General features: G+C 66.0%; 49 protein-coding genes and 1 tRNA gene (2 of these 50 cut by a window edge). 20 read left to right on the top strand and 30 right to left on the bottom strand.

Going from position 1 to position 56,785, the window contains the following annotated elements; translation table 11 throughout:
- The 5 genes from rpmH to yihA form a co-directional block, all read left to right on the top strand.
- Positions 1 to 73, top strand: partial view of a 50S ribosomal protein L34 gene (gene rpmH, locus AUL36_RS02735; RefSeq protein WP_058600041.1) — the 3' portion only. 62 nt of this gene lie to the left of the window's left edge; 73 of the gene's 135 nt are visible here — the last part of the coding sequence; the start codon falls outside the window, past its left edge; the stop codon is at positions 71 to 73.
- A 43-nt stretch (positions 74 to 116) separates the two neighbouring features.
- The gene (rnpA, locus tag AUL36_RS02730) at positions 117 to 470 is read left to right on the top strand and encodes a ribonuclease P protein component (RefSeq protein ID WP_153003714.1); all 354 of its coding nucleotides are present in this window, start codon (positions 117 to 119) and stop codon (positions 468 to 470) included.
- On the top strand, positions 470 to 2,272 hold the full coding sequence (gene yidC, locus AUL36_RS02725; protein ID WP_062217696.1) for a membrane protein insertase YidC: 1,803 nt from the start codon (positions 470 to 472) through the stop codon (positions 2,270 to 2,272). Before rnpA ends, yidC begins: the two co-directional genes overlap by 1 nt.
- A gap of 106 nt (positions 2,273 to 2,378) precedes the next feature.
- Entirely contained in the window at positions 2,379 to 3,020 is a 642-nt protein-coding gene (locus AUL36_RS02720) for a CatB-related O-acetyltransferase (protein ID WP_153003715.1), read from the top strand.
- A complete protein-coding gene (gene yihA / locus AUL36_RS02715) occupies positions 3,017 to 3,694 on the top strand; it encodes a ribosome biogenesis GTP-binding protein YihA/YsxC (RefSeq protein ID WP_062217693.1) in 678 nt (225 codons plus the stop codon). The genes AUL36_RS02720 and yihA overlap by 4 nt, the downstream gene beginning before the upstream one ends.
- 3 nt (positions 3,695 to 3,697) lie before the next feature.
- Here yihA and AUL36_RS02710 read toward each other — a convergent pair whose 3' ends face one another.
- The gene (locus AUL36_RS02710; RefSeq protein WP_062217690.1) at positions 3,698 to 4,150 is read right to left on the bottom strand and encodes an NUDIX domain-containing protein; all 453 of its coding nucleotides are present in this window, start codon (positions 4,148 to 4,150) and stop codon (positions 3,698 to 3,700) included.
- Positions 4,151 to 4,152: 2 nt separating this feature from the next.
- Complete coding sequence (locus AUL36_RS02705; protein ID WP_062217688.1) at positions 4,153 to 4,812, bottom strand: TetR/AcrR family transcriptional regulator; 660 nt, start codon at positions 4,810 to 4,812, stop codon at positions 4,153 to 4,155.
- 135 nt (positions 4,813 to 4,947) lie between these two features.
- Here AUL36_RS02705 and AUL36_RS02700 point away from each other — a divergent pair, with 135 nt between their 5' ends.
- A complete protein-coding gene (locus tag AUL36_RS02700; protein WP_062217685.1) occupies positions 4,948 to 6,174 on the top strand; it encodes an HlyD family secretion protein in 1,227 nt (408 codons plus the stop codon).
- Positions 6,175 to 6,353: 179 nt separating this feature from the next.
- Complete coding sequence (locus AUL36_RS02695) at positions 6,354 to 7,952, top strand: DHA2 family efflux MFS transporter permease subunit (RefSeq protein ID WP_062217682.1); 1,599 nt, start codon at positions 6,354 to 6,356, stop codon at positions 7,950 to 7,952.
- 21 nt (positions 7,953 to 7,973) lie between these two features.
- On the opposite strand, the gene AUL36_RS02690 is transcribed toward AUL36_RS02695, so the two are convergent.
- The 5 genes from AUL36_RS02690 to AUL36_RS02670 form a co-directional block, all read right to left on the bottom strand.
- Complete coding sequence (locus AUL36_RS02690) at positions 7,974 to 8,417, bottom strand: arsenate-mycothiol transferase ArsC (RefSeq protein ID WP_062217679.1); 444 nt, start codon at positions 8,415 to 8,417, stop codon at positions 7,974 to 7,976.
- 55 nt (positions 8,418 to 8,472) lie between these two features.
- Entirely contained in the window at positions 8,473 to 8,940 is a 468-nt protein-coding gene (locus tag AUL36_RS02685; RefSeq protein WP_058600050.1) for a UPF0262 family protein, read from the bottom strand.
- Positions 8,941 to 8,948: 8 nt separating this feature from the next.
- Positions 8,949 to 10,244, bottom strand: a complete 1,296-nt coding sequence (gene hisD / locus AUL36_RS02680; RefSeq protein WP_062217676.1) for a histidinol dehydrogenase — start codon at positions 10,242 to 10,244, stop codon at positions 8,949 to 8,951.
- Between the two features lie 45 nt (positions 10,245 to 10,289).
- Positions 10,290 to 10,742, bottom strand: coding sequence for a DUF2948 family protein (locus tag AUL36_RS02675; protein ID WP_062217673.1), 453 nt, complete (start codon positions 10,740 to 10,742; stop codon positions 10,290 to 10,292).
- 90 nt (positions 10,743 to 10,832) lie between these two features.
- Positions 10,833 to 11,828, bottom strand: a complete 996-nt coding sequence (locus tag AUL36_RS02670; RefSeq protein ID WP_062217669.1) for a glycosyltransferase family 2 protein — start codon at positions 11,826 to 11,828, stop codon at positions 10,833 to 10,835.
- Positions 11,829 to 11,982: 154 nt separating this feature from the next.
- Between AUL36_RS02670 and AUL36_RS02665 the strand changes: the two genes are divergently transcribed.
- A complete protein-coding gene (locus tag AUL36_RS02665; protein ID WP_062217665.1) occupies positions 11,983 to 12,861 on the top strand; it encodes a DUF6492 family protein in 879 nt (292 codons plus the stop codon).
- A gap of 173 nt (positions 12,862 to 13,034) precedes the next feature.
- On the opposite strand, the gene AUL36_RS02660 is transcribed toward AUL36_RS02665, so the two are convergent.
- Positions 13,035 to 14,357 carry a lipopolysaccharide biosynthesis protein gene (locus AUL36_RS02660; RefSeq protein WP_062217662.1) on the bottom strand — a complete coding sequence of 441 codons (1,323 nt, stop codon included), beginning with the start codon at positions 14,355 to 14,357 and terminating at the stop codon, positions 13,035 to 13,037.
- Between the two features lie 30 nt (positions 14,358 to 14,387).
- On the opposite strand from AUL36_RS02660, the gene AUL36_RS02655 reads away from it, so the two are divergent.
- Together AUL36_RS02655 and AUL36_RS02650 are read left to right on the top strand one after the other, a co-directional pair.
- Positions 14,388 to 15,554 carry an endo-1,4-beta-xylanase gene (locus tag AUL36_RS02655; RefSeq protein WP_244497008.1) on the top strand — a complete coding sequence of 389 codons (1,167 nt, stop codon included), beginning with the start codon at positions 14,388 to 14,390 and terminating at the stop codon, positions 15,552 to 15,554.
- 96 nt (positions 15,555 to 15,650) lie between these two features.
- Positions 15,651 to 17,771 (top strand): GumC family protein, encoded by a 2,121-nt coding sequence (locus tag AUL36_RS02650; RefSeq protein WP_062217659.1) that lies wholly within the window; start codon positions 15,651 to 15,653, stop codon positions 17,769 to 17,771.
- Positions 17,772 to 18,187: 416 nt separating this feature from the next.
- Here AUL36_RS02650 and AUL36_RS02645 read toward each other — a convergent pair whose 3' ends face one another.
- The 8 genes from AUL36_RS02645 to AUL36_RS02610 all read right to left on the bottom strand — a co-directional run bounded on the left by AUL36_RS02645 (position 18,188) and on the right by AUL36_RS02610 (position 30,774).
- Positions 18,188 to 20,170 (bottom strand): polysaccharide biosynthesis protein, encoded by a 1,983-nt coding sequence (locus tag AUL36_RS02645; RefSeq protein ID WP_062217656.1) that lies wholly within the window; start codon positions 20,168 to 20,170, stop codon positions 18,188 to 18,190.
- Positions 20,171 to 20,409: 239 nt separating this feature from the next.
- Positions 20,410 to 22,227 (bottom strand): phosphogluconate dehydratase, encoded by a 1,818-nt coding sequence (edd, locus tag AUL36_RS02640; RefSeq protein ID WP_058635049.1) that lies wholly within the window; start codon positions 22,225 to 22,227, stop codon positions 20,410 to 20,412.
- Positions 22,228 to 22,324: 97 nt separating this feature from the next.
- Positions 22,325 to 23,026, bottom strand: a complete 702-nt coding sequence (gene pgl / locus AUL36_RS02635; RefSeq protein WP_062217654.1) for a 6-phosphogluconolactonase — start codon at positions 23,024 to 23,026, stop codon at positions 22,325 to 22,327.
- Positions 23,027 to 23,034: 8 nt separating this feature from the next.
- On the bottom strand, positions 23,035 to 24,513 hold the full coding sequence (gene zwf / locus AUL36_RS02630; protein WP_062217651.1) for a glucose-6-phosphate dehydrogenase: 1,479 nt from the start codon (positions 24,511 to 24,513) through the stop codon (positions 23,035 to 23,037).
- A gap of 123 nt (positions 24,514 to 24,636) precedes the next feature.
- Positions 24,637 to 27,237 carry an HWE histidine kinase domain-containing protein gene (locus tag AUL36_RS02625; RefSeq protein WP_062217648.1) on the bottom strand — a complete coding sequence of 867 codons (2,601 nt, stop codon included), beginning with the start codon at positions 27,235 to 27,237 and terminating at the stop codon, positions 24,637 to 24,639.
- Positions 27,234 to 27,857: a biliverdin-producing heme oxygenase gene (locus AUL36_RS02620; RefSeq protein ID WP_210168840.1), complete on the bottom strand. Its 624-nt coding sequence runs from the start codon at positions 27,855 to 27,857 to the stop codon at positions 27,234 to 27,236. The genes AUL36_RS02625 and AUL36_RS02620 overlap by 4 nt, the downstream gene beginning before the upstream one ends.
- 93 nt (positions 27,858 to 27,950) lie before the next feature.
- Positions 27,951 to 29,240, bottom strand: coding sequence for an NAD(P)/FAD-dependent oxidoreductase (locus AUL36_RS02615; protein ID WP_062217642.1), 1,290 nt, complete (start codon positions 29,238 to 29,240; stop codon positions 27,951 to 27,953).
- A 10-nt stretch (positions 29,241 to 29,250) separates the two neighbouring features.
- Positions 29,251 to 30,774 carry a glutamine synthetase family protein gene (locus AUL36_RS02610; RefSeq protein WP_244493421.1) on the bottom strand — a complete coding sequence of 508 codons (1,524 nt, stop codon included), beginning with the start codon at positions 30,772 to 30,774 and terminating at the stop codon, positions 29,251 to 29,253.
- Between the two features lie 175 nt (positions 30,775 to 30,949).
- On the opposite strand from AUL36_RS02610, the gene AUL36_RS02605 reads away from it, so the two are divergent.
- From AUL36_RS02605 to AUL36_RS02580, 6 genes are all read left to right on the top strand, one after another.
- A complete protein-coding gene (locus AUL36_RS02605) occupies positions 30,950 to 31,768 on the top strand; it encodes an aspartyl/asparaginyl beta-hydroxylase domain-containing protein (RefSeq protein ID WP_082640281.1) in 819 nt (272 codons plus the stop codon).
- Positions 31,765 to 32,304, top strand: coding sequence for a GNAT family N-acetyltransferase (locus tag AUL36_RS02600; protein WP_062217639.1), 540 nt, complete (start codon positions 31,765 to 31,767; stop codon positions 32,302 to 32,304). Before AUL36_RS02605 ends, AUL36_RS02600 begins: the two co-directional genes overlap by 4 nt.
- 113 nt (positions 32,305 to 32,417) lie before the next feature.
- On the top strand, positions 32,418 to 33,509 hold the full coding sequence (locus tag AUL36_RS02595; protein WP_058635053.1) for a polyamine ABC transporter substrate-binding protein: 1,092 nt from the start codon (positions 32,418 to 32,420) through the stop codon (positions 33,507 to 33,509).
- A 142-nt stretch (positions 33,510 to 33,651) separates the two neighbouring features.
- Positions 33,652 to 34,803 (top strand): ABC transporter ATP-binding protein, encoded by a 1,152-nt coding sequence (locus AUL36_RS02590; protein ID WP_058600065.1) that lies wholly within the window; start codon positions 33,652 to 33,654, stop codon positions 34,801 to 34,803.
- 11 nt (positions 34,804 to 34,814) lie between these two features.
- Complete coding sequence (locus tag AUL36_RS02585) at positions 34,815 to 35,717, top strand: ABC transporter permease subunit (protein ID WP_062217636.1); 903 nt, start codon at positions 34,815 to 34,817, stop codon at positions 35,715 to 35,717.
- A 1-nt stretch (position 35,718) separates the two neighbouring features.
- The gene (locus tag AUL36_RS02580; protein ID WP_058635056.1) at positions 35,719 to 36,540 is read left to right on the top strand and encodes an ABC transporter permease; all 822 of its coding nucleotides are present in this window, start codon (positions 35,719 to 35,721) and stop codon (positions 36,538 to 36,540) included.
- A 63-nt stretch (positions 36,541 to 36,603) separates the two neighbouring features.
- Here the strand turns inward: AUL36_RS02580 and AUL36_RS02575 are convergent, their stop codons facing one another.
- The 5 genes from AUL36_RS02575 to AUL36_RS02555 all read right to left on the bottom strand — a co-directional run bounded on the left by AUL36_RS02575 (position 36,604) and on the right by AUL36_RS02555 (position 46,002).
- Positions 36,604 to 37,827, bottom strand: a complete 1,224-nt coding sequence (locus tag AUL36_RS02575) for a hypothetical protein (RefSeq protein WP_062217633.1) — start codon at positions 37,825 to 37,827, stop codon at positions 36,604 to 36,606.
- 59 nt (positions 37,828 to 37,886) lie between these two features.
- A complete protein-coding gene (locus AUL36_RS02570) occupies positions 37,887 to 39,782 on the bottom strand; it encodes an AsmA family protein (protein WP_062217629.1) in 1,896 nt (631 codons plus the stop codon).
- A 171-nt stretch (positions 39,783 to 39,953) separates the two neighbouring features.
- Positions 39,954 to 41,654, bottom strand: a complete 1,701-nt coding sequence (locus tag AUL36_RS02565; RefSeq protein ID WP_062217626.1) for an ABC transporter permease — start codon at positions 41,652 to 41,654, stop codon at positions 39,954 to 39,956.
- Between the two features lie 126 nt (positions 41,655 to 41,780).
- Positions 41,781 to 42,818 (bottom strand): Fe(3+) ABC transporter substrate-binding protein, encoded by a 1,038-nt coding sequence (locus tag AUL36_RS02560; RefSeq protein ID WP_062217621.1) that lies wholly within the window; start codon positions 42,816 to 42,818, stop codon positions 41,781 to 41,783.
- Between the two features lie 214 nt (positions 42,819 to 43,032).
- A complete protein-coding gene (locus AUL36_RS02555) occupies positions 43,033 to 46,002 on the bottom strand; it encodes an ATP-binding protein (protein WP_062217619.1) in 2,970 nt (989 codons plus the stop codon).
- 226 nt (positions 46,003 to 46,228) lie between these two features.
- Here AUL36_RS02555 and AUL36_RS02550 point away from each other — a divergent pair, with 226 nt between their 5' ends.
- From AUL36_RS02550 to AUL36_RS02540, 3 genes are all read left to right on the top strand, one after another.
- Complete coding sequence (locus AUL36_RS02550) at positions 46,229 to 46,750, top strand: phasin family protein (protein ID WP_082655465.1); 522 nt, start codon at positions 46,229 to 46,231, stop codon at positions 46,748 to 46,750.
- Positions 46,751 to 46,898: 148 nt separating this feature from the next.
- Positions 46,899 to 46,975: transfer RNA gene (locus tag AUL36_RS02545), tRNA-His, on the top strand.
- Positions 46,976 to 47,470: 495 nt separating this feature from the next.
- A complete protein-coding gene (locus tag AUL36_RS02540) occupies positions 47,471 to 49,099 on the top strand; it encodes a Na+/H+ antiporter (protein ID WP_062217616.1) in 1,629 nt (542 codons plus the stop codon).
- Between the two features lie 15 nt (positions 49,100 to 49,114).
- Here the strand turns inward: AUL36_RS02540 and AUL36_RS02535 are convergent, their stop codons facing one another.
- The 5 genes from AUL36_RS02535 to AUL36_RS02515 form a co-directional block, all read right to left on the bottom strand.
- A complete protein-coding gene (locus AUL36_RS02535) occupies positions 49,115 to 49,771 on the bottom strand; it encodes a Crp/Fnr family transcriptional regulator (RefSeq protein WP_082655473.1) in 657 nt (218 codons plus the stop codon).
- 214 nt (positions 49,772 to 49,985) lie between these two features.
- Positions 49,986 to 51,491 (bottom strand): tripartite tricarboxylate transporter permease, encoded by a 1,506-nt coding sequence (locus tag AUL36_RS02530; RefSeq protein ID WP_062217612.1) that lies wholly within the window; start codon positions 51,489 to 51,491, stop codon positions 49,986 to 49,988.
- 11 nt (positions 51,492 to 51,502) lie between these two features.
- A complete protein-coding gene (locus AUL36_RS02525; protein ID WP_058601838.1) occupies positions 51,503 to 51,970 on the bottom strand; it encodes a tripartite tricarboxylate transporter TctB family protein in 468 nt (155 codons plus the stop codon).
- Between the two features lie 125 nt (positions 51,971 to 52,095).
- Positions 52,096 to 53,079, bottom strand: a complete 984-nt coding sequence (locus tag AUL36_RS02520; RefSeq protein ID WP_062217609.1) for a tripartite tricarboxylate transporter substrate-binding protein — start codon at positions 53,077 to 53,079, stop codon at positions 52,096 to 52,098.
- 774 nt (positions 53,080 to 53,853) lie between these two features.
- Positions 53,854 to 54,063, bottom strand: a complete 210-nt coding sequence (locus tag AUL36_RS02515) for a cold-shock protein (protein WP_058601840.1) — start codon at positions 54,061 to 54,063, stop codon at positions 53,854 to 53,856.
- A gap of 390 nt (positions 54,064 to 54,453) precedes the next feature.
- Between AUL36_RS02515 and AUL36_RS23635 the strand changes: the two genes are divergently transcribed.
- Entirely contained in the window at positions 54,454 to 54,591 is a 138-nt protein-coding gene (locus AUL36_RS23635) for a hypothetical protein (RefSeq protein WP_156418238.1), read from the top strand.
- Positions 54,592 to 54,643: 52 nt separating this feature from the next.
- Here the strand turns inward: AUL36_RS23635 and AUL36_RS02510 are convergent, their stop codons facing one another.
- From AUL36_RS02510 to AUL36_RS02495, 4 genes are all read right to left on the bottom strand, one after another.
- On the bottom strand, positions 54,644 to 54,844 hold the full coding sequence (locus AUL36_RS02510) for a hypothetical protein (protein ID WP_062217607.1): 201 nt from the start codon (positions 54,842 to 54,844) through the stop codon (positions 54,644 to 54,646).
- A 58-nt stretch (positions 54,845 to 54,902) separates the two neighbouring features.
- Positions 54,903 to 55,802 carry an EamA family transporter gene (locus AUL36_RS02505; protein WP_062217742.1) on the bottom strand — a complete coding sequence of 300 codons (900 nt, stop codon included), beginning with the start codon at positions 55,800 to 55,802 and terminating at the stop codon, positions 54,903 to 54,905.
- Between the two features lie 405 nt (positions 55,803 to 56,207).
- Positions 56,208 to 56,390: a hypothetical protein gene (locus AUL36_RS02500; RefSeq protein ID WP_058601843.1), complete on the bottom strand. Its 183-nt coding sequence runs from the start codon at positions 56,388 to 56,390 to the stop codon at positions 56,208 to 56,210.
- A gap of 175 nt (positions 56,391 to 56,565) precedes the next feature.
- Positions 56,566 to 56,785, bottom strand: the 3' portion of a protein-coding gene (locus tag AUL36_RS02495; protein ID WP_058601892.1) for an HNH endonuclease. It continues 50 nt past the right edge of the window; 220 of the gene's 270 nt are visible here — the last part of the coding sequence; its start codon lies off the right edge, out of view; its stop codon occupies positions 56,566 to 56,568.

Below are 56,785 nucleotides of genomic sequence, written 5' to 3'. Positions count from 1 at the left end.
TATGGCGACCGTCGGCGGACGCAATGTGATCGCGGCTCGCCGCGCCCGCGGCCGCAAGCGCCTTTCGGCCTAAGCGGCCGATCAGGCCCGCGAGGGATAGTCCCATCGCCAGCCGTTTGAAGACGCGCGCCGAATTTCTAGCGGTGCGCAAGGGCCGTCGATTGAACGGCCCTTTCTTTTTGATCGAAGCTCTGGACCGGGCCGATGGCGCGCCGCCGCGCTACGGCCTGACCGTGACGCGCAAGGTCGGCAATGCCGTCGAGCGCAACCGGATCCGCCGCCGCCTGCGCGAGGCGATCCGAACCCGTTGCGGGGCTGACATGGCGACGGGCTTCGATTATGTGATCGTCGCCCGCCGCGATCTTCTCTCGCTGCCTTTCGAAACGCTGACCGGCGAATTGTCGCGACGTGTCTCGAAGGTCAAGGCAGCGGAGCGGACGTCGCAAAAGCCCCCTTCGGGAAGTGAATAATGGAAAACAGCCGCAATTTCCTGATCGCCATGGCGCTTTCGATCGCCGTATTGATCGGGTGGCAGTTCTTCGTCATCAGTCCGCGCTCGGAGGCGCAGCGTCAATTGGAGCAGTCGCAGCAGGCGACGCTCCAGACGCCGACGACTCCGGCCGGAACGGCGCAGGACCCTGCCGTCTCACCCGCCGGGCGCGAAAGCGTGGTGCCCACCTCGCAATCGCCCGAGGTGACAGGCCAGACGCGCGACACGGCGCTGGCGGCCAATCCCCGCATTCCGATCGACACGCCCTCCGTTTCGGGCTCGATCAACCTTCAGGGCGCGCGGCTCGATGATCTGCGCCTCAAGGGCTATCACGAGACGGTCAGCGATTCCTCTCCGACCATCGTGCTCCTGTCGCCCGAGACGATCGGCAAGGACGCCTATTTCGCTGAGCTCGGCTATACCGGTCAGAATGTCGGCGCGCTGCCCGGGCCGCAGACGCTCTGGACGGCGACGCCCGGCCAGACGCTGACGCCCGCAACGCCGGTCACGCTGACGGCGACCAACGGCCAGGGCCTCACCTTCACGCGCACCATCTCGGTGGACAACAAGTTCATGTTCACCATCGAGGATCGGGTGGCGAACACGAGCGGCGCGCCGGTCGCGGTTTCGTCCTATGGCCGCGTCGTGCGCTTCTCCAAGCCTGAGGTCGCCTCCGCCTATGTCCTGTTCGAAGGGCTGCTCGGCGTCTTCGGCGATGATGGCCTGCACGAGGTGAAGTATCACAATATCGAAGAGGAGAAGGAGACCAATCCGCCCTCCGCTTCGAACGGCTGGCTCGGCATCACCGACAAATACTGGGCGACCGCGCTGATTCCGCCGCAGAACGACGGCACGTTCCAGCCCCATTTCCGCTACTCGGCCGACGGCCGTTCCTACTACCAGTCCGACTATCTCGAACAGCCGGTGACGATCGAGCCGGGCGCGACGGTCAGCACTTCGTCGCGTGTCTTCGCGGGTGCCAAGGTCGTGGACGTCATCAACGGCTACGAGCATGATCTTGGCATTCGCCAGTTCGGCCAGTTGATCGACTGGGGCTGGTTCTACTTCATCACTAAGCCCATGTTCTGGGCGATCGACCATCTCTACACGCTGACGGGCAATTTCGGCGTCGCGATCCTCCTCATCACCGTGATCCTCAAGCTCTTCTTCTTCCCTCTGGCGTCGAAGAGCTACAAGTCGATGGCCAAGATGAAGACCGTGCAGCCCAAGCTCACCGAGCTGCGCGAGAAATATGCCGACGACCGCGCCAAGCAGCAGCAGGAGATGATGCGCATCTATAAGGAGGAGAAGATCAACCCAGCGGCAGGTTGCTGGCCGGTTCTGGTCCAGATCCCCGTGTTCTTCGCGCTCTACAAGGTGCTCTACATCACGATCGAGATGCGGCACGCGCCCTTCTTCGGCTGGATCCACGATCTCGCCGCGCCCGATCCGACGAGCCTCTTCAACCTGTTCGGCCTGATCCCGATCACCTTGCCGCATCTTCTCATGGTCGGCGTCTGGCCGATGCTGATGGGCATCACGATGTTCATCCAGATGCGCCTGAACCCGACGCCGCCGGACCCGGCCCAGCAGATGGTGTTCACCTGGATGCCTGTCATCTTCACCTTCATGATGGCCTCCTTCCCGGCCGGCCTCGTGATCTACTGGACCTGGAACAACACGCTCTCGATCACCCAGCAGTCGATCATCATGAAGCGCCACGGCGCGAAGATCGAACTCTGGGACAATCTCTCCGGCATGTTCCGCAAGAAAAAAGCCTGACGTCTCCAGCGCGAGACAAGAAGAGCAAGCAAGCCGCCGGCCACGCCGGCGGCTTTTTCACGAGGCGGATTGGACCGGGTGCCTGCCGCTATGATAGGCAGGACCCATGCTGTCCGGTCCCGACCCCCTGGCGATCCATCCCGCGCCCGCGCACCAGCGGATGGTGTTCCTGAAAAACGTGGTTACCGATCCCAAGATCGAGATCGGCGACTACACCTATTACGACGACCCCGAGAACGCGCTGCTCTTTGCCTCGCGCAACGTGCTGCACCATTACGATTTTCTGGGCGACAAGCTGCGCATCGGGCGCTTCTGCGCCATCGCCACCGGCGCGCGCTTCATCATGAACGGCGCGAACCACGCCATGACCGGCTTCTCCACCTATCCGTTCAACATTTTCGGGAACGGATGGGAGGAGGGTTTCGACATCGCCACTATCACCGCCGGCCTGCGCGGCGACACGGTGATCGGCAACGATGTCTGGATCGGCGCGGAAGCGGTGATCATGCCGGGCGTCACGATCGGCGACGGCGCGATCATCGGCGCCTTCAGCGTGGTGACGCGCGATGTCGCGCCTTATGCCATCGTCGCGGGAAATCCGGCGGTGGAGCGCCGCCGTCGCTTCGAGCCTGAACTCGTGGAGCGCCTTCTGCGCGTCGCCTGGTGGAACTGGCCGGTCGAGCGCATCACGAAACATCTGGCAGCCATTCGCGGCGCCGACATCGACGCCCTGGAGCGAGCCGAATGAGCGAGACACACGCAAGCGACACCCATCAGCCGAACGAAGACCAGCGCCTGTTCTTCGCGCGCCCCTGGGTCTTCATCCGCGGCGTGCCGGCCATGAAGTTTCTGCCGCCCGAAGGCCCCCCCGAGGTCGCCTTCGCCGGGCGTTCCAATGTCGGCAAGTCGTCGCTGATCAACGGCATCGTCGGCCAGAAGGGCTTGGCGCGCACGTCCAACACGCCGGGCCGCACGCAGGAGCTCAACTATTTCGTGCCGGACGGCTACTCGGGGGAGGGGGCGGACCTGCCGCCCATCGCCATCGTGGACATGCCCGGCTACGGCTATGCCAAGGCACCCAAGGAACAGGTCGATGCCTGGACCAAGCTCGTCTTCGATTATCTGCGCGGGCGTGCGACGCTCAAGCGCGTCTTCGTGCTGATCGACTCGCGCCATGGCATCAAAAAGAACGATCTGGAAGTCATGTCGCTGCTCGACAAGGCGGCCGTCTCCTATCAGATCGTCCTGACCAAAGCCGACAAGATTTCCGCTCTCGCGCTGCCGAAGCTGGAAGCGGCCACGCGCGAACTGATCCGCAAGCGCCCCGCGGCCTATCCGACGATCATCTCCACTTCGTCGGAAAAGGGCTTCGGCATGGATGACATCCAGTCCGAGATCGCGAATTTCGCGTTGAACGGCTGACCCCTAGCCGAAGGGGTTGTTCATCAGAAACGGCAGGAGCGCGCCCGGAAAGAGCCTGGGCTCGCCGCGCGCCAAAGCCTCGATTTCGAACCAGCGGGCGGTGCAGAGCGTCCCGTCCCCCTCGGGATAGATGACGCCGCCATCGGTCGGAATGTTGCAGTCGAGAAGCCGGATCGGCGCGGCAAACAGGAATTCGTGGCGGGTCTCGCCATCCTTCTCGTAGAGACTCTCAAAAACCGTCCAGTCCCCGGTGATCTCGATGCGGGTATCGAGTTCCTCTCGGAACTCGCGGGCGAGTGCGTCCTCGCGCGTTTCGCCATATTCGATGGAGCCGCCGAGCGGGCGCACGCCGCGCAGACGCCCCAGATCGTCCGTCACCTCAAAGGCCAGAAGGCGCCCGTCCTGGAAGGCGAGGCCGATCACCTTGGTCTTAATGCGTTTGCGCCGACCCGCCATCCTCAAGCTTCCACGCCGTAGCCGGCCATGAACAGCCGGACGCCGGAGGCGACCACCTGCCGGATTTCGTCCGGCGTCGGGTCGGGCGCTTGGTCGTCGAAGAAGCGCCGGCGCAGAAGGCCGGCGGTGGCGAGCTCTATGAATTGCGCGGCCGCCATGGCGGTGTCCTCGATCCGCAGCGTTCCGGCCTCGCAGGCGCGGTCGAGATAGGCGGTCAGCAAGGCATGGCCGCGCTGCGGGCCGTGACGGTAGAAATCGCGCCCGAGCTGGGGCATTCGGCTGGCGACGGCGATCACCGTGCGCTTGGCGTGCATGGCCTCCGCACACAAGACAATCTCGGCGAGCCGCGTGCCGAAGCGCGTCAGCGTATCGGCCGGATGCTCGGTTTCCACCAGAAGCGCTTCGACTTCCGAGAAATAGCGGTCGCGCTCCTGATCGATCAGAGCGGCGAACAGCTCCTCCTTGGAGCGGAAATAAACGTAGAGCGTCGATTTCGACACGCCCGATTCGCGCGTGACATCGTTCATCGAGGCCGCGTCGAAGCCCATGCGCACGAAGGCGCGGCGCGCGCCTTCAAGGATCTGCCGCCGCTTGGCGGGATCTTCGCCGGCGGGGCAGCGGCCATCGGCCTGATGGGTCGACGGAGAAGCGGCGAGGCTCATGAGAGCGGTCCTTCGCGGTATTTTAAGCGTGACGGATTATTTTGAAGAGCAACCCGCCTGCCAGCTTGAAATGCCTATGGATCACGGTTATGTCAACGTCGAACCGAACGGTTCGGTTCGATTGGGGTTTCAAAGATGACCAAGTCCGCCACTGACGCGCCCGACGCGACGGAACGCGCCCCGACCGACCGGCCGGCCCGCACCGACGCTCCCAAGCTGGAAATCGTCGGCCGCAAGAACGACGCCGCGCCCGCGCAGGCCGCAGAGGCCAAACCTGCCGCCGCGCAGCCCAAGAAGAAAGGTGGCCTGAAGAAGCTCATCTTCGGCGCGCTGCTTCTGGGCGCGATCGGCGGCGGCGCTTGGTACGGCCATCAATGGTGGATGAACGGACGCTTCATGGTGACGACCGACGACGCCTATGTCGGCGCCGATATGGCGATCCTCTCGCCCAAGGTCACCGGCTATATCCAGTCCGTTCCCGTCACCGAGAATCAGAGCGTGAAGGCGGGCGACCCGATCATCGTGATCGATGGCGGCGACTACGCGCTGGCGCTGCGCTCCACCGAAGCCAAGATCGCCGCGCAGAACGCGACGATCACCCGCATCAAGGCGCAGCAGGCCGCGGCCGTGCAGCAGGTGGCCGAAGCCGAAGCCAATCGCGAAGCGGCTGTCGCGGCGGTCAATCAGTCCGATCTCGACCTGCGCCGCGCCAGCGATCTGGTACGCTCCGGCACCTCGGCCCAGGCCCCGCTCGATCAGGCCCGCTCGGCCAAAGCGCAGGCCGACGCCAAGCTGGCCGGCGCGGACGCCTCGCTCTCGGCCGCCAAGGCCAATGTCGCGGTGTTCGACGCGCAGATCACCGAGGCCGAGGCGGCATTGCCGAGCCTTGAGGTGGCCCATGATCAGGCCGAGCGCGATCTGTCCTTCACGACGATCCGCGCGCCCTATGACGGCGTCGTCGGCAATCTCTCGGCCCAGCCGGGCGATCTCGTGTCGCCGGGGCGTCGTCTGGCGGCCATCGTCCCGCTCGATCAGGTCTATGTGGACGCGAACTTCAAGGAAACGCAGCTCCACCAGATTGCGCTCGGCGAAAAGGTGCGCATCGAAGTCGACGCCATGCCGGGCGTCGAGGTCGAGGGTAAGGTCGTCTCCCTTTCGCCCGCTTCCGGTTCGGTCTTCTCGCTGCTGCCAGCCGACAACGCGACGGGCAATTTCACCAAGATCGTGCAGCGCGTTCCCGTGCGCATCGAGATCGACCGCGCGGACGAGCAGGCGAGCCTCCTGCGCCCCGGCCTCTCGGTGACGGTCGCGGTCGATACGCGCACCGCGCCGGGCGCGGTCAAGAGCGCCGAGGCGAAGTAAAACGGAAGGCTAGAGGTGGGGAGACCCGCCTCCGGTCCCCATGATGCGATGCCCTTGCCTGTGGAAGCCGATGCGCTCCCACGGGCACCATGCCCTTGTCTCCGCCGCCGCGCCCCTTCGCGCGCCGACGCCTGTTCGTTTCCGTGGCCGGGCGAGATGCTCGGCGGGAGCCAAGCCCCATGTCCTCCGTCACAGCCGATTCCAAACTGCCTGCCCGCCCCGCCGCGCCGACATCGGGCGGCGGCGACACGATTCCCATGCGCCGAATGCTGGCCTTCATGGCCATGGTCTTCGGTATGTTCATGGCGATCCTCGACATTCAGATCGTCTCGGCATCGCTTGCGGAAATCCAGGCCGGCCTATCCGCCTCGACCGACGAGATCGCCTGGGTGCAGACGGCCTATCTGATCGCCGAAGTGGTGATGATCCCGCTATCGGGCTTTCTGGCCCGCATGATGTCGACGCGCATCCTCTTCACGCTGGCGGCGGCGGGCTTCACGCTGTCCTCGGCGCTCTGCGCGACGGCCACCAATATCGATCAGATGATCTTCTACCGCGCCATCCAGGGCTTCATCGGCGGCGGCATGATCCCGAGCGTCTTCGCGGCCGCCTTCACCATCTTCCCCCCCTCCAAGCGCGTCGTGGTCTCGCCCATGATCGGCCTCGTGGCGACGCTGGCTCCCACCATCGGCCCGACGGTCGGCGGCTATCTCAGCCATGCCCTGTCCTGGCACTGGCTGTTTCTGGTCAACGTGCCCTTCGGCATCCTCGTGACGCTGGCGGTCTGGAACCTCGTGGATTTCGACAAGCCGGAATGGTCCCTCTTTTCCAAGTTCGACTGGTTCGGCCTGCTCGGCATGGCGGCCTTTCTCGGCTCGCTCGAATATGTGCTGGAAGAAGGCCCGCTGGACGACTGGTTCGAAAGCAAGACCATCGTCGTCATGAGCGTGATCCTCGTGGTCGGCGCGGGGCTGTTTCTCTACCGCGCTTTCACCGCCAAGGAGCCGATCGTTGATCTCACGGCCTTCACCAACCGCAATTTCGCCTTCGGCTCGCTCTTCTCCTTCATCATGGGCGTCGGGCTTTATGGCCTGACCTATCTCTACCCGGTCTATCTCGGCCGCATCCGGGGCTATGATTCGCTGATGATCGGCGAGACCATGTTCGTCTCGGGTCTGGCGATGTTCTTCACCGCGCCGCTCTCGGGAAAACTGTCTTCCAAGCTCGATCCGCGCGTCATGATGGCCATGGGCTTCTCGGCCTTCGGCCTCGGCACCTGGCTGATGAGCGGGCTGACGCATGACTGGGACTTCTACGAGCTTCTGATCCCGCAATTGCTGCGCGGCTTCGGGCTGATGATGGCCATGGTGCCGATCAACAATATCGCGCTCGGAACCCTGCCGCCGCAGAAGATGAAGGGCGCGTCCGGCCTCTACAATCTGACGCGCAATCTCGGCGGCGCGGTGGGTCTTGCCATCATCAACACGATGATCAACGACCGCACGGTCCTGCACTATGATCGCTTGGCCGAGCGCGTGCGCTGGGGCAGCCAGGTCGCTGAAGACCGGCTGAACGACATGGCCTCCAGCTTCAACGCGGCCGGTCTCGACGGGGCCAATGTCGCGCTCAAGCAGATGAGCGGCCTCATTCACCGCGAGGCGAGCGTCATGGCCTTTTCGGACGTGTTCGTGATGCTGACGGGGTTGTTCGTTGCGCTCTGCTTTCTGACCGTCATGATCCGCCGTCCCTCCGCCAGCGTGAAGGTGGATGCGCACTGACGATCAGAGGCCGGGGCTGCCTCAGCCCCGGTCGCGCAGCTCGGTCAGCTTGGTCTGGATTCGTCGGAAGACGTCGCGATAGGCGTCGAGAATCTGTCCCCGGCTGCCGTTGACGACGGACGGGTCGGGCATCGGCCAGAATTCCACGGCCGTGGCATCCGCCCCGGTCGCGCTCATGGCGGCGTGATGGGCCTCGGGCGACAGGGTGATGACGAGGTCGAAATAGCCGTCCCCCAGATTCTCCCATTTCTGCGGCTTGCGATCGCCGAGCGACAGGCCCTGCTCGGCCAGGATCACGTCCACGAACGGATCGCGCTCGCCGTCCTTCACGCCGACCGAGGCGATATAGATGGAGGGCGGTAGCACGGATCGGGCGATGGCTTCGGCCATGGGCGAGCGGATCGAGTTCGCGCCGCAGACGAAAAGGATGGAATCGACCTTGCGAGCGGGGGAGGGAGCGCTCATGCCGTGTATGCCTCCCGGTGTGTGATGGTCTCGGCGTTCAACCCGCTGGCCTCCCTCACGTGCGCCGATGCAGAACGCAGATCAGCGTGAAGAGACGCCGCGCCGTGTCCTTGTCCAGTTCGATCTTGCCCTTCAGCCGCTCGCGCAGGAGGTCCGATCCGTCATTGTGTATGCCCCGCCGGCCCATGTCGATCGCCTCGATCTGCGAGGGCGTCGCCGTGCGGATCGCCTCGTGATAGCTGTCGCAGATCAGGAAATAGTCCCGGATGACGCGACGGAAGGGTGTCAGCGAGAGAATGTGAACGGCCAATGGCTGGCCGCCCTCGTCCGTGACGTCGAAGACGAGGCGGCGGTCGGCCAGCGCGAGCTTCAGCCGAAAGCGTCCGCCGGGATGACCTTCGAGGTCGAAGAGGTTCTCCTCGATCAGGTCCACGATCGCGACGGCGCGATCATGCTCCACATCGGGCGCCGCGCGCCCGATCGATTCATCGAGGTCGATCGAAACCAGGCGTCCGCGCTCCATGAGGTCCTCTAGAGATTGAGCCGGATGGCGACGGATCGCCCATGCGCGTCGAGTCCTTCGACGCGGGCAAGTTCGATGGCCGAGGGGCCGAGTTCGCGCAGCGCCTCGGCCGAAAGCTTGAGGATCGAGGTGCGCTTCACGAAATCGAGCACCGAAAGGCCGGAGGAGAAGCGCGCCGAGCGCGCCGTCGGCAGAACATGGTTCGATCCGCCGACATAATCACCGATGACTTCGGGCGTGTGGCGGCCGAGGAACACGGCGCCGGCATTGCGGATGCGGGCAAACAGCGCGTCCGGGTCGTCGGTTGCGATTTCCAGATGCTCGGCGGCGATGCGGTCGGCAAGGGGTGGGGCGTCGCGCAGAAGATTGTCCACCACGATCACCGCGCCGAACTCGGCCCAGCTCGCGCTGGCGGTTTCGGAGCGCGAGAGCGTTTGAAGCTGTCGCTCCACGGCCGCTTCCACGCGGGCGGCGAGGTCTTCGCTATCGGTGAGCAGGATCGACTGCGCCGCCCGGTCGTGCTCGGCCTGGGCCAGAAGATCGGCGGCCAGCCAGTCCGGGTCGTTGTCGGCATCGGCGATCACGAGCACTTCGGACGGACCGGCGATCATGTCGATGCCGACCGTGCCGAAGACCTGCCGCTTGGCGCTTGCCACATAGGCATTGCCAGGGCCGACGATCTTGGCGACGGGGCGAATGCTTTCCGTGCCATAGGCCAGCGCCGCGACGGCCTGCGCCCCGCCGACGCGGTAGATCTCGGACACGCCTGCGATGCGCGCGGCGGCCAGCACCAGCGGGTTGAGCGCGCCGCGCATGGCCGGCACGACCATGGCGATGCGCTCGACGCCCGCCACCTTGGCCGGCACGGCGTTCATCAGAACGGAGGAAGGATAGCTCGCCGCCCCGCCCGGCACATAAAGGCCGACCGATTCCACCGCCGTCCAGCGCGAGCCGAGCTCGGCGCCGATCGCGTCCGTGTAGCGGTCGTCCTTCGGCATTTGCCGGATATGGTGGCTTTCGATGCGGCGATGGGCGAGGTCCAGTGCGGCGCGCGTTTCGGGCGGCGTCGCCTCCAGCGCGGCCTCGATCTCGCTCTCCGGCACGCGCAGCGTCTCGGGCGTCAGTTCCAGATGGTCGAAGCGCGCGGTCAGCTCGATCAGCGCCGCGTCGCCGCGCCGGCGCACGTCCGACACGATCTCGCGCACGGTGGCCTCGACATCCACCGAGGCCTCGCGCTTGGCGGCCAGAAGCGCGCGGAAACGCGGTTCGAAATCCGGTTCGCTGATATGGAGCCGTTGCGGCACGTCAGGCCCTCTTTCCCGGCGCGCCGTCCGCTCCCGTCGCCCGTGTCAGCCCTTGTCGTGGTCGGGCCGCGACGGGGTGCTCCAGGCGGCGCCGAGATCGGTCAGCTGCGCTTCGATACATTCGACATCGAGCCTTATCGCGGCACCGCCCGCGAACACAAGGTCGATCGTGCCCGAAGGGTCGTCCGTCACGCTCCAACGAATGGCGAGAAGCGCCAGCACGGCGTCCTCGTCACCCTGTGCGAAGCCGCTGCGCTTGACCGATGTCACGCGGTCGAAATGCAGGACACTGCGCCGACGCTCGTATTCGCCCTTCCGGCGAAACAGGCCGCGACGAGGCGGCGCCTTTTCCCAGACGAAGCGGTTCATCGGCAGGGTGAACTGCCGGCGCGCGGCCGAGAAGCTGATGTCGCCGAGCCGAATCACGGCGTCCTGCACATGGGCCGACACGATGTCGAGATCGCCCCGATCGAGCGCCATCAATCGAAGAAGGTCCATTGCGACTGCTGCTCCTCATTGCTCTGCCGCATAGGAGCTAGGGCATTGCGCGGCAAAGTGCGACGGCCGAGACTGAAATCCAGCGCGGTTTCAGTTGCTTTCTGGCTTGCGATACTGCTCCCCCACCCGGCCGAACTCGCCCTGAAGCCGGCCGAGCGCGATCTGGATGTGGTAGAGGCCGATCAGGATCGAGCGCGAGCGCAGCGCCAGCGCCACCGAGCGCGGCGGGGCGGCGAGCGCGAGGGCCAGGCTCTTGGCGAGCGTTCGCGCGCGCCCGTCGCGCCCGCGCTGCACCAGCGTCGAGAGCGCGCCGTTGCGCAGCGAGCGAGCGTTGATCCAGGAAAACTCCGTGCGCCGCTTCGGAACGACCTCCCGCACCGCGGCCTCGCGGCACCAGCCGAAGCGGAAGCCCGCTTCGCGGCAGCGTGAGAAGAGATCGGCGTCGCCGCCGCCCGTGAAGTTGAAGCGCGGGTCGAACAGGGGCTCGCCCATGCGCTCCAGAACGCTCGCGCGAATCGCGACATTGCCCGACGACACCAGCGTCGGCACCGGCCCGCTCGCCTCGAAGGGCGGGCGAAACACGGGATGCTCCGCCAGCCTTTGCTTGGCGGCATCCTCGAACACGGGAATCTGCGGCGCGCCGGTGACATCGACGCCAAGGCGATCCAGCGCCGCTAGATGGGCCTCGATCCAGTCCGGGGTGGCTTCCTCGTCATCGTCGATGATCAGTGCCACCTGAAGCGCGGGATAGAAGCGCCGCGCGGCGGCAAAGCCGGCATTATAGGCAGAGCAATTGCCGCGCTCATGCGCCACCACGACGAGGCCGGTCAGCGATCCGCTTTCGAACAGCGGGCGCGCCGCCTCCAGCCCTTCGCGCCCCTCGGAATCGTTTTCCACGAGCACGATCGCGAAAGGGCGGTGTGTGGTCTGCGCTTGGAGCGACGCCAGCGTGCGCAGCACGAGATCGGGCCGACGGAAGGTCGGCACCACGATCACGACATCCCGCTCCGCCCCATGATTCGGCGACAGGGCTTCGACCGTCACGGCGGATGGCAGGCGATCGAGGGGCAGGGGCGTGGGTTCCATGGGGGAAACTTGCCGCAAATCGATGAATGATCCTTCAAGAGCTTCCCCCGCGTCATCACCCGATTGACGGATCGCTCCCACTGCCGTGATAGATGTCACCTTGAAACGATCGGCTGAGGCCTGTCGGTAGGGGAGCCCAGGCGCGGACAGATCGATGCCCTTTTCCATCGCGCTCGTGACATCATCCTATCGCGGCGATCTGGAACGCTGTCGCCTCCTGTGCGACAGCGTGGACCGCTTCGTGACCGGCCATGCCATCCACTACATTCTGGTCGAGGCCGCCGATCTCGCCGCCTTTCGCGTCTTCGAGGGGCCCAAGCGCAGGGTCGTGTGCGAGCGGGATATCCTGCCCGTCTGGCTTCGCCCGATCCCCGATCCGCTCGATCGACGGCGGCGGCTCTGGTTGTCTCCCTTCGGCCTCCCGCTGCGCGGCTGGCATGTGCAGCAGCTTCGGCGCATCGCCATGGGCGCTGCCATGGCGGAAGACGTGCTGGTGTCCCTGGATTCCGATGTCGTGTTCGTGCGCCCCTTCGATGTCGGCCATTTCCGCCAGGGCGAGGCGGTGCGCTTCTATCGCCGCGCCGAGGGTTTGGCGGCGGTCGAGCCCGCGCGCCGGGCCGAGCATGAGCGGTGGGCGCGACGAGCGGCTCGGCTTCTGGGCCTCGCGCGCGAGCCCGTTCCAGCTGCGACCTACATCACCACGCTGATCGCCTGGCGTCGCGATACGGTTCGAGACATGCTGGCCCGCATCGCCCGCACGACGCATCGCCCGGCCATGATGGCGCTGGTCAGTTCACGCGCCCTGTCGGAATGCACGATTTATGGCCGCTTCGTGGACGAGGCGGAGGAGCGGCCGGAGCGCCACGTGGCGACCGACGAGCGGCTCTGCGCGGTTTACTGGGACGGGCCGCCGCTGGATGAGGCAGGCCTCGAACGCTTTCTGACCGGACTCTCGCGCGAGCAGGTGGCGCTGGGACTTCAGTCCTTCACCGGCACGGACCCCGCCATCATCCGGCGCGTCGTCGGCATCTAAGAGCTCGTCCGAAAAGTCCGCCGGGTCGGCTCGGGGGTGCTTTTCGTCCCCCACTTCGTTGCCGATCCTCGCCGATGCCGCCGGCATCGACTGCGTTCGGCGCCTCGTGAGTGACGAAAATCCCTCGCCGATCCTCCGCCGGTACTTTCCAGACGGGCTCTGAGATCGCACGATCACGCCGTTGCGATGTCGGGCGCGCCGGACGGGCCGTCGCGTGGCGAGCGGCTGCGCCAGTCGAGCGCGATATAGGTGGCCCCGGCCGAAGCGATCCAGAGCGCGGCGAAGACACCGTTCAGCCCGAGGATCCACTGATCGTCCGGCGTGGTGGCCGCCCCTTGCAGGAGCAGCGTCAGGAAGCCTGCCTTGAGAAGACCCAGAAGCGCCAGGATCGCCGCGCGCATGCCCGTGCGCCCCCGCGCGTAGAGCAACTCGCTTTGATATTCCACGAGGTTGCGGAAGGCCGGCACGAGAAGCACCAGAAGCACGAGCGGCGCGGCGTCGGCGACATTGCGCCCGAGCAGCGTCGGCGCGACCGCAAGGATCAGCCCGAGCGCGCCCATTCCGGCGACCGACACCAGCGCGATTCCGCCCTCCGTCATCCAGCGTCGCCGCCAAGACTGCAGAAGCCCCGGTGTGCGGATCAGCTTCTGCACGATCATCATGTTGAAGGAGCGCACCGGCAGCGCCGTCAGGTCGATGAGGCGCATCAGCATGGCATAGATGCCGGCGATCGCCGGCCCGCCGAGCGACAACACCAGAAGCTTGTCCATCTCGGATTGGAGATAGAACAGGATCTCCGCGCCCGCGACGGCGAGACTGTCGCCGAGGCGGCGCAGGTAAAGGGCCGGACGCCAGCGAAGCCGCTGGCGCGGATAGAAGAGCACGATGCCCAGCAGCGCCGACCCGGCATTGGCTGCGAAGTAGAAGACGCTCCACGACAGGAGATCGGTCTGGGCAAGGCCGGCATGAGCGAACAGAAGGGCGGCGAGCGCCTTGGCGGCCGAGCCGACGATCACCAGCACCGAGGCGCGGCCGAAGCGCCCCATGCCGTTGTTGACGATGCACACGACCTCCAGCGAGCGCCAGCCGATGATTTCGGCCGCGACCACCAGGGCGAAGGGGAGGAGGCCCATGTCGCCTTCGAAGACGAGGCCATAGAAGCCGAGCGCCACCAAGGCCACCACGGGCAAGGAGGCGAGAAGCGCCGCCAGATAGCCCGCCGAATAGGTGCCGATAAGTTGCGGCTTGCGCGTGGCCGCGCGGTAGAGCGGCGACACGAAGCCGAAGCCGGCAATGCGCGACAGGACGATGCCCGTGCCCGACGCCGTGGCGAAAAGGCCGAAGCCGGCAATGCTCAATGCATTCGCAACGGCTGTGAAATACAAGAGAGACAGGACCAGACGCCCTGCCGAGCCGCCGATCAGCTTGGTATAATCGCGCAGAAGGTGAAGATTGGCATGACCCATCCGAGCCAGGCCACGGACCGCTCCGCGCATTCCGTCTCTCCCTTCCATCCGATAGAGCGCATGACCGACGAGACCAGCCAAGCCGCCGTCCATCACCGCGCCGATGCGCCGCCGCATTCGGCTCCACGAGGCCCGAACGCGATCCCCCGCCAGCTTAGCACCGCGCCCTTAACGCGCCGTTCGCTTCTGGCGGGGAGCGCGGCGGGGATGGCCTGCGCCATGGGGCTGGGCGCGGACCCCGCCCGTGCCTTTGCGCCGCGCGTGCCCTTCGGCGCGGCGGTGCAGGTGGATCATTTCGGGGCCGACGCGGACTATCGCGCGCTGATCGAGCGCGAATGCGATCTCCTCATGCCGTCCAACGAGTTGAAATTCGGCCTGCTCCGCCCGACGCGCCCGGAATTCTGGTTCGACCCGGCCGACCGCATGGTGAACTGGGCGCGTTCGCGGGGCATGTCGTCGCGCGGCCATGCCTTCGTCTGGTGGTCCACCAACCCGCCCTGGCTGGAGGCGATCCGCGACCCGGCCGATGCCGAGCGGGTGCTGGTGGAGCATATCGAGCGCGTGGCCGAGCATTACCGGGGCCGGCTCGGCAGCTGGGACGTGGTGAACGAGGTGATCGCCAACGACCCGCGCGAGCCCGGCGGCCCCTTGCGCGACACGTGGTGGCGGCGCCGGCTCGGGGCGCGCCACATTTCCCTCGCCTTCCGAACCGCCATGCGGGCGGATCCCAGCGCCAAGCTCGTCATCAACGATTACGATCTGGAATTCGAAGGCCCGCGCTACGACGCGCGCCGCGCCGAGATCCTCCATCTCGTGCGCCAGTTGCAGGACGAGGGCCTGCGGGTCGATATGGTCGGCCTTCAGGCGCATCTCTACAGCCATATCAAGGTGGACCGCGAGGCGCTGGCGCGCTTCGGGCGCGACTTGAAGGCGCTGGGCGTCGGCCTGCTCGCAAGCGAGCTGGATGTGATCGACTTCCAGGTTCGGGGCGATGCCGACGCCATCGACGCGGCGGCCGAGCGCAGCGTCAGCGACTTTCTGGACGGGCTGTTCGCCGGTCAGCGTCCTTATGCCGTGATCACCTGGGGCATCAGCGATCGCTACACCTGGGTGCCGGACGCCATGCCGCGCACCGACGGCCAGCCGAACCGGCCCCTGCCGTTCGACGCGGCTCTACGGCCCAAGCCCTGGTATGTGACGCTACGTCAGAAACTTGCGACGGGCTGACCATTTCGTAACGATTGAGGATGCGTGTTAAGGATTTGTTTGCCATATTCGGGGAGGTTTGGCCAAACCGTCCTCGTTGAGAACAGGCCCATCCGGATGTTCCATTCCGACACCCAAGCTGAGAGCGTCTTCGCGGACGAACGGCCGCGCCGGTCGGGTGCCGACGGGCAGACGTCCCTGTTCGATCCCGCCGCTCTGGCAAACGGCATCTGGCAGCGGCGCGGCTTCATCGTTCTGGCGACCGTGCTCGGCGTGGGGTTGGCCGGCGCCTACGCCTATTCCACGCCCAAAGCCTATACCGGCATCGCCCAGCTCGTGCTCGATCCGCGCGATCTCAACATCGTGCAGAACGACGTGACCTCGTCCCAGACGGGCATGAGCACGGACGGGACGCTGGCGCTGGTGGAAAGCCAGATCGCGGTGATGACCTCGAATTCGGTTCTGGAGCGCGTCGTCTCGCAGGCAGGCCTCACCGCCGATCCCGAGTTCAACGGCACGCGCGAGAGCCTGTTTTCGGGCGTCACCAGCCTTGTGAACGCCTTCCTCTCGTCCAACGAGGACGCGGTGATCCGCGATCGCCAGCTTTTGACGATCGCGAACCTCGCCAAGCACGTGAAGGCCGTGCGCAACGCCAATAGTTTCGTGATCAACCTGTCGGTGACCTCCGAGGACCCCGACAAGGCGGCGCGTCTCGCCAATCTGATCACCGAGAATTTCATCGCCGAGCAGGGCCGCGCCCAGTCGGAACTCGCGCGGCGCGCGACCACGGCCTTGTCCTCGCGCCTTGCCGAGCTGCGCCAGCGCGTCGTCGCCGCCGAAGATGCGGTGGAAGCCTACAAGGCCGACAACAAGCTCGTCGGCGTCGGCGGCCGGCTGATCGACGACGACTACATCACGCGCATCAACAGCCAACTGGCCGATGTGCGCGCCCAGATCACCACGCTCGACGTGCGCGCCCAGTCGCTGCGCCGCGCCAGCGTCAGCGACGTGGTGGAGGGCTCCTTCCCCGAAGGGCTCAACTCCGAAACGCTGCAACGCCTGCGCCAGGCCTATACCGAAGCCACGCAGAGCGCCGCCGTTCTCGCCACGCGCCTCGGGCCCCGCCATCCCCAGCGCATCGGGGCGGACGAAGCCGTGACGGCGGCGCGCCGCGCGATCCAGAACGAGCTCGGCCGCATCGTCGCCTCGGCGCAGACGGAGCTTGCCCGCGCCCGCGACACCGAAGCCGATCTGAGCCGTCAGATCGACACGCTGCGCTCGCGCCAGATCGAGACCAGCAGTTCCTTCGTGAAGCTTCGCGAGCTGGAGCGCGAGGTCGATGCCTCCCGCGCGGTCTACGAGGCCTATCTCCTGCGCACGCGCCAGACCAGCGAGCAGGAAAGCCTGAACACCGCCAATGTGCGCGTGATCTCCGAGGCGACGGTCCCGCTTCAGCCCTCCAGCCTGTCGCGCCGCATCGTCATGGCGGCCGGTGGTGTCGCTGGGCTCGGCGTCGGCATCATGCTGGCCGCGCTCGGCGCCATGCTCTCCATTCTGCGGGGCGGGGCTGGCAGCGCGCGCCGCACGGAGGACGAACGGGGCGAGACGGAGCGTTTGGGCGAAGGTTTCACCCTGCGCCGTGCCGAGGCCCCGATACCCGCCGCCGCAGACTGGTCGCTGCGCGGCTCCGCCGCCGAGGCGGAAGCGCACGAGCCGATCCGCCGCGCTCAGGAGCCGTCCGTCGTCTCGCCAGTCGATGCCGAAGATGAAGCGCCTCGCGCATCGATCCGCGATGCGGGCGACGAACCCGGCGATGAATCCGAATTCGAGACGGCTCGGACAGCGCGGGAACAGGACGAGTTCAAGGGCGATCACGAAGCATTCGAGGACGAACACGAACACGCCGTCCATGCGCCGAGCGACCCGGAGTTCGACCTGAACGAGGGCGACCTCGACCGCCGCCGGGCCGAACTGCGCGAGCGGATCCGCGCCATCGGCCTTCGCCGCTCCGGCGTGCGCCGCTTCCAGCCGGCCGAGGAACTGGACGCGCCGAGTCTCGACGCCGCCCCGTCCGGCTTCGATGAAGCGTCCAAGCGTCTCGATGACCTCTCCGAGCTGGCCCAGCCCAACGAGCCCGCCAACCCGCCCACGGTCGAGGAAACCGCTCGCGAGCGCATCAGCCTGACGATGACCGCCGCGCGCCAGCGTCGAAGCCTCCTGGTTCAGCCCTCGTCCTAAGGGCCTGTTCCGCGTCGCTTCCCTTCTGTTCCGCAATGACGCCCGACGATAAGCGCTTCCGCGCATCGTCGGGCGTCATCGCATAGGGTCGTAGGGATCGTTTCGACGCTGCCGGAAGACCCGAGGCAGGCATCTCGCAGACCTGCCGCTGATCTCGAGAGCATCTGTGCGCGAAGCGCCTCGAACACCTTCGGTTCGGACGGGGAGACGAGGGGAGCCTGTCCCGCGCACAGCGGCGAGGCAAGGATCGGAGCAGGGGACGCGGCAAACTGATCCCGAATGTTTCGGAGCTGCCCGGCCCTTTGGAGAATCAAGCGCTCGGCGCTCGCTTCGCAGTCAGCCCCGCACGTTTCGTCGTCGCTTTGGGACGAGCGCCCCGACCGATCGGGACGCGGGGGCCGCGACTGACAGCCGCCTCAATCTCCCGCCGGCGTTGGCGCATCGAGAGAGGCCAGACGCCGCGTCGCGTGGCCTTCGATGGCGGCGGGGGGAAGCTCCGACAAGGGCGTGAACTCCGGCACGATCTGGCGCAGAACCGCGACGGCTCGCGCCGCGTCGCCCGCGCGCACGGCCTCTTCAGCTTGAGCGAAGCGATGCCGCAGGAGGTCGAGATCGCTGACGCGCGAACGGGCGATCAAAAGCCCCGCGCGGCCCGTGCGCTCGCGCGTTTCGCCTTCGCCGAAAAGTTCCTCATAGAGCTTCTCGCCCTTGCGCAGGCCGGTGTAGCGGATCGCGACATCGACATGCGGGCGCAGGCCCGCCAGCTGGATCAGCCGCTCGGCGAGTTCCGTGATGCGGATGGGCTCGCCCATGTCGAGAACGAAAATCTGTCCCTCGGCCGCGCCCGCGCCGAGCCCGTGGCCGGCGGCGTGGAGAATGAGGCGGGAGGCTTCGGGAATCGTCATGAAAAAGCGCGTGATGTCGGGATGGGTCACGGTCAGCGGCCCGCCGCGCGATAGCTGCGCCTGAAACAGCGGGATCACCGAACCCGCCGAGCCCATGACATTGCCGAAGCGCACGGTCATGAAGCGTGTGCCCGAGCCCGCAAGGTCGAGCGCCTGGCAATAGGCTTCCGCCGCGCGCTTGGTCGCGCCCATGACATTGGTCGGATTCACCGCCTTATCGGTGGAAACCATGACGAAGGCCGTCGCGCCGCAGCTGAGCGCCGCGTTCGCGACATTGCGCGAGCCCAGGAGATTGGTCTCGATCCCCTCCAGCGGATTGTCCTCGACGATCGGGACATGTTTCAGCGCGGCGGCGTGAAAGATGACCTCCGGCCGCCATTCCGCAAAGAGGCGCGACACGCGGTCGGCCTGCCGGACATCCACGATCCGCTCCACCACCTCGACGCTGGGGTGGTGGACCTCCATGCGCTTGCCGATGGAGTAAAGATTGAACTCGTTGGCATCCACCAGGATCAGACGCCCCGGCGCGAAGGCGGCGATCTGGTTGACGAGTTCCGAGCCGATCGAGCCGCCCGCGCCGGTCACGGCGATGCAGCGGCCGCGAATGAGCCGCGCCACTTCCGCCGTGTCGAGCTCGACTTCGGTGCGCCCGAGAAGGTCTTCCAGCGAGACGGGCAGAGCCTCGATCGGCTTGTCGGCATCGACGCCGCCCGCGCGGGAAATATCCGGCAGGCGCTTCACCGCGATCTGGAACGGGGCGGCACTCTCCACCACGCGGGAGAGATCGGCGGGAGAGATGTTGGTCTGCGTGACGATGATCTGCGTGATCGGCGTCGCGCCATGCTCGGCCTGCTGCACGACATCGGGCAGATCGTCCAGCGCGCCGAGTACGCGCAGCCCGTGCAACTGGCGGCGGCGATTCTTGGCGAGCGGATCGATCAGGCCGACGATATGCGGGCTGTGATGCGAGCGGCGCGCGTTGCGAATGAAGAGATCGGCATTGTCGGAAAAGCCGTAGAGCAGGATATGTTGCGGGCGCTCGCGCGCCGAAGCCGTCTCGAAGAAGCGCTCCGACAGGCCGCGCTCCTTGTAGAGCCGGTAGGCGAGGCGCGGGCCGCCGAGACCGACGATCATGATGAACCAGGTCATGATGAAGGCCGAACGCGGGAAATACTCGCCTCGGAACAGGATGAAATTGGCGATCAGGAAGACGACGTTGATCGCCGTCGCCGCCTTCACGATCGACACGACGTCGAGCAGCGAGGCATAGCGCCACGCGCCGCTGTTGAGCGAGAAGAGCGGGAACATCGCGGCCGAGAGCGCCGTGAAGCCGCCGATCATCGCCCAGATCTGCCAGGAATGGGTCAGCGCGTAGGAATCGAAGGCCAGCGTCAGCGAGAGGCTGATGGCGAGCGCGGCCACCACCACGTCATGCACGATGCCGAACGAACGGAGCGATCCGCGCGGGAGCTTGATGCGGGACGAACGCGACATGCCGAATGAGCCCAATCTCTTCTCGAAGCGGAGATCGCTCCCGCCTCGCGCCTGCGGGGCGGCGCACACGTCCGGTCCCGCAAGCCTTGCCTTCTTATGCCCGGACGCGACAAAGGCCCGAGCGCGTAAGGCGGGCTCCGGAAGAGCCTAGCCTGACGCTTCGAGCCTTCGTCTAGCCTATTGCCGGCGAAAGAGGAAATCGCCCGGCGGATGCTTGTGGGGAACGCCCGATGGGGCGGTTAAAAAACGCTGGCGCCCCGGTCGGCCGGGCCGACCGCGCGGCGGAACACGGCGAACAGCTCGCGCCCGAGACCGAACTCGTTGGCCGAGAGATCGGCTTCCGCGAGCGGCCGTGCGCCGAATTCGGCGGCATCCACCAGAACTTCCAGCGCGCCGGTTTCGCCGTCCAGACGGATCATGTCGCCGTCGCGGATGCGCCCGATCGCGCCGCCCTCGGCCGCTTCCGGCGTCACATGGATGGCGGCCGGAATCTTGCCCGAGGCCCCGGACATGCGCCCGTCCGTCACCAGCGCGACCTTCTGCCCGCGATCCTGCAGCACGCCGAGCGAGGGCGTCAGCTTGTGAAGCTCGGGCATTCCGTTCGACTTCGGCCCCTGGAAGCGCACGACAGCGATGAAATCGCCCGTCAGCTCGCCCGCCTTGAAGGCGCGCTGGAGATCGTCCTGGTCGTGGAACACGCGGGCCGGCGCTTCCACCACGCGGCGCTCGGGCTTCACGGCCGAGACCTTGATCACGGCCTTGCCCATATTGCCGTCCAGCATCTTCAAGCCGCCATTGGGCGCGAAGGGCTGCTCGGGCGTCGTCAGAACCTTGGGGTCGTGGCTGTGCTCGGGGGCCGGCACGCGGATCACCGAATGCCCGTCCTCGCCCAGCCGCGCTTCGACGGTGTAGCCACCGAGGCCCGTGCCCCAGGCCGTGCGCACGTCGTCATGCAGGAGGCCATGTTTCAGGAGTTCCTGGATCAGGTAGCCCATGCCGCCGGCCGCCTGGAAATGGTTCACGTCGGCCGAACCATTCGGATACACGCGGGCGAGCAGCGGCGTGAGGTCGGAAAGTTCCGAGATATCGGCCCAGGTCAGCTGGATGCCGGCCGCCGCGGCGATGGCGACGAGATGCATCGTGTGGTTGGTCGAGCCGCCGGTGGCATGAAGGCCGATGACGCCGTTGACCACGGCGCGCTCGTCCACCACGAGGCCGGCGGGCGTGTATTCATTGCCGAGCGCGGTGATCGAGAGGGCACGGCGCGTCGCCTCGCGGGTCAGCGCGTCGCGCAGCGGCGTGCCCGGATTGACGAAGGACGAGCCCGGCGTGTGCAGGCCCATGATTTCCATCAGCATCTGATTGGAATTGGCCGTGCCGTAGAAGGTGCAGGTGCCCGGCCCGTGATAGCTCTTGGACTCGGCTTCCAGCAGCGCGTCGCGCCCGACCTTGCCCTCGGCGTAGAGCTGGCGGATACGGGTCTTCTCGTCGTTCGGCAGGCCCGTCGTCATCGGGCCGGCCGGCACGAAGATCGCTGGCAGATGGCCGAAGGTCAGGGCGGCGATGGCGAGGCCCGGCACGATCTTGTCGCAGACGCCGAGATAGACGGCGGCGTCATACATGTCGTGGCTGAGGCCGACGGCGGCCGACATGGCGATGATGTCGCGCGAGAAGAGCGACAGTTCCATGCCCGTCTGACCCTGCGTGACGCCGTCGCACATGGCGGGAACGCCCCCCGCGACCTGCGCCGTCGCGCCCATCTCTCGCGCCGTCTGGCGGATCATCTCAGGGTAGGTCTCGTAGGGCTGGTGGGCCGAGAGCATGTCGTTATAGGCGGTGATGATGCCGAGGTTCAGCGTCTCGCTGCCGGTCAGGCGCTCCTTGTCGGTCGGCCCGCAGGCGGCGAAACCATGGGCGAGATTGCCGCAATGCAAGCGGTTGCGCCGGGGGCCAGCCGCGCCCTTGGCCTCGATGCGCGCGAGATAGGGCTCGCGCGTCGGCGCGGACCGCTCGCGGATACGAGCCGTGATCTCCTCGATGCGGGCAATGGCGGCCATGACGTCACCTCACTGGGTAGGGGCCGGCGCTTGTTTCAAGCGTCGGCCCGGAACGAACGGCCCGGCGCGGACCCCGCACCAGGCAAGGATCGGCTCTTCAGGGAGCCCAGAAGACCTGGATCGGCTCTTGGCGCGGCGCTCGCAGCATGGCGCGCACCGGCATGTCCTCGACCGGGCCATTCTCCAGGGCGCGCTCCAGCACCACCTGCTTTTCCTCACCCTCGATATGAAGCGCCAGGAAACGCGCGTCGGCAAGCCGGGAGAGCGTCAAGGTGATGCGAGGCTCGCCCGCGCCGGGCGCCTCGATGGCGATCACCGCGTCCGGGTTGGCCGGGTCGATCGCCGCCGCCAGACGGTTGCCGCCGGGGAAGAAGGAGGCCGTGTGGCCGTCCGTGCCCATGCCGAGGATCACGACGTCGAAGGGGCGCTGGAACGCGCCGAACTTCTGCGACAGTTCGCCCACCGCCTCCAGCGCGTCCAGCCCCTCGATATAGAAGGGCTCGAGATGCGCCACCGCCGCCCGGTCGCGCAGGAGATTGTCCCGCACGAGGGCCGCGTTGGACCGATCGGAGGTTTCGGGCACCCAGCGCTCGTCCACGAGGATGACGGTGACCTTGGACCAGTCGATGTCGGTCGCGGAAAGATGGCGGAACAAGAGCTTGGGCGTCGAGCCGCCGGACACGGCGAGAACCGCCGAACCCTGCGTGGCGATGCCGCCGGCCAGAACCGCCGCGATGCCGCCGGCCAAAGCCTCGGCCAGCGCGTCGCGCGTGGGATAGTCGTGACGTTTGATCGTCATGGCCCCGCTCAATCCGGCTCGTGCCAGGTGCGCCCGTCACGCTCGATCAGAGCGATCGAGGAGGACGGACCCCAGGTGCCCGAGGTGTAGCCCTGCGGCTTCATGCTGCGCTCTTCCCAGGCCTTGAGGATGGGGTCGACCCATTCCCACGCGGCCTCGACCTCGTCGCGGCGCATGAACAGCGTCTGGTTGCCCCGGATCACGTCCATGAGAAGGCGCTCATAGGCGTCCGGATTGCGGACATGGAAGCTCTCGGCGAAGGTCATGTCCAGCGGGACATGGCGCAAGCGCATGCCGCCGGGGCCGGGGTCCTTGATCATCAGCCATTGCTTCACGCCTTCGTTGGGCTGAAGGCGCATGACGAGCTGGTTCTGTTGGACGTGACCGGCGGCGTTGTCGAAGATCGAATGCGGGATCGGGCGGAAGGTCACGACGATCTCGCTCATGCGCTCCGACAGGCGCTTGCCCGTGCGGATATAGAAGGGCACGCCGGCCCAGCGCCAATTGTTGATTTCGGCCTTAATGGCGACGAAAGTCTCGGTGTCGCTGGTCGGCTCGCCGAGGTCTTCCAGATAGCCTTTCACCGCGCCACCATTGGACGCACCGGCCTTGTACTGGCCGCGCACGGTGACATGTTCGACGTTGCTGGCGTCGATGCGCTTGAGCGAGCGCAGGATTTTCAGCTTCTCGTCGCGCAGCGCGTCGGCGTCCATAGCCGAAGGCGGCTCCAGCGCCACGAGGCAGACGAGCTGGAGAATGTGGTTCTGCACCATGTCGCGCATGGCGCCGGCGGTGTTGTAATAGCCCGCGCGCCCTTCCAGGCCGACGCTTTCGGCGACCGTGATCTGCACGTGGTCCACGAAGGCCGAGTTCCAGAGCGGCTCGTAGAGCATGTTGGCAAAGCGCAGAGCCATGAGGTTCTGCACGGTTTCCTTGCCGAGATAATGGTCGATGCGGAAGACCTGATCTTCGCGGAAATGCTCGCCGATCAGCGCGTTCAGGCGCTTGGCGGACTCGAGGTCACGCCCGACCGGCTTTTCGACCACGAGGCGCGTACGGTCGTTGGACAGGCCCAGCGTATTGATATGCGAGGCGATGTCGGCGAAGAGCGAGGGGCTGACCGCCATGTAGAAGGCGCGGATACGATTGTCTTCGGCTTCGTCCAGAAGCGACTTCAGCTCGGCCCAGCCCGTATCGCCCTTCACGTCCACCTGACGGTAGAAGAGGCGCGACAGGAAGCGCTCGACCGCCTCCGGGTTGCGGTCCCCTGCAGCGACGAAGGAGTCCAGCGCCTTGCGGGCGAAGTCGCGATAGGCCTCGTCCGACAGCGCGGTGCGCGATGCGCCGATGATTCGAGCCCCTAGCGGAATCTGCCCGTCGAGGTCGCGATGATAGAGGGCGGGCAGGAGCTTACGTTCGGCGAGATCGCCGTTGCCGCCAAAGACGATGTAGTCGAAGATCTCGACAGGAATGATCTGGCTGGACACGAAATCGACATCTCCTCAAGGGCGCCCGCCGGTCGCGGCCTCGGACAGGCTATAATCTAATCGATTTAACAAGAAAAGCCGAGCCGGGCCGTCCGGGAGGACGATCTGGTCGCGACGAACGGTTCATCCGTTTCTTGCCCTGGTGACGGCATGGGCGATGGCCTGCACCAGTTCGCGCGCATCAAACGGCTTCTTGATGGTGCCAGCCTTGGCTGCGTCCTCGGGCAATTCGATTTGTTCGCCATAGCCGGTGACGAACACGAAGGGGATCTTGCGGCGTGTGAGGTCGGGCACGAGGGCGAAGCTGGTCTCGCTACCGAGATTGACGTCGAGCAGCGCCACATCGACCTCGTGAATATCGAGGATCTTGCGCGCGTCCGCCACGCTCGCCGCGCCGTGCACCTCCAACGCCCCATGATCCATCAGGAGCTGCTCGGCATCGAGCGAGATGATCATGTTGTCCTCGACCATCAAGGCGCGAAGACCTTCAAGACTGTCGAGGTTGGACGCGGACGACATGGTCACGGGCTCCTTGGATGCGGCGGCGGCGGAGGACGGGAGCGGGGCGATGGCCACGAGATGAAACACCTGCGACGGCAGGCGGAAGCGCGCGCGCAGGCCCGACAGGCGGAAATCCAGTTCGGCCTCGCCACCGAGATCGTGCGGGATCGAGCGCTCGATGATGGTGGAGCCGAAGCCGCGCCGTTTGGGCGCGGGCACGGGCGGGCCACCGTTCTCGATCCATTCGATATGGCAGGCCCCGTCCTCCCCGATCCGCCAGATCACGCGCACGCTGCCCGAGGAGTCGGAGAGCGCGCCATATTTGGCGGAATTGGTGACAAGCTCATGAAACACGAGGGCCAGCGTCGAGAAGGCCATGGCCTCGACATAGACGTCCGGCCCTTCCAGATGCACGCGATCCTGCTTGGCGCCGATATAGGCCATCACCTCCGTACGCACGATGTCCTGAAGGGACGTGGAGGAGAACTGCTCGCTGGTGATCTGGTCGTGGGCGCGGGCCAGCGCCTGGATGCGCCCGCCGATGATGCGGGCGAAACTGTCCACATCCGCCGCACTCGGCTTGGACTGAACCACCAGCGCGCGGATCAGACTGAGAATGTTGCGCACCCGGTGGTTCAATTCGGCGATCAGCAGTTCCTGGCGCTGGGCGGCCAGATGCTGCTGGCGCTCGCTTTCCTCGTTGAAGCGCAGGAGCACTTCCAGAATCGAGACGCGCAGGGATTCGCCCGCCCTCAGCTCGCTCTCGGTCCAGGGCAGCGACTTGCCGACCACGGTTTCCTTCCAGGCCTCGAAGCTCTTGCGCGGGGTCAGCCGCGCGCCGTTCGGCCCGATCATCCGCTCCTTGGTCTTGGGATCGCCGGCCCAGTTCACGGTCTGCACGATCTCGCGGCGGAAGAAGAGGATATAGTCGCGCGGCGAGCGCGAAATCGGAATGGCCAGAACGCCGGACACGCGGCTCCTGTAGTCGGCGGCCGGCGGATGGAAGGTCGAAAGCTCGTCGGTGGCATAGATGCGCCCCGACCCCGCGCGGTTGAGAAAGCGCGTCAGGGACTGCAATTCCTCGCGCGACAGGCCGGTGCCGTGGGTCTTCTCTTCGCCCTTGGCCCAGACGACGAAGCCGTCGCAGGGCACCATCTCGCGCATGTCCTCGGCGAAATCCGAGATCGTCTCCAGCGAGGGCGAGGCGGCGACGAGCTTGGCGATGAAGCGGTCGTGCAGATCGCGCGCCACTTCGTCGATCCGCTTGGCCTCCTTGTAGAGACGCCCGTCGATGATCAGCGCCACCATCTGCCCGAACAGCTCGGTCGCGCTGCGGATTTCCATGGTGAGATAGCGCGGGGCGTAGTGATGGAGCGCGAACAGGCCCCAAAGCTTGCCGTCGATCACGATCGAAATCGACATGGAGGCGGAGACCCCCATGTTGGAAAGATATTCGATATGGATGGGCGAAACGCTGCGCAGAACCGAGAGGGAGAGGTCCAGCGGGCGCCCGTGCGGATCGAGCTCGGGCAGCACCGGCACCGGCACCGCGCCGACATCGGCGATGATGCGGATCTGGTTCTGGACGTAGAGACGCCGGGCCTGAACCGGAATGTCGGCGGCCGGATAGTTGAGGCCCAGAAACGAGCCGAGGCCCGAGCGCACGGATTCGGCCACCACCGAGCCCGCGCCGGACGAGGCGAAGCGATAGAGCATCACGCGGTCGAAGCCGGTGATGCCGCGCAACTGGCGCACGCATTCGCGGTAAAGCCCTTCGAGCCCCTCGGTGCGTTGGACGCGCGAGATCATGCTCTTGATGAGCGCGCCGGGATTGATGCCGGAGGCGCGCGTCGCGGGCTCGGCCTCGATCACGATCGTTCCGCTGGACACGTGGATCGCCACGTCGAAGGTGCGCCCGTCGCTGAACAGGTCGAAGCCGAACAGGCGCTCCACACCATCGCTGGACGAGAGGATCTGAAGCCGGCCCCGAATGGCATGAACCGACGTCTCGGGGAACAGCGAGAGAAGCGGCTCGCCCAGAAGCGCGTCCGGCTCGCGGTCCACGAAGGCGGGCAGATTGGCCGATACGCGTTCGATCAGCCAATCCATCGACGCGCCGACCAGAAAGCCGAAATTCTGGATGCAGCCCAGGAATTGGATCGGCTCGCGATCGCAATTGGTCAGATCGACCTCGTGGTCCCGCGGGGCTCTGAGATTGCTCAAGAGATCGTCATCCTGGTCCGTGCGCCCTCGGCCAGAGCGCGGAAATGGCGAAAGGTGCGGTTGGCCGCCTCGATCGTGCTGTCGGCCTCGTCCGTGGATGGCGATTGCGCGTTCATCAAGGCCAGCAGGCGGCGAAACGGCTCGGGATCGCTGGAGGCTTCGAGATAGTGGACCGGCCGATCGGCACCCGGAGCCTGCCGGCGCAAGGCCTTCAAGAGGAACCCCGCGCCCAGGCGCGACCCTTCCAGGACATAGGCCATGCCCAGCGCTTCGAACAGGTTTGGATTCTGCACCGCGAAGGCGGGGCCGGACCATGCGGGCAGGCGCAGCGCCGTGCAATCGGCCTCCAGCGCGTCGAGCCGCCCATCGACCTGCCATGCGCCGTCGCGCATCTGCGCGAGAGGGCTGGCCAGAAGTGCGGGCTCCAGCGCCGCATGGCCGGCACGGTTCGTCAGAAGGAAGCGGGCATAAAGACCCTCGGCGCCCGGTTGCAGCATGTCGGCGAACTCGGCGTCGAGCGCTTCGTGCGCGGCGCGTGTTTCCGCGCGCAGGCGATCTCGCAACCGCGGGGCGGATGTCGGCTCCGTTGCACAGGCATCACGGGTCGCTTCGCTCGGCAAGGCTCGTCCTCGAAACAGGGGCGACCAAAGCCGCGTCAGTTTTACTGTACTTGGAGCGAACTGTTGTCTGGTGCAAGACACAAGCGCATCTCGTCAAAAACGATCGCGCAACGCGTACCACGTCATAGCGAGGAACAGGAGCGGCGCGCGAAGGGCGGTTCCACCCGGAAAGGCGGGAATGCGCAGCGCCTCCAACTCGGCCAACCGATCCTGGTTGCCCAGCACCCTTTCGGCATAAAGCCGGCCTGTGTAATGCGAAAGAAGCACGCCATGGCCCGAGAACCCGCCGATCACGGTCAGTCCGGGCTGCGGACTTGCGACATAGGGCATGCGCGGCAGGGTGACGCCGACCGACCCGCCCCAGCCATGGGTGAACCGGACATCGGCCAAATGAGGCCAGATGGATCGGACCTGTTTTCGTATCTGGCTAACGATATCCCCTTCCGCAGAGGAATAGGCTTCCCGGCCGCCGAACAGGAGGCGGTTGTCCGGCGTCTTGCGGAAATAGCGCACGACGAAGCGGGAATCGTCGGCGGCCTCGTTTCCGGGCAGGATGCGGCCCGGCTCGGCCAGAGGCTCCGTTGCGGCAATAAAGGAGCGGATCGGCATGACATGAGCGGCATTGCCCCGGTCGAGTTTGCCGCCATGCGCGTTGACGGCCAGAAGCGCGCGCGCCGCGCGCACCGTGCCGAAGGGCGTTTCCGCTTCAATCCGCCCGCCCTGATGGGTGATCTTCGTCACCGGCGTCTCCTCGAAGAGACGCGCGCCGGCGCGTGCGGCCGCCCGGCCCGTGCCGACCAGCAGCTTCATCGGGTGGAGATGGCCCGTACCCGTGTCGAGAAGGCCGGCGTGATAGGCCGGCGAGCCGAGCCGCTCGGCCGTCTCGGTGCGGTCCAGAAAGCGCGCGTGGGGATAGTCGTAGCGCTCGGCCAGGATGTCGGCGTGGCGGCGGTAGCTTTCGATATAGCGCCTTTTATGAACCAGCGAGAGCTGGCCGGGGCGATAGTCGGCTTCGATGCCGCGCGTCGCCATCATCTCGTGGAGATGGGCCTTGGCGTCCTCCGCCATCTGGAAAAGCTGGCGCGAGCGCTCCAGCCCGATGTCCGCTTCGAGATCTTCCGGCCATTGCCGCTGGCCCGTGCCGAACTGGCCGCCATTACGCCCGGAGGCGCCGTCGCCCAGCCTGGCTGCCTCCAGAAGCGCGACGCTGACGCCGCGCTCGGCCAGATGCAGCGCCGCCGACAGGCCCGTGAAGCCGCCGCCGACGATCAGGGTATCGACGTCGAGCGAGCCGTCGAGCCGGGCATAGCGCGGGCGCTCGCCCACTGAGTCCTCGTACCACGAGCGGCCGGGTGAAATGGGGGACTGATAGGGCGCGCTCATCGAGGCCCCCTTAGACATTGAGGAGAAGGAATTCGCGTTCCCAGGGGCTGATCACCTGCATGAAGGTTTCGAACTCGCCGCGCTTGATCCCGGCATAGGTGCCGACGAATTCGCGGCTGAACACGTCGTGGAACGCTTCCTCCGCCTCGAAGGCGGCGACCGCCTCCAGAAGACCGCGCGGCAGCGAGATCACGCCGTCCTCGTTGACGGTGCGGTCGGTGGGCTGGTCGGGCTCGACGCCGTTGACCATGCCGAGCCAGCCGCAGGCGAGCGAGGCGGCAAGCGCCAGATAGGGGTTCGTGTCGGAGGAGGGCAGGCGGTTTTCGACGCGCCGGGACGAGGCGTCGGAGGTCGGCACGCGAAACGCCGTGGTGCGGTTGTCGTAGCCCCAGGCATTGTTGGTGGGGGCCGACATGCCATGGGTCAGCCGGCGGTAGGAGTTCACATAGGGCGCCATCATCACCAGCGCGGCCGGCACGTAGCGCTGCATTCCGCCCAGGAAGTGGAAGAAGAGCGGCGAGGGGCCGCCATCCTTCAGCGAGAAGACGTTGTGTCCGTGTTTGCGGTCCACCACCGACTGGTGGATATGCAGCGCCGAGCCCGGCTGGCCCTGGATCGGCTTGGCCATGAAGGTGGCGTAGATGTCGTGCTTGAGCGCCGCCTCGCGGATCGTGCGCTTGAACATGAAGACCTGATCGGCCAGCTCGACCGGATCGCCATGGCGCAGGTTGATTTCGAGCTGGGCCGCGCCGTCCTCGTGGATCAGCGTATCGATCTCCAGCCCTTGCGCGTCCGAGAAGTGGTAGATGTCGTCGATCAGCTCGTCGAATTCGTTGACGCCGCCGATCGAATAGGCCTGCCCGCCGGAAATCTGCCGGCCCGAGCGGCCGATGGGCGGGGTCAGCGGATAGTCGGGATCGACATTCTTCGAGACGAGATAGAACTCGATCTCGGGCGCGACGATCGGCGTCCAGCCCCGCTCGTGATAGAGCGAGACGACGCGCTTCAGCACGTTGCGCGGGGTGTAGGCCACGGCCTCTCCCGCCGTGTCCACGAGATCGCAGATGACCTGCGCCGTCGGATCGGTTTCCCAGGGCACGGCCGAAAGCGTCGAGAGATCGGGCACCAGCTTCAGGTCGCCGTCATTGGGCGAATAGCGGAACTCGCCCGTCTCGTCCGGGTATTCGCCCGAGATCGTGTGCATGAACAGCGCCGAGGGCAGGGCCAGCGAGGTGTTGCCGGTGAACTTCTTGCCCGGCATCATCTTGCCGCGCGCCACGCCGGCCAGATCGGGCGTGATGCATTCGACATCCTCGATGCCGCGCGCGCGCAGCCATTCGCCCGCTTCCGCCATGGAGCGCACGCCGCGCCGCGCATCCAGAAAATGCGGCCGCTCGGGCTGCGGCTCGCGACGCGTCAGGCCGATGCGCCCGCCCGCTCCGGCGGGTTCCGTCGTCCGGCGCTTGGGCTTGTCCCGCTTGATCTTGGACGGGAACGCCTGCTCGGGTTTGGGAGGCCGTGTGCGATCTGCCATGCGATCCTGCGCAGAATTTCCGATAGCTGGACCATAGCGGGCTCCAACCCGGCCGAAAAGCGCCCCTGACCACGAGAAGGCGCTGGAAAAGCGGGTTTCGATACGGCACAGCGCGTTTTGTCATGGAAATGACATCGAAGCTGCTATCTCAGAGCACAGCCGCCAGGTGGCGGGCATGGAGGCCGCGTTCGCGGTGAAGCGCATGACCGATACGAGCCAGCAGAAGCTGAAGACCGAAGGCCTCGAAGACACGATGTCGCGCGCCGGGACGGCCGCGCGCATGGTGCAGAAGCTCGTGGACGGAGCCGAAAGCCTCAATCTCAGGCATTCGGCGGTCGGCAATCCGGCGGTCTATCCGACCGACGCCTTCCCCTGGGCGCGCGAAGTGGAGCGCGAGTGGCACCTGATCCGCGCAGAGCTGGACAAGGTTCTGGTGCGCAAGGGCGACCTGCCGGCCTTCCACGAGATTTCCTCGGAAGTGCGCTCGATCTCGTCCGACAAGAACTGGAAGACCTTCTTCCTCTGCGGCTACGGCATCAAGTCGGAAGAGGCGATCCGCCAATGCCCGGAGACCTGGCGCATCCTCCAGAAAATTCCGGGCATGAAGTCGGCCATGTTCTCGATTTTCGAGCCGGGCAAGCATCTGCCGCCCCATCGCGGCCCCTATAATGGCGTGTTGCGCTTCCATCTCGGCCTCGTCGTGCCGCCCGAGCCCGACAAGATCGGCATTCGCGTGTCGGACCAGACCTGCCATTGGGAAGAGGGCAAGGCGTTGATCTTCGACGACGCCTACGAGCACGAGGCCTGGAATCATTCCGACAAGGTGCGCGTGGTGCTTTTCGTGGATTTCGAGAAGCCGCTGCGCTTCCCCGCCAATCTCACCAACAAGGCGGTGCTCAATCTTGCCATGTTCACGCCCTTCATTCGCGAGGGCTACAAGGCACACAAGGCCTGGGAGAAGATGTTCTACGGCGAAGGGCGCAAGCACAGATGAGCGAAGCGGCGGCGGCAGGGCTGGCGGTCGTCTGGCGAGCCATGACAACGGGTGATGTCGCCGATGTCATGGCGGTGGCCGATATCGTGCATCCGACCTTCCCGGAAGGGGCTCACGTCTATCACGACCGACTGGCGCTGTTCCCGGAAGGCTGTCTCGTGGCTGCCCTTCCGGACGGGCGGATCGTCGGCTACGCACTCGCCTATCCCGCCCCCCTCGGCGCGCCGCCCCCGCTCGACACAATGCTCGGCGCGCTTCTGCCTGAGGCCGACGCTCTCTACATCCACGATGTCGCGATCCTGCCGGACTGGCGCGGCCGGCGTCTGGCGGACGCGGCCGTTGCCCATGTTCTGAGCCTCGCCGATGGCGCGGTCATGCCCGTCATGCTGGTGTCCGTCTATGGGACAGCACCTTACTGGAGCCGTTTCGGCTTCGCCCCACCCTCGCTGGCGCTCGAGCCGGAAAAGCTCGCGACCTATGGCGAGGGTGCGGTCTACATGATCCGGCCGCCGCTGGCGCCCAGCCCGGCTGCGTGAAAAAGCGACAAGCGTCGAAATTCGGCACAGGGGCTAGGAATCACGGACTGGCTTGTCGATATTGGCCGCGCCGCCGAGGTGGCTGCCTTGATCGCATGAAAAGGTCCGACCCGATGAGACATACCGCCCTGTCCCTTGGACTGGCTCTGGCCGCACTGACCGCAGGCGGTGCCGCCGCGCAGGAAAAAGTTCTCAACGTCTACAACTGGTCGGACTATATAGACACGTCGATCATCGACGACTTCACCAAGGAAACCGGCATTCGCGTCGTCTACGACGTGTACGATTCCAACGAGATCCTGGAAACGCGGCTTCTGGCCGGCGGCAGCGGCTATGACGTCGTTGTGCCCTCGGCCGAATACATGCTGCGCCAGATCCAGGCCGGCGTGTTCCAGAAGCTCGATAAGTCGAAGCTGCCGAACCTGTCCAACATGTGGCCGGTGGTGACCGAGCGCGTGGCTGCCTACGACCCGGACAATGCCTATTCCGTCAACTATATGTGGGGCACGACGGGCGTCGGCTACAACATCCAGAAGGTGAAGGAGTTGCTGCCCGACGCGCCGCTCAATTCCTGGGCGCTGGTCTTCGACCCGAAGAACGCCGAAGCCCTGTCGAAATGCGGCATCGACATGCTGGACGCGCCGGGCGAGATCATGCCGGCCGCCCTCAGCTATCTCGGCCTCGACCCGAGCGCGTCGGACGCCGAATCCATCGGCAAGGCCGAGGCGCTGCTGATGAAGGTGCGCCCCTATATCCGGCGCTTCCATTCCTCCGAATATATCAACGCGCTCGCCAATGGCGACATCTGCGTGGCGGTCGGCTTCTCGGGCGACGTGTTCCAGGCCCGCTCCCGCGCCAAGGAGGCGGGGCGCGGCGTCGAGATCGGCTATTTCATTCCCCACGAGGGCACGATGATGTGGTTCGACCAGATGGCGATTCCCAAGGACGCGCCGCATGTGGACGCCGCGCACCAGTTCATCAATTACATGATGCGCCCGGAAGTGGCGGCCAAGGCGACGAATTTCGTCAGCTACGCCAATGGCAATCTCGCCTCGCAGAAGTTCATCGACCCCTCGATCCTGAACGACACCTCGATCTATCCCGACGAGGCGACGCTGAAGACGCTCTATGTCAAGAAGCCCTATGACGCCCGCGCCCAGCGCATGGTGACGCGTGCCTTCACCACGGTCAAAACCGGGCAGTAAGCTGCGGGGCGATCCGGCGAAGCAGAAGGGGGCCGGTGATGCGGGCCCTTGTCCATCATTCATAGCGGCGCGGGCAGGGGGAGAACCCTTCCTGCGCCGTTCTCTCAGACAAGTCGGCGCGGGGCGCAGTTCGGGGTTCACAATGGCTACGGCACCCAAGGCTTTCGGCAATATTCGCCGCTCGTTCGATCCGTGGAACGACCCCAAAGCGACGCCGCTGATCGAGTTCGATCGTATTTCCAAGCGCTTCGGCACGTTCAACGCCGTGGACGATCTCAGCCTCAAGATCTATCCGCGCGAGTTCTTCACGCTGCTCGGGCCGTCGGGCTGCGGCAAGTCCACGCTGCTGCGGATGCTCGCGGGCTTCGAGGAACCGACATCGGGCGATATCAGGCTGGGCGGCGAGAGCCTGAAGGGCGTGCCGCCCTATCGCCGGCCGCTCAACATGATGTTCCAGTCCTACGCCCTGTTCCCGCACATGAGCGTCGAACAGAACATCGCCTTCGGCCTCAAGCAGGACGGCATGGCCAAGGGCGAGATTCGCGACCGCGTGGCCGAGATGCTGAAGCTCGTGAAACTGGACGCCTATGGCAAGCGCAAGCCGCAGCAGCTTTCGGGCGGCCAGCAGCAGCGCGTGGCGCTGGCCCGCTCGCTTGCCAAGCGGCCCAAGGTTCTGCTTCTCGACGAGCCGCTGGGCGCGCTCGACAAGAAGCTGCGCGAGGAAACCCAGTTCGAGCTGATGGACCTCCAGCAGGAACTCGGCCTCACCTTCGTGATCGTGACGCACGACCAGGAAGAGGCGATGACCATGTCCGACCGCATCGCCGTGATGCGCGCCGGCAAGCTCTGTCAGGTGGCGACGCCCGCCGTGATCTACGAGGCGCCGAACTCGCGCTATGTCGCCGATTTCGTCGGCAATATTTCCTTGATCGAGGGCGTGGTGGAAAGCGGCTCGGGTGGGCTGGTGCGGCTTGCCACCGATGTCGGCGTCATCGAGACGGAAAGCGCCACGACGGTCGCCCCCGGTGACAGCGCGGCCTTTGCCGTGCGCCCTGAAAAGATGCGCCTGTCGCGCCGCCCGCCGAGCGATATCGGCGTCAATGCGCTGCGCGGCGTCGTCTGGGATATCGCCTATCTCGGCGATGTCACGCTCTTCAACGTGAAGCTCGAAAACGGCGCGCTGGTGCGCTCCACGGTCATCAACGCCTCGCGTGTGGCGGACGAGCAGATCGCCTGGGAGGAAGAGGTCTGGCTCACCTTCGAGCGCGACGCCGGCGTGCTTCTGGTGCAGTGAGGAGCGAAGCTATGGCCTCTCGTATCCTGCGACCGAACTGGTGGAAGGGAGCCGTGATCGGCATTCCCTATCTCTGGCTGCTGGTCCTGTTTCTCGTTCCCTTCTTCATCGTCCTGAAGATTTCGCTCTCGGAAACGGCGATCGCCCAGCCGCCCTATCTGCCGGTCTTCGACTGGAGCAGCCTGTCGGGTCTGGTCGCGACGCTGAAGAAACTCGGTACGCAGAGCTATCAGTTCCTGATGGAGGATCCGCTCTATCTGAACGCCTACCTCTCCAGCCTGAAGATCGCCGCGATCTCGACCGTGCTGACGCTACTGGTCGCCTATCCCCTAGCCTATGCCATGTCGCGCGCGCCGGGCGGGCTGCGGCCCGTCCTGGTGATGATGACGGTTCTGCCCTTCTGGACGAGCTTTCTGATCCGCGTCTATGCTTGGATCGGCATCCTGCGGAACGAGGGCTATCTGAACCAGTTCCTGCTGTGGACCGGGCTCATCGACACGCCGCTCACGATCCTCAACACCAACAACGCCGTCTATATCGGCATCGTCTATTCCTATCTGCCCTTCATGGTTCTGCCGATCTATGCCAGCCTTGAGCGGCTCGACCCGCGCCTTCTGGAGGCGGCGGGCGATCTCGGCTGCACGCCGCTCGGCGCGTTCTGGCGCGTCACCTTTCCCTTGTCGCTGCCGGGCGTTCTGGCCGGCGCGCTGCTCGTCTTCATTCCGGCGGTCGGCGAATTCGTGATCCCCGATCTCTTGGGCGGCTCGCAGACGCTGATGATCGGCAAGACGCTCTGGGACGAGTTCTTCACCAATCGCGACTGGCCGGTCGCCTCGGCGGTCGCGGTGCTGCTGCTTCTGGTTCTGGTCGTGCCGATCACGCTGTTCCAGCGGCTCCAGGCGAGGCAGGGCTGACATGAAGCGCGGTTTCTCCACCTTCAATCTGGTTTCGCTGGTTTTCGGCTTCGCCTTTCTCTACCTGCCGATCCTGCTTCTGGTGATCTATTCCTTCAACGCCTCGCAGCTCGTCACGGTCTGGGGCGGGTTCTCGACGCGCTGGTACGCCTCGCTCCTGAACAACCGGCTGTTTCTGGATGCGGCCTGGGTGACGCTGCGCGTGGCGCTGCTTTCGGCCACGCTCGCCACCATTCTCGGCACGCTGGCCGCCATGGCGCTGGTGCGCCATCCCCGCTTCGTCGGGCGCACCTTGTTTTCGGGCATGGTCTTCGCACCGCTGGTCATGCCTGAGGTCATCACCGGCCTGTCGCTGCTCCTGCTCTTCGTCGCGATCGATTTCGACCGGGGCTTCTGGACCGTGACGGTCGCCCATACGACGCTGACCATGTGCTTCGTCGCGGTGGTCGTGCAGTCGCGCCTCGTGTCCTTCGACCGTTCGCTGGAAGAGGCAGCGCAGGATCTGGGCTGCCCACCTGCCAAGGCCTTCCTGCTCATCACCTTGCCTGTCATCTGGCCGGCCGTCGCGGCGGGCTGGATGCTGGCCTTCACGCTCTCGCTGGACGATCTCGTGATCGCGAGCTTCACGTCCGGCCCCGGCGCGACGACGCTGCCCATGCGCATCTACAGCCAGGTGCGTCTCGGCGTGACGCCGGAGATCAACGCCATCTCCACGATCATGATCGCCGTCGTCGCCCTCGGCGTCATCCTCGCCGCGCTGTTCAACCGGCGGCAGGAGACACGGCGGCGCGCCGACGAGCGGCTCGCCAGTCAGGACATCTGACAAGCCCATACAAAAAAGCCCCGCCGGATGCTGGCGGGGCTTTTTCGTTTGATCGTGTCGGCTTTACAGCTTGCAGCGGCAGCTCTCGGCATGGGCCGTTTCGATCGCGTCGAACGTCGCGGCGAAGGCCGCACCGAGCGGGTCTTCCGGCAGAGTCGAAACCTCGATCAGCCGATCCACCGCTTCGAGGTCGGACAGGGCGCCCATCAGCGTCAGGCGCAGGCGCGCATCGCCCGTGAAGCCGCCATCGGGCGCGAAGAAGGGCTTGAGCTCGGCCAATTCCTCCAAGGCGCTCTTCTCTCGCGCAGGCTGCGTCGGGCCGATCAGCGCGGCGGTGCTGGCGGTCGTGGTGGTGTCCAGAACGTGGCCGTCCGTGTTCACCGACGTCGAGGCTTCGCGGATCGCGCGGCCGAGTTCGGAGACGGCAGCGCCGACATCGGCGGATGAGTCGAGCTTGTGCTCGCGCGGGGCCTTCAGCGGCGGCAGGTCGGGGTCTACCCCGTCGCCTTCCGAAATACGCGTCGCGCCCGTGTCGCGCACGGCCACAAGCATGGGCGGGCCCATGGGTGTCTGGCTTGCCGCGCCCGGCTCGCCCTGAAGCGCAACCGGCGCGTTTTCAGCGGGCGCGCCACGATCCTCGGGGGCTGCGGTCGGCACGGGAACCGGGCGCAGCGCCAGAAGCGCCTCGGCCAGACTCGTGCGCGCCATGCCCTGCGCGGTCTCCAACACGCGCTGGCGGCGATCTGGCGAGACCGAAACCTGCGAGGCGAAGCGTTTGAGCGTCGTCAGATAGGCTTCGATGCCCGAGCAGAGATAGGGGGAGGGGCCTTGTGTCAGGAAGTCGCCGAGGTCTTCGCGAATGCGGGTCGCCGTCCATTTGGCATTGGCGTCGCGCGGCGCGACGCCGCTCACACCCTTGGCGGCCGCCATGGCGGCGCGAAGAGCGGCCGTCTGCTCGGTGCCGCGCGATCGGGCATTGGGCGGGAAGATCATGCCGCCTTCGCCGGGCGACGACGCGCGCGCGGACTCGGGCGAGCCGGCCAAGGCGGCCTTGACGCTTTGGAACGGCCCTTCCGCGATGGATTTAAGCCGGGCGTGGAAGTCTCGGGCGCAGGCGGCCGGGTCGGCGGTCGGCGCGCGCAGCTTGGCGACCGCGACCGATCCCTTGGGCTGCGAGGCGGTGGCCACGTCGTCGATGCGGATGACGGAGCCGGCCGACGCGGCGATCGGGCACAGCATCGAGCCAGCGAGAACGAATGCGGCGAGGCGGGGGATCAGACGAGACATTTGCGGCTCCGCTCCGGATCGACGGAACGCCGCGCGCTTCATCGAGGGGTGCGGTTCCGTCAGGTCGGCCCGTCCGACGCGCTCACGGTCAGCGTCGGCTTCGGCCATTCTCCGTCCAACTTGAACCCGATCGGTTTCGATATGGTGAACGAATTCGATACGCCCGACGCTTCTTCCTTGGCCGGGTCGAATTGACCCTGCACCAAAAGCCGGCTGCTGCGCAAATCCACCGTGCCGGTGGCGCTCGCCTCACCCTTATCGAAGGCGATCGCCAGCTTGTCGATGCGAAAATGCGGACCGACGCCCGCCAGGGCCAGTTCGCCGCGACGGAATGGTTCGGGTGTTGCCGTCGCGGGGTCGATCGGGCGCGGGCCGGGTGCCGCCAACATGCCGCGCTCGATGCCTGCGAGTTCGCCATCGCGCACCCGTAACTTGGCCTCCGTGCGGCAGGCGAGCGCGATCTCGCCCCAATTGGTGGCCGGTCCGCGCAGGGTCAGTTGCAGATCGCCCCGGCCCGAACTCAATGGCATGGGGGCGCCGTCGGTGAGGGCCACGACGTTGGACACGTCCACATCCCGAAGGCCGGCCGACAGCGTGAGGTCGGGGCGCGCCTGATTCGTGTCGATCGTGATGCGCAGATCTCCGCGCCCGCCGAGCAGCGTCATGTCGCCGATGTCGACCGTCCCGACGCCGCCCATGGCCTTGATCGTCGCGGCGACGTCGCGCGCATCCGTTTCGCCGAGATCGGCCTGTTCGGCCGAAAGACGCAAATCGAGATCGAGATTGCGCAGGAAGTCCGTGTGGATCGGGCGTTGAAGATCCAGGATCGTCTGCGGCTTGGGCGCGATAGCTTGGCTGAAGCGGCCGAAATCGAGCTTGCGGAAGGCGAGCGTTCCCGAAACGGAGGGCGGTTTGCTGTCCCCCCGAGGCAGCACCGCCTCCAGACTGCCACGCCCCTTGTCGCCGCCGACGTCGAGCGAGGCGGAGCCGAGGCTGATCCGGTCGTCCACCAGTTGAATCTGCGTCTGAATGGCGAAGGCGCCGAAATCCGGCAGACCGGAATTCTCCCGGCCGATCCAGTCCACCGCCCGCGACAGGGAGGGAGTGGACAGACCCAGCGCGCCCGTCAGGCTCAATCTCTCGCCCGCCGAGCCCTGGCCGTCGAAAGACACGTCCAGCGCGGGCGAGGACAGCGCCAGCGTCAGCGCCGAACTCTCACCCTTCGTGAAGGGCAGGGGCCGCTCCATCTTGGTTTCGAGATGAACGGGCTGGCCGTTCCAGACGGCGCTGCCGGCCAGAAAGGCGCTGCTCTCGCCGCCCGGCCAGATGAAGGTCAGATTGGCGTTGGAGAGATTGTCCGTGCGGCCGGGAATGCGAAACAGCCCGTCGCGAATATCGATCTCCCGCAGTCCTTCGAAGCGCACGAGAAAGAGTTGCAGGTCCCGCGAGGCCGCACCGACCGGCATGTCACCGGGTGTTCCGACTTGAGGGAGTCTTGGCTTGCGTGCGGCAGACGGCGCCAGATCCGGCACGGCATCCGCGCCGGCCGGCATCAATTCAGGTCGCACCAAGGCGATGCGCTGGATTTCGGCGCGCCCCAGAAGCGCGGGGAGCAGCGCGAAACGCGCCTCCACCCGGTCCACCGTCAGAAGTTGCGCCCGTTCGCCTGCGCCGGTGCGCGCCCGCAGATCGGTGAGCACGGCGGTCGGGCGCGGCAGCAGCTCGAAGGAGACGGCCCCGTCCACATGGATCGGCTGCCCGGTCAGATGCGCCAGACGTGCTTCCAACTCCTCGCGGGCGTCGCCCAGTTGCAGCGACAGGGAGGAGAAGGCGAAAACCAGCCCTGTGATGGCCAACAGGACCAGCCCGATCGCCAACGGCCAGACGCCACGCCGCCCTGTCCCGCGCGATTGGCTTTCGGTCGCGGGCGGCACCGGGGGCAAGGGTTCGTTCAATCGGGGGTCCTTCGAGACTCGGCTCGCGCGATGGCCAGCCAAGCTTATCTAGAGTTGGCGGCCACGCTTGAACAGGGCGAAGTCGCGCCGTCTCCGAGAGGAACCACCGTTTCCTCTCTATAATGCCCGTGGATTGCGCCGATCGCATGGCAGGTCGCCGCCGCCTCGGATTCAGCGGCGCGTGTCCTGTTCGTTCTTCAGCAGCGCTCGGGTCAGGAGAAGAACCGGCGTGATGCCGACGAGCACGATCAGAAGCGCGGCGATGGCCCCGTCCTCGAAGGCCGCGCGAGAGGCCTGCGCATAGACATGCGTCGCCAGCGTGTCGAAGTCGAAGGGGCGCAGCAGGATCGTCGCGGACAATTCCTTGGCCGCATCCACGAAGACGAGAAGAAAACCCGTGAGAACGGCCGGGCGCATCAGCGGAAACAGGATCGTGGCGAGCACGTCGCCCGGCCCGCGCCCGAGCGTGCGCGCGGCCATGTCGAGATGGGGCGACAGTTTCGCAAAACCGCTTTCCAGCGTGCCATGGCCCATGGCGGTGAAGCGCGCCGTGCAGGCGAGCACGATGGCGAGCCCGGAGCCCGAAAGGAGAAGCCCGGTCGAGACGCCGAACCAGGCGCGCATCCACGCATCCAGCGCATTGTCGAAGGCGGCGAGCGGCACGAGAAGGCCGATCGCCAGAACCGTTCCGGGCACCGCATAGCCGAGCGAGCCGAGCCGGGCGAGCGCGGCAAGCGAGCGGCTGCGGCGAAGGCGCAGACCATAGGTCACGAGAAAGCTCGCGCCGACCACGAGGCAGGCGCTGGCGCCCGCCACGAGAACCGTGTGCCACAGCGCGCGCCAGAGCGCCGGGTCGGCGAGATCCCCCAGCCGGCTCATGGCATAGCGGCTGAGGATGAAGAGCGGCACCCCGAAGCCGGAAGCGAGCGGCAGGAGGCACAGGGTGAAAGCGCCGAGAGCCGCCGGGCCGCGCAGGCGCACGAGCGGCGGCGGCGCCATGCCGCCCCGGCCCGCCGTGAAGCCCTGCCGCCGCCGCGCGAAGCGCTCCAGCCAGACCAGGGCGACGATCACCGTGAGCATCAAAAGCGCGATCTGCGTCGCCCCCTGAAGATCGCCCCGGTTGAGCCAGGTCGAATAAACGGCGAAGGTCAGCGTCTGGACGCCCAAGAACTCCACCGCGCCGATATCGTTGACGACTTCCATCAGGGCGAGCGACACGCCGACGGCGATGGCGGGCCGGGCCAACGGCAGGAGGATGGTCGCAAACAGGCGCAGCGGCCCGGCGCCCAGCGTGCGCGCCACCTCCGCCATGCGCCGTCCCTGCATCAGGAAGACGGCGCGCGTCGCGAGATAAACATACGGGTAGAGGACGGAGGACAGAATCAGGATCGCGCCGCCGAGCGAGCGGATTTCGGGGAAGCTGTATTCGGCCCGTGTGCGATAGCCCATCAGGGCGCGCAGCCCCGTCTGCACTGGACCGACATAATGCAGAAGCTCGTTGAAACAGTAGGCCGCGATATAGGTCGGCACGGCGAGCGGCAGCACCAGCGCCCAGGCGAAAGCCCGGCGGCCCGGAAAGTCGAAGCCGGTGACGATCCAGGCGAGAAGCGTGCCGAGGAGGCCCGTCGCCAGCGCCACGCCCAGCATCAGGAAAGCGGTGGTGCGCGTCGCGTCGGGCAGGACGGTGCGCAGGAGATGCGCCCAGTCCCCGCCCGAGCCGGACACGGCGATCCAGCCGAGCGACAGGATGGGCAAGGCGACGACGAGCGCGAGCCCGGCGGCGCCCAGCACGAACCAGCGTTCCGAGCCCACCGCGCGGCGGCGCGCATGGAGCGATGGGAGCGGTGAGGGGAGCGGACCCGCACGGCTCATCGCCGCTCGCTCCGCTCGCGTTGCTCGCCAGAGCGGCCTGTGAGCGTGCAACGACCAGCGCCCGCGCGATCACACGCGGGCGCTGGTCGAGGATGGCCGGATCGGCGAAGCGTCATGCGGAAAGCGTCAGGTTTGCGGTCCCTTGTCGAAGCCGACCTCGTCGATCAGCTGCGAGGCCTTGGCGCGGTGGGAGGCGATGCCGGTGAGTGACAGCGTGTCGGGCTTCAGCTCGCCGAAGCTCTTTACGGTTTCCGACTGCGCCACGCCGGGCTTCAGCGGATATTCGTGATTGATCTCTGCATAGATGCGCTGCGCCTCGTCGGTCGTCAGAAATTCCATGAACTTGACGGCATTGTCCCGGTTGGGCGCATTCTTCGCCAGACCCATGCCGGAAATGTTCACATGGGTGCCGCCGTTCTCGAAGGTCGGCAGAACGACCTTGATCGCCTTGGCCCATTCCTTCTGTTCCGGCTCCTTCTCGTTGTTGCGCATCAAGCCGACATAATAGGTGTTGCCGATGGCGATGTCGCACTGGCCGGCGGCGACGTTGCGCGCTTGATCGCGGTCGCCGCCCTGCGGCGCGCTGGCGAGATTGTCGCGCAGGCCTTCGAGCCAGGTCTTGGTCTTGGCCTCGCCATGATGGGCGAGGAAAGCGGCGATCAGGGCGACATTATATTGATGCTGACCCGAGCGGATGCAGATCTTGCCCTTCCACTTGGGGTCGGCGAGGCTTTCATAGGTGATGGGCTCGTCGCCCACGCGATCGGCCGAGGCATAGACGACGCGCGCGCGCGCCGTGACGCCCGACCATTCGTTGCCCTTGTCGCGGAAGGCGGCCGGAATGTCCTTGGCGATCACGGCGTTCTCGAGCGGCTGAAGGATGCCGGCTTCGCGCGCCGCGTCGAGGCGGCCGATGTCGACTGTCAGAATCACGTCGGCCGGCGAGTTGGCGCCCTCCGCCTTCACGCGCTCTTCCAGGCCCTTTTCGATGAAGATCGTCGCCGTGGTGAGCCCGGTTTCCTTGGTGAAGGCGTCGAGCAGGGGCTGGATCAGCGCCGGCTGGCGGGACGAATAGATGTTGACGTCGGCGGCTTCAGCCGTGCCGCCCATCAGCGCCGCAAAGCCGAGCGCCAAGAGACCGCCGCGAAGGAAAGTCGGTGTCATCGCAGGAACATCCCATCCATGGCCCAGCGTCGAGGGGCCGCCAAAAACGAGCCCGCCACGAGCGACACATCAAAAGTCGAGCGTGAGGGTCGAGTTTTGACATGCCGGAAGCAGGCTACCGGATCAATCCCGATCCGAGGTAACGTTCCGGTGATCTATGAGATTAGAATGATTCTATACTTTCTCTATTAAGTAAAGATGATCAATTGATGATTTAAACCGCGAGGACGCGCGGCGCGGGAAAGGCGACTTCCACCAGCGTTCCTTCGCCCGGCGTGGAGGCGATGGAGAAGTGCGCCCGGTTCGCCTCGACCATGGCCTTGGTCAGCGGCAGGCCGAGCCCGGTGCCTTCGCCGCGTCCGCCGGCCTTGACCTGCTGGAATGGAGTAAGGGCGATCTCCACCTCCTGATCGGTCATGCCGATGCCGGAATCGCGGAAGCGCAGGCTGACGGAGCCATCCTCGTTGTGATGGGTTGAGGCGACGATCTGCCCGCCCGCCGGCGTGAAGCGCACGGCATTGGCGATGAGGTTCAGCGCGATCTGCCGAACCGAGCGCCGATCCGCCACGACCGGCGGCACCGAGGCCGGCAGGACCGAGCGCACGATCACCCGCTCGCGATTGGCCTGCGGCTGCATCAGCGACACGACCTCGGCCACGACATCGTTGAGCGAGACCGACTCGAAGGTCAGCTCGATCTTGCCCGCCTCGATCTTGGATATGTCGAGGAGGTCGTTCACGAGGTCGAGCACATGGTGGCCCGAGCGCTTGATGTCGCCGAGATATTCGAGATAGCGCTCGTGGCCGATCGGGCCGAAGCACTCCGAGGCCATGACATCGGCAAAGCCGATAATGGCGTTGAGCGGCGTGCGCAGTTCGTGGGACACATTGGCGAGGAACCGACTCTTGTGGAGGCTGGCGCTCTCGGCCAGCCGGCGCGCCTCCACCAGATCCTTCTCGGCCTGCTTCCACTGCGCGATGTCGCGGATCACCACGCACCAGCCGCGCCCGTCGGACAGGCGGCCGAGCGTCACGAACAGTGGGATCGTGCCCTGCTCGGAGCCCTTGGCGCGCTCCGGGCCGACCTTGGCGAAGACTTCGCGCCCGTCGTTCAGGATCGAGGCAAGCCCGTTGTCGCGCAGCGTCTCGATATAATCGTGCGCGCTCTGCCGGCTTTCGGGCGCCAGCAGATCCACGAAGGGCAGGCCGAGATAGATGTCGGGCGAAAGGCCGAACAGGGCCTCGGCCGCGCCGTTCATCTTGCGCACGCGCTCGCTGGCGTCGAGCAGCACGATGCCGTCCGTCGCGGTGTCGAGAACGGCCTGAAGCTCCTCCACCTCGCGCTGGAGATCGACCACCGTCCCGGCCAGAAGCTCGTCTTCCGGCTCGGGCCGTTCGGTGAAGGACATGAGAAGGCAGGAGCGCCCGGCCACGGACACGCGCTGAAGATGCAGGCGCGTGCGCTCCACCGTGCCGTCGCCGCACTGGATCGTCGCCTCGTCGCCCTCGTCGGATTCGCCAGGCGACAAAACCAGACGATCGAGCCCGCCGGCATCATCCAGCGCGTCGAGATCGCGGTAGCGCGTAAAGGCGAAGAAGCGCTTGTTGGCAAAGAGCAGCCGGTCGCCCATCTGTACGAGCACGGCCAGCGGCAGCGCGTCGAACATGTCTTCCAGCTCGTGCGCCGCGAATGGAACCGTGTCCTCCCGCTTCTCCGCCTCGCTCTCGCCGACTTCGGCAACGGGGGCCGGGACCGGCGCAGGAACGGGCACCGGAACCGATCGCAGCCGCGGAAACACGCCGAGTTCCGCTCCGATGGCGCGGAAGGCTGCCGCTTCGGCGCTCGACAGCGCGCCCTCGCGCGCCTGTCGTTGCTGGACCGTTTCCTCGGCCGGCATGTCGGGCTCGCGGGTGCGGCGGCCGAAGCTTGCGCGCGTGTCGGCGGTCTCCGGCCCGCTCGTGGAGGCCGTGTCCTCGGCGGCTGCAACCACCGGCGCACCGCTCGTCAGCACCAAACCCAGCGCGTCCGGGTCGGCCACATGCTCGGCCGGGCGCACCACGCCGAAGCCGCGAAAGCCTTCGAAGCGGCGGTCGCGGCCATAGATCGGCAGCGCCGCCAGATCCACGGGTGCCTTGCGATCCGTGCCTTCGATCGGCCAAAGGATGGAGCGGCCCGACCACGTGTCGCGGCGCGCCAGTAGGCGCTCGACCTCGCCGCTGTCGTCCAGCCCGTAGACGCGGGCGACATCGGCAAAGGTGCGGCCGATCACGTCGGCCGAGTGCGGGCCGACCACTTCGGCAAATTCGGGAGACAGGCTGGAAATGCGGCCGGCCTCGTCGATCTGCCAGACGAAGCGCATGGGCTCGCGGTCGAGATCGGCGTCGAACAAGGGTGCCGTGGAGGCGGGCAAGGCCGCATCCGCTTCCAAAAGGGCGGGTTCATCGTCGCCCGCAGCATCGTAGGCGGACGCTTCGGCCAGCCAGGTTTCGTCCGCCTTGGTATCCGAAGAGGAAGCGGAGGACTCAGGCATAGCTTCCACATCCAGCGGCGCTGCGGGCGTCGCGGGTTCGTCGGATTCCTCGATCGCCGGCGCGTCCGGCGCGTCCATGTGAATGAGCACCAGACCCTCGGCGACCTTGGCGAAGGACAGGGCGCCGAACTCGTCCTCGACGGTCAGTCGCTCTTCGCCTGCTTTCAGGAACTCTACGCCCTGCGCGGCCAGAAGCGCATGTTCCTCGGCCGGCACCTGCGGAGTGCCCCAGACGAAGCCGGTTTCCGACACGATGCAGGCCGGCACGGTCGTCAGCCCCGCTTCGCCGACCAGCCGCTCCGCGAAGGCCTCGCGGGTTTCGCCCGGCGCGCCGTCGAAGCGCACTGTCAGCAGCACGTGATCGCCATTCGATCCGCCGGCCTCCAACCGCGCCAGAACCGCACGGCCCATGCCGGCGTCGGCGGGGCGGAGCAGAAGCTGTGTGCGGCGCTTCAGGCGCAGCGTTTCGCGCGCCAGGCCGATCTGCGGCAGAAGCGGAGACATGCCGGCTTCGTCGCTGCTGCGCCGCCCCGTGGGCAGGGCCAGAAGCGCCGCCCCGGCGGCGTTGCACCAGAGAACCGTGGCGAGATCGGCCGACAGCACGGCCACGGCCGAGCCGAGGGCGTTGGCCACACGCACGGCTGGAAGAACCATGAAGTCGAGAGAGGTCGAAATGGTCGTGGCTCCAGGTCGTACAACAAAAGAGTTACTGGAGCGTTAATAAGGTCTTGCGCGGCTCAAATCCAGAACAGACCGCATCCTTGGCCGCATCGTCCGGCGACAGGGTTAATGCGCCGGAGGTCTTAGCGCGCGAACCCGCGCAACCCTTGATGATGTCGCCTCGTTGTGGTCACAATGCTGCCCAGAAGGAGCCCCCGCCATGTCCGACACAGATAAGCCGCACGATGCCGCCAACGCCGCCTTCGAAGGCGCGCGACAGGCTTTCGACTCGATGACCAATCCGCAGGCCTTTCGGGACGCGCAGGCGGCCTTCGGGATGGATCCGTCCAAAATGACGGAAACCTTCCGCGCCACCGCCGAAAAGTCGATGGAGCAATCGCGCGAGGCCTATGCGCGCATGAAGACCGCCGCCGACGAAGCGGCCAAGACGCTGGAGGCCACGATCGAGAACGCCCATTCGGGTTCGCTCAATCTGACCAAGCGCGCGCTGGACGGAATGCGCACCCAGGCGGAAATGAACTTCTCGCATCTCGAGAAGCTCGCCGGCGTGAAGTCGGTGTCCGAGTTCATCGAATTGCAGACGAGCTTTTTCCGCCAGCAGGTGGAACTCGCCACACGCCAGGCCCGCGACATCCAGAGCGCATCGCAATCGGCCGCGCGCGAGGTGCTTCAGCCGAGCCGCGAGGCCGCCGAGCGCGCCGCGGGAAAGACCGAGTTCTGATCTTTCAAGCTGCGAAACGGGCCGATCGCGGCCCGTTTCGCACCCGGCCGGGCCGCGCGGCTTTGTCCACAGATCGCTCTTTTTGGAGCGCGGCCCTTGCCATCCCTTTCGAAAAGCCGTATTGGCGGTCTCGTCGTCACGACGATATGCGGTTGTAGCTCAGTTGGTTAGAGCGTCGGATTGTGGCTCCGAAGGTCGGTGGTTCGAACCCACTCAACCGTACCATTCCAAATCATTGTTCTGCAGATGATGGGCGCTTTCGAAGCGTCGCAGCATGACGTGATATCCTCCGTTAGACAGTCTGGTTGCACAAAATGACGGGCAGATCCGCGCGTTGGTTGGTCCTTGTGCGGCGGAATATCTATTTCGCATTTGGCTGAGACCATCGCGCTGAGTGATTCTTAGGGTATGGCTGCTTTGGCAAGCCGGCGATGGTGCGGAAGGCTGCCGCCAGGCGGCGGAGGTTCCGGGGCGAAGCAGGGCGAAGGCTTGCCGATGCAATGGCGGCGCTTGTTTCTGTCACGAGTGCTCGGCGCGCCGACTGTCCGCCGGTCCATGGGCGGGGCCAGGAATTTTGCCGCGTGAGGCGGGCGGCTAAGCCGCGTCGCGGTTGACAAGCGACGGGCTCGCCGGGACATGTGCGGGCGGATCGGTTCCGATCCGTTGAGCGAGTGGCACGTAGCCTCCCGCGCTCGGCCACCAGCCTGCCCGGAGACGTCCTTGGAAACCGTCACGATCACGCTCGTGCTTCTTCTGGCCGTCGTCGCCAGCGGCATTTTCCTGCGCGTCCTGCCGTTTCCCGTGCCGCGTCCGCTGTTTCAGATCGTGCTGGGGGCCGCCATCGGCCTTTTCGCGGACCTGCGCGTCAGCCTCGACCCCGAAATCTTCTTTCTTCTCTTCCTGCCCCCGCTTCTGTTTCTGGATGGCTGGCGCATTCCGCGCGAGGAACTGTTCAAGGACCGGATCATCATCGTCGAGCTGGCGCTGGGGCTCGTGGTGGTGACTGTCGCGGGCATGGGCCTGTTCATTCACTGGCTGGTGCCGGCCATGCCCTTGGCGGTGGCCTTCGCGCTGGCCGCCATCGTCTCTCCCACCGATCCGATCGCCGTGTCCGCCATCGCCAACCGCGTGCCGATCCCCAAGCGGATGCTGCATATCCTGGAGGGCGAGTCGCTGTTGAACGACGCGTCGGGCCTCGTCTGCTTCCGCTTCGCGGTCGCCGCCGCGCTTACAGGCACGTTCTCGCTGGGCGACGCGGTGCTCAATTTCGTCTGGGTGGCGCTGGGCGGGCTGGCGGTCGGGACCTTCGTCACGCTCGCCATCACGCGGGCCAAGGATTGGGTCTCGGAGCGCTTCGGCGAGGACACGGGCTCGCAGATCCTGATCAGCCTGCTGATCCCCTTTGCCTGCTATCTTCTGGCGGAGCATCTCGAATGTTCCGGCATTCTGGCGGCCGTCGCGGCGGGCGTCACGATGAGCTTTGCGGAAAGCCGGGGCCGCGTCATGGCCGTCACGCGCGTTCGCCGCAGCACGGTCTGGGACACGATCCAATATGCCGCCAACGGCATCATCTTCGTGCTTCTGGGCGAGCAATTGCCGGCCATCGTCTCGCGCGCCGCCGAGACGGTCAGCCAGCCGGGCCAGCACGAGATCACCTGGCTGATCCTCTATGCCGTCGCCATCACGGCCGGGCTCGCCGCCCTGCGCTTCACCTGGGTCTGGCTGTCGCTGCAACTGACGCTTCTGCGGCGGCGCGACCGCACAACCTCGCCGAGCTGGCGCATCGTCGCGGCCATGTCCTGCGCGGGCGTTCGCGGCGCGGTGACGTTGGCTGGCGTCCTGACCCTGCCGCTGACGCTGAGCGACGGCTCGCCCTTTCCGGCGCGCGATCTCGCCATCTCGCTGGCGATGGGCGTGATCATCGTGTCGCTGCTGGTGGCGACCTTCGGCCTGCCGCTGCTCCTGCGCGGCCTCGAACTGCCGCCCGAACCCTCGCAGCAGGCGGAAGAGGATGCCGCCCGCATCGCGGCGGCCGAGGCGGCGATTGCCGAGATCGGCCGGCTCCTCAGCCAGACCGCCGATCAGGGCAAGGACGCCGATCTTTATGTCGCGGCCGCCTCGCAGCTCACCGATCTCTACCATCGGCGCATTGAGCGCCGTTCGGCGGAGGGCGACAGTGCCGAGACGGCGCAGCGTTCGGACCGGATCGAACGCGAGATGCGGTTGGCGGCCTTGAACGCCGAGCGGGCCGAAATCTTTCGCAAGGTGCGCCGCCGGCAGCTGGGCTCCGAAACGGCGCGCCGGCTGGTGCGTGAGATCGACCTGTTGGAAACGCGCTACGCCGGGTGAGGACGCAGACGCGTCTCAAGCCACTGTCCCGGCCACCGCCTCCAGCGAGCGCCGGTCCACGATCTCCACCAGATGCGCGTCGGGCAGGCGAATGAGGCCCTGGTTGCGCAGCTTGGTGAAGGAGCGGGACACGGTTTCGATGGTGAGGCCGAGATAGTCCGCAATATCGGCGCGCGTCATGGCGAGCGGCACGGGATTGTCGGCCATCTTGTTTTCCGCCATCCGGCGCGACAGGGCGAGAAGAAAGGCCGCGAGCTTTTCCACCGGGGCCAGCCGGCCGAGAATGACCTGATTCTCCCGCGCCTGACGCAGGGCCGCGCGCGTGAAGCGGAACAGGCGATCCTTGAGCCGGGGATAGGTTTCGATCAGGGCATCCATTTCCCGCACCGGGAAGGAGCAGAGCGCGGCCGGCACTACGGCCTCGACGCTGGCCGTATAAACCTCGTCGTCGGCCAGGCCGAGATAGTCGCCGGGCAGCAGGAAGCCGGTGATCTGGCGGCGACCGTCCGGCAGGGCCATCGACAGGCGCAACATGCCCTCCGTCAGGCTGTAGACGCGCTTGCGGCTTTCGCCTTCCACCACCAGCGTTTCATCCGCGTCCAGCCGGCGCGCGGTCATGATCCGCTCCAGCGCGCCGATCTCGTCATCCGCCAGGGCCGCGCAGACCGCCATGGTCCGCACGCCGCACTCGGCGCATGCGCCGCAGGGCGGACGATGGGCGCGCTCGGGCAGAGGTGAGATGGCGGGGTGAAGGGCGACGGGCCGCGACACGAATCTTCTCCGGAAAGCCGATTGCGAAGGCTTCCATACTGGTGCGCCCGCCGCGACGAAGGGTCAACCCTCGCAGGGACGGGCGCAGCCATGCTCCTGAGTTATGGCATAAGGATCAATCGTCTTCGACGAAGACCTCCTTGCGCTTGGCGCGAATGGAGGGCAGCAGCGCGACGATGACGGCGGCAAGACCAAGGGCCAGAAGCGTGGCCGAGATCGGGCGCTCCAAGAACACCATGGCGTTGCCGCGCGAGATGATCATGGCGCGGCGCAGATGCTCTTCGAGCAGCGGCCCCAGCACGAAGCCGAGCAGCAGAGGCGCGGGCTCGCATCCCAGCCGGATCAGCACGTAACCCAGAATGCCGAACACGCCGATCGCGTAGACATCGAACGGGTTGTTGTTGATCGAGTAGCAGCCGATGGCCGCGAACAGGACGATGGCGGGAAACAGGACCCGGTAGGGAATGGTCAGCATCTTCACCCAGAGCCCGATCAGCGGCAGGTTCAGGATGACGAGGAGCACATTGCCGATCCACATGGAGGCGATGATGCCCCAGAAGAGCGCGGGCTGGGTGTTGATGACGTTCGGGCCGGGCGTAATGCCCTGGAGGATGAACGCGCCGACGATCAGCGCCATGACCGGGTGAGCCGGGATGCCGAGCGTCAGAAGCGGGATGAACGAGGTCTGCGCGGCGGCGTTGTTGGCGCTCTCGGGGCCGGCGACGCCTTGGATCGCGCCGTGGCCGAACTCGGACTTGTTCTTGGCGAGGTTCTTCTCCAGCGAATAGGAGGCGAAGGAGGAGAGGACGTGGCCACCGCCCGGCAGAACGCCGAGAATGGAGCCGAGCACCGTGCCACGCACGACAGGGGCGGCGATGCGCTTGAAGTCGTCCTTGGTGAGCCAGAGGCCCGACACCTTCTTGACGCCGACCTCACGCGTCGTCTCGTTCTCGAGATTGCGAAAGATTTCCGCCACGCCGAAGACGCCGACGGCGATCGAAACGAAATTGATGCCTTGGTAGAGTTCGAGCTGGCCGAGCGTGAATCGCGGCGTGCCAGTGTAGATGTCCTGGCCGACCGTGCCGAGCAGGAGGCCCAGAAAGATCATCGCCAGCGCCTTGATCACCGAGCCATGGGCGAGCGAAATCGAGACGAGAAGGCCGAGCACGATCAGCGCGAAATATTCCGGCGCGCCGAACTGGAGCGCGACGCGCGAGAGCGGCGGAGCCGCCACGGCCAGGAGCAGGGTGGCGACCGAGCCGGCGAAGAACGAGCCGAGCGCGGCGGTGGCGAGCGCCTTGCCGGCATGGCCCTTGCGGGCCATCTGGTAGCCGTCGATGGCCGTCACCGCCGAGGAGCTTTCGCCCGGCAGGTTGATCAGGATGGCGGTGGTGGAGCCGCCATATTGCGCGCCGTAATAGATGCCCGACAGCATGATGAGCGCGGTGACGGGCGAGAAGGTGAAGGTGATCGGCAGCAGCATGGCGATGGTCGCCGTCGGCCCGATGCCGGGCAGGACGCCGACAAGCGTGCCGAGCAACACGCCGATGAAGCACCAGAAGATATTGGTGACGGTAAAGGCGGTCTCGAAGCCGAGCGCGAGATTGGACAGGAGTTCCATGCGCTGCTCCGTCAGGAAAAGAGGGGGCCGAAGGTCGGCAGGGTGATGCCGAGCCCGATCTTGAAGACCAGCCAGCAGAGGGCCGACATGCAGGCGGCGATAGCGAGCGAGGAGAGGATGGTGTTGCGTGCCGATGCCAGTGCGACGATGGCGGTGCCGACGAACACCACGGGCACGAGGCCGAGTAGGGCGCCGAACTCGCCGAAGATCACCAGCGCCAGAACCACGAGGGCGATGCCCTTCCAGGGTATGGGCGAGGGTTGAATCCGCTCATGCTTGCGCAGGCCGGTGAACCCGATAATCACGCCGAGAAGGGCGAGAACGACCGCCAGAACCAGTGGAATGAAGCCCGGCCCCATGCGCAGCGCGCTGCCGAGCGGATAGTTCAGCGACTCCAGCCCAAAGGCAAGCGCCACGGTGACGAAGATGAGGGCGGCGAAAAAATCGCGGCGTGAGCGAATATCGGCGCTCGAAGACATCTGGCGCGGGGTTCCCTTCTCTCGATAGTCAAAGATCCCCGTCCGCGCCGGGCCGCTAGGCGCGCGCGTATCGGGCAGGGGGCGGGTCCAGCCGGTTCGATCGAACGGCGGGACCCTGCCGCTCGTCAGTTGGCGTAGACGCCGGCCGCCTCGATGATCGGCTTCCACTGCGCGATCTGCGAGGAAAGCTCCTTGCCCAGAGCCTCGGGGCTGGCCTCGTCGGCCGAAACCGGCGCGGTGCCGAGTTCTGCGAAGCGCGCCTTCACGGTCTCGTTGGCCAGGGCCTTCTTCAGGGATTCCTGAAGGCGGGCGACGATGGCCGGGTCCATGCCCGCCGGCCCGTAGATGCCGTGCCAGACGCCGATGTCGAGTTTTTCGAGGCCCGCTTCCTTGGTGGTCGGCAGGTCGGGCAGCGAGGCCAGACGCTCAGGCGAGGTCACGGCATAGGCTTTCACTTCGCCGGCCTTGATCTGGTTGGTGGTGTTGGTGGTCTGGTCGCAGATCAGATCGACCTGACCGCCCACGATATCGGTCATGGCTGGGGCCGCGCCCTGATAGGGCACCGTCACCATCTGCACGCCCAGCGTTTCCTGAAGCAACATGCCACAGAGATGCGAGGCGGAGCCGATGCCGGCATTGGCATAGGTCACGTTGGTGCCATCCTTCTTGAGATGGGCGACCAGCGCGGCCATATCAGCCGGCTCGAAATCCTTGCGCGCCACGATGGTCATGGGAACCGAGGTGACGAGGCCAACGGGCGCGAAGTCCTTGACGGGGTCGAAGCCGAGATTGCGATAGAGGGTCGGCGCGGTGGACATGCCGATATGGTGGAGAAGCAGCGTGTAGCCGTCCGGCTTGGCCTTGGCGACCTGACCCGCGCCGAGCGTGCCGCCCGCCCCGCCGACATTCTGCACCAGCACCTGCTGCCCGAGATCGCTCGACATGGATTGAGCGATCAGGCGAGTCACCGTATCGGTCGGGCCGCCGGCGGAGAAGGGAACCACGATGGTGATGGGCTGCGTGGGATAGGTGCTTTGTGCTGCGGCCGGCAGCGTCAATGCGGAGGCCAGCGCGAAGGACGCGATCAAGCCCTTGAGTGAGAACGACATGGTTCCTCCCAGAAATGTCGGTTCCGCCTTTCGGCATAACGATATGAGGGACCGAAGGGGGAAGGCTTGTCCAGTCGAGGAAGAGGCAGGTCGCATACGAAGTATGGCTGACAGGTGATGAGGCGACGACGACCGGAGCGTGCCTTCTCCCATGTTTCGAGCGATTTTGATCGATTGAAGCGCGAAAGGCGATTGTCGTTTGCTCCTTCATCTCCATAGGCGGCGTCACGCTCGTTCACGGCGATTTGATGGATGGAAGGGCAGGGTTGCCACCGTCGCGTCATGCTTGGGAGGTGCGTCGACGCTTTAGGACGTTTCGGCCGCGAATCAAAAAGGAGACTGCGCCGAAATTTCGAGCAGAAAACGGGGCGCGAAGGGAGGGCGGCGAGGGTCTCGGGACCTCGAAGGATGGCTCGCCGGGTCGTGTCTGTGTCACGGAGTGCTGGAGGACGCCTATGCCTTCGGCGCGGACTGCGCGTCGCTTCGCGAGGACGGACGAAAACTCCGTTTAAATTTCAGCGGAGAGTCGTTTGGCAACTGCTTGATCGCGCGGATACGGAGCGCTTGACCGATGTAGCTCGTCCTCGCCCTGATCGGGAAAAGCAAAACCCTGCGGCTCGGCAGAGCGCAGGGTTCGCAAAGGAATGGGATCTTGGGGATCGACCATCCCGCCGTCACTATCCCAGGCCGCCAGTACATCCGTGGTCGGCGTTGGGATGAGTGTTGCTGTTGTAACTGGTGGAGCTTGCGTGAAGCTGAACCAGCAGGTCTGGCTTAGAGAGCCTTAAGGCTGTCGGCTGCCATCTTGCCCGTGCGGCGATCGGCCACGAGCTCGAAGCTGACCTTCTGACCGTCCTGCAGGGTCTGCAGACCGGCGCGCTGCACAGCGCTGATATGAACGAAGGCGTCCTGGCCGCCGTTGTCCGGGGCGATGAAACCAAAGCCCTTTTCGGTGTTAAACCACTTAACGGTTCCCGTAGCCATGGGATACCTTTCTGAATAGTCGTGTGCCCTGAAGGCGCAAAAAGTGCGCCCAACTGCATCGAAGTCTGCGAAGAAATGGATTGATCATGCGCTGGGCCGCAGCGCGTCGACAAACTTTCCGGCCATCATTCGATGGGTAATACTATGAGCAGGCCCCATCTCTTTTTCAAGGCGGGCATCCGCATTATTTTGCCGCCCGGCCATCAGCTTTAGGCAAGGATTCGTGACCGATAGAAGGCGGCTATCCCGCAAGGGGTGAGAGCCTTTTCGCCAAAAGCTGGGCCGATGTGGCAAGGGGAACACAGCGGGAACAATGTCCGAATTCGGCCATCGTTCCTAACCAATCCTCAACCGAATCGAACCAATTTCGGACGGGCCAGCAAGGATTGGATGACCATGCTTCTCGACCGTTTCATGACCTTCGTCGTCGATATGACCGCTCTCGCCCTGACGGCGGCCGGAATCTTCGCTGCCGCCTGTCTGGCCTTCCCGCCGCTGCCGCAGTTCGTGCTGCGCATGGTGGGCTGAACGCTTCCGCGAATGCGCCGTGCTCTCGGCTTTCGAGCTTATGGCCCCGGCGCTACGACGGATGCGCTTCCACTTCGGCTTCGCCGTCCTCCCCGAGCAGCGTCTTGCGAAGGCGCTGTTCGTCTTCCGGGCTGATATCGAGCGGCTTGGCGCCGTCGTCCGGAAGGCCTGAACCGCTTTGGGCAAGGCCATCATGAAGCGGGCGGGAATTCATCCCGCTCGAGATCGCGTCGCGTTCCGTTGAAGAGCTCATGGGAACCTGCCGTGTTAAAGTGTCGGTTCCTTTTCAACGCGCCAAGTCAGGAAAAGTCTCATGCCGGTTTGGCGGATCGCGCGGCCTTCCAACGAGGATAGAGCAAGCCGATCACCAAGCCGCTCATGACGAGCAGAGCCGCCGCGATCTTCCAGAGCGGCAGGGGCTCGCCCAGCCAGAAGGCCGAGGCTCCCATTCCGAAGAGCGGCACGAGCAGCGCCAGCGGCGTGACCAGCGCGGCCGGGTGGCGCGACAGGAGCCAGCCCCAGGCGGCGTAACCAAACATCGTGTTGCCGATCGTCTGCCAGAGCACGGCCGCCCAGGTCGCGGCATCCGCCGAGACGAGGCCTTGGCGAATGGCCGGCCAGCCTTCCACGGCAAAGGACAGGATAAAAAGCGGGGGCGCCGAGAACAGGCTGGCCCAGACGACATAGGGAAGCATGTCCGTCGTCTTACTGGCACGCGACACGATATTGCCCCCCGCCCAGGCGAGGGCCGCCAGAAGCACGAGCACGAGACCGAGAGGCGTTGCCGATCCGTCCGTATGCGTCAGGATCACGCCGAGGCCGGCGATGCCGAAGAGAAGCGCCACCCATTGATAGGACTGCACCCGCTCGCCCGACAGGCGCATCGACAGGCCGATGGTGAAGAAGACCTGCGCCTGGACCACGAGCGAGGCGAGGCCGGGCGAGATCGATCCGCGCAGCGCCACGAAGAGCAGCCCGAACTGGCCCGCGCCGATCAGGACGCCATAGGCGGCAAGGTGGCTCCAAGGCACGTTCGGCCGCTTGAGAAAGAACACGCCGGGAAGCGCCGCAAAGAGAAAGCGCAGGGCCGCGAAGAGAAGCGGGGGCAGATGTTCGAGACCCATATGGATCACGACGAAATTCGTGCCCCAGACGGCGACCACGGCCAGACCCAGCAGAAAATGCCGGAAGGGGAGGAGGGACGTGTCCATGGCCAGCCTTTCGCGATCGGGAAAGCGCTTGGCGAGCAAGGCTCCGCCGAAAGCGCTCTCGCGTCCTGTCTTGCGCAGTCTCCACGCGGAGGGCGGATGCCGTTCTCGCCGGGAATGCTCGGGTGCAAGGCTGAGACCGCTCCGCCTTGCCGGACGCTGGGCAGCGCCCGGTGGCGTCTCGCTTGGGGAGAACGCAAGGCATCGAACTTGGGGCGGGAGAAGAACGGGAAACTGCCTGGAGGCAGGATCATCTTTTGTCGCCTCGCGCCGCCCTGTCGGGCCTCGGTCTCGCTCCTGCGAAACACCGCGAGGCAAGCTCTTAGGCTTTTCACATGCGCTTGAACAGCGCCGTCAGCCGAGCGGCAAGCGGGAAGGGCGGCGTGCGCCCTTCCGCGTCATCAGGCTTCAGGCTGCCGGGCGGCGGCGCACATAGCCGGCCGAAACGGTGCGGCTGAGTTCCATTTCCAGTTCGCGCTGGCGCATGACGAGATTGCGCAGGGCCTGAAGCGTGTCGCCATCGACCTCGGCCAAGGCCAGTTCGATGGTGCGGTCGAGTTCGTCCGGGTTCTGTAGGGCGGGATGCGCCATGGCTCGATCTCCGATTCTGATCGGGTCCAGCATCGCATGAAGCCCTCTTGCGCAATCTTGCGCTTCGCTGGATTTCCCCTGCAAAATCAGCACGAAGCGCGTTTTAAATGTCTGGAAAACTCCGGTTTCGGCCTTGCCTTGCGAGGGCGACGCACCACGCCTTCTGGGGAATCGCTTAACGCGTCGGCGCGTGGAAGTCGGGCGGCTTGCGCGCGATCCAGCTGAGGAACCGCTCCAGCTTGGGATGGGCTGCCAGCGCCACGCCATCGGCCTCGAACCGCGCCAGTTCGGCGTTGGTGAAGCTCGCATGAATGGTGCGATGGCAGATCGGGTGAACCGGCACCGTGTCGCGCCCGCCCCGGCTTTTGGGCTTGGGGTGGTGCCACTCGACCTTT

Source organism: Aureimonas sp. D3 (assembly GCF_001463805.1).
Classification (GTDB): domain Bacteria; phylum Pseudomonadota; class Alphaproteobacteria; order Rhizobiales; family Rhizobiaceae; genus Aureimonas; species Aureimonas ureilytica_A.
The sequence above is the reverse complement of the archived record's forward strand: the minus strand, read 5'-3'. Positions and strand labels throughout refer to the sequence as shown.

Coding starts and splice junctions, on each gene's coding strand:
- yidC (WP_062217696.1), top strand. CDS start 470: ATGGAAAACAGCCGCAATTTCCTGATCGCCATGGCGCTTTCGATCGCC.
- AUL36_RS02720 (WP_153003715.1), top strand. CDS start 2,379: ATGCTGTCCGGTCCCGACCCCCTGGCGATCCATCCCGCGCCCGCGCAC.
- yihA (WP_062217693.1), top strand. CDS start 3,017: ATGAGCGAGACACACGCAAGCGACACCCATCAGCCGAACGAAGACCAG.
- AUL36_RS02710 (WP_062217690.1), bottom strand. CDS start 4,150: ATGGCGGGTCGGCGCAAACGCATTAAGACCAAGGTGATCGGCCTCGCC.
- AUL36_RS02705 (WP_062217688.1), bottom strand. CDS start 4,812: ATGAGCCTCGCCGCTTCTCCGTCGACCCATCAGGCCGATGGCCGCTGC.
- AUL36_RS02700 (WP_062217685.1), top strand. CDS start 4,948: ATGACCAAGTCCGCCACTGACGCGCCCGACGCGACGGAACGCGCCCCG.
- AUL36_RS02695 (WP_062217682.1), top strand. CDS start 6,354: ATGTCCTCCGTCACAGCCGATTCCAAACTGCCTGCCCGCCCCGCCGCG.
- AUL36_RS02690 (WP_062217679.1), bottom strand. CDS start 8,417: ATGAGCGCTCCCTCCCCCGCTCGCAAGGTCGATTCCATCCTTTTCGTC.
- AUL36_RS02685 (WP_058600050.1), bottom strand. CDS start 8,940: ATGGAGCGCGGACGCCTGGTTTCGATCGACCTCGATGAATCGATCGGG.
- AUL36_RS02675 (WP_062217673.1), bottom strand. CDS start 10,742: ATGGACCTTCTTCGATTGATGGCGCTCGATCGGGGCGATCTCGACATC.
- AUL36_RS02670 (WP_062217669.1), bottom strand. CDS start 11,828: ATGGAACCCACGCCCCTGCCCCTCGATCGCCTGCCATCCGCCGTGACG.
- AUL36_RS02665 (WP_062217665.1), top strand. CDS start 11,983: ATGCCCTTTTCCATCGCGCTCGTGACATCATCCTATCGCGGCGATCTG.
- AUL36_RS02660 (WP_062217662.1), bottom strand. CDS start 14,357: ATGCGCGGAGCGGTCCGTGGCCTGGCTCGGATGGGTCATGCCAATCTT.
- AUL36_RS02655 (WP_244497008.1), top strand. CDS start 14,388: ATGACCGACGAGACCAGCCAAGCCGCCGTCCATCACCGCGCCGATGCG.
- AUL36_RS02650 (WP_062217659.1), top strand. CDS start 15,651: ATGTTCCATTCCGACACCCAAGCTGAGAGCGTCTTCGCGGACGAACGG.
- AUL36_RS02645 (WP_062217656.1), bottom strand. CDS start 20,170: ATGTCGCGTTCGTCCCGCATCAAGCTCCCGCGCGGATCGCTCCGTTCG.
- edd (WP_058635049.1), bottom strand. CDS start 22,227: ATGGCCGCCATTGCCCGCATCGAGGAGATCACGGCTCGTATCCGCGAG.
- pgl (WP_062217654.1), bottom strand. CDS start 23,026: ATGACGATCAAACGTCACGACTATCCCACGCGCGACGCGCTGGCCGAG.
- AUL36_RS02615 (WP_062217642.1), bottom strand. CDS start 29,240: ATGAGCGCGCCCTATCAGTCCCCCATTTCACCCGGCCGCTCGTGGTAC.
- AUL36_RS02610 (WP_244493421.1), bottom strand. CDS start 30,774: ATGGCAGATCGCACACGGCCTCCCAAACCCGAGCAGGCGTTCCCGTCC.
- AUL36_RS02605 (WP_082640281.1), top strand. CDS start 30,950: ATGGAGGCCGCGTTCGCGGTGAAGCGCATGACCGATACGAGCCAGCAG.
- AUL36_RS02600 (WP_062217639.1), top strand. CDS start 31,765: ATGAGCGAAGCGGCGGCGGCAGGGCTGGCGGTCGTCTGGCGAGCCATG.
- AUL36_RS02595 (WP_058635053.1), top strand. CDS start 32,418: ATGAGACATACCGCCCTGTCCCTTGGACTGGCTCTGGCCGCACTGACC.
- AUL36_RS02590 (WP_058600065.1), top strand. CDS start 33,652: ATGGCTACGGCACCCAAGGCTTTCGGCAATATTCGCCGCTCGTTCGAT.
- AUL36_RS02585 (WP_062217636.1), top strand. CDS start 34,815: ATGGCCTCTCGTATCCTGCGACCGAACTGGTGGAAGGGAGCCGTGATC.
- AUL36_RS02580 (WP_058635056.1), top strand. CDS start 35,719: ATGAAGCGCGGTTTCTCCACCTTCAATCTGGTTTCGCTGGTTTTCGGC.
- AUL36_RS02575 (WP_062217633.1), bottom strand. CDS start 37,827: ATGTCTCGTCTGATCCCCCGCCTCGCCGCATTCGTTCTCGCTGGCTCG.
- AUL36_RS02565 (WP_062217626.1), bottom strand. CDS start 41,654: ATGAGCCGTGCGGGTCCGCTCCCCTCACCGCTCCCATCGCTCCATGCG.
- AUL36_RS02560 (WP_062217621.1), bottom strand. CDS start 42,818: ATGACACCGACTTTCCTTCGCGGCGGTCTCTTGGCGCTCGGCTTTGCG.
- AUL36_RS02555 (WP_062217619.1), bottom strand. CDS start 46,002: ATGGTTCTTCCAGCCGTGCGTGTGGCCAACGCCCTCGGCTCGGCCGTG.
- AUL36_RS02550 (WP_082655465.1), top strand. CDS start 46,229: ATGTCCGACACAGATAAGCCGCACGATGCCGCCAACGCCGCCTTCGAA.
- AUL36_RS02535 (WP_082655473.1), bottom strand. CDS start 49,771: ATGGCGGTCTGCGCGGCCCTGGCGGATGACGAGATCGGCGCGCTGGAG.
- AUL36_RS02530 (WP_062217612.1), bottom strand. CDS start 51,491: ATGGAACTCCTGTCCAATCTCGCGCTCGGCTTCGAGACCGCCTTTACC.
- AUL36_RS02525 (WP_058601838.1), bottom strand. CDS start 51,970: ATGTCTTCGAGCGCCGATATTCGCTCACGCCGCGATTTTTTCGCCGCC.
- AUL36_RS02520 (WP_062217609.1), bottom strand. CDS start 53,079: ATGTCGTTCTCACTCAAGGGCTTGATCGCGTCCTTCGCGCTGGCCTCC.
- AUL36_RS02515 (WP_058601840.1), bottom strand. CDS start 54,063: ATGGCTACGGGAACCGTTAAGTGGTTTAACACCGAAAAGGGCTTTGGT.
- AUL36_RS23635 (WP_156418238.1), top strand. CDS start 54,454: ATGACCATGCTTCTCGACCGTTTCATGACCTTCGTCGTCGATATGACC.
- AUL36_RS02510 (WP_062217607.1), bottom strand. CDS start 54,844: ATGAGCTCTTCAACGGAACGCGACGCGATCTCGAGCGGGATGAATTCC.
- AUL36_RS02505 (WP_062217742.1), bottom strand. CDS start 55,802: ATGGACACGTCCCTCCTCCCCTTCCGGCATTTTCTGCTGGGTCTGGCC.
- AUL36_RS02500 (WP_058601843.1), bottom strand. CDS start 56,390: ATGGCGCATCCCGCCCTACAGAACCCGGACGAACTCGACCGCACCATC.